This is a genomic window from Parasulfitobacter algicola, assembly GCF_013315265.1.
GTDB lineage: Bacteria > Pseudomonadota > Alphaproteobacteria > Rhodobacterales > Rhodobacteraceae > Parasulfitobacter > Parasulfitobacter algicola.
Genome location: NZ_JABUFE010000004.1, coordinates 113,314 through 170,984, shown reverse-complemented (window position 1 = coordinate 170,984; position 57,671 = coordinate 113,314). Strand labels below are relative to the sequence as shown.

The 57,671-nt window shown below is 50.9% G+C and carries 49 protein-coding genes (2 of these 49 only partly in view); 22 read left to right on the top strand and 27 right to left on the bottom strand.

The genetic code is table 11. The annotated features are described in order from the left end of the window. Positions 1-392, top strand: partial view of a sensor histidine kinase gene (locus tag HRQ87_RS09130; protein ID WP_174137523.1) — the 3' end only. The gene continues 1,102 nt to the left of window position 1, outside the view; 392 of the gene's 1,494 nt are visible here — the last part of the coding sequence; its start codon lies off the left edge, out of view; it ends in the stop codon at positions 390-392. A gap of 61 nt (positions 393-453) precedes the next feature. On the opposite strand, the gene hrpB is transcribed toward HRQ87_RS09130, so the two are convergent. Next, positions 454-2,901 (bottom strand): ATP-dependent helicase HrpB, encoded by a 2,448-nt coding sequence (hrpB, locus tag HRQ87_RS09125; RefSeq protein ID WP_174137770.1) that lies wholly within the window; start codon positions 2,899-2,901, stop codon positions 454-456. 158 nt (positions 2,902-3,059) lie between these two features. Here hrpB and meaB point away from each other — a divergent pair, with 158 nt between their 5' ends. Then, the gene (gene meaB / locus HRQ87_RS09120) at positions 3,060-4,028 is read left to right on the top strand and encodes a methylmalonyl Co-A mutase-associated GTPase MeaB (protein ID WP_174137521.1); all 969 of its coding nucleotides are present in this window, start codon (positions 3,060-3,062) and stop codon (positions 4,026-4,028) included. Positions 4,029-4,063: 35 nt separating this feature from the next. On the opposite strand, the gene HRQ87_RS09115 is transcribed toward meaB, so the two are convergent. The 5 genes from HRQ87_RS09115 to HRQ87_RS09095 all read right to left on the bottom strand — a co-directional run bounded on the left by HRQ87_RS09115 (position 4,064) and on the right by HRQ87_RS09095 (position 8,018). Further along, entirely contained in the window at positions 4,064-4,495 is a 432-nt protein-coding gene (locus HRQ87_RS09115; protein WP_174137520.1) for an eCIS core domain-containing protein, read from the bottom strand. Then, positions 4,473-4,664 (bottom strand): hypothetical protein, encoded by a 192-nt coding sequence (locus HRQ87_RS09110; RefSeq protein ID WP_174137519.1) that lies wholly within the window; start codon positions 4,662-4,664, stop codon positions 4,473-4,475. Before HRQ87_RS09110 ends, HRQ87_RS09115 begins: the two co-directional genes overlap by 23 nt. Before the next feature lie 127 nt (positions 4,665-4,791). Further along, a complete protein-coding gene (gene ygfZ / locus HRQ87_RS09105; protein ID WP_174137517.1) occupies positions 4,792-5,529 on the bottom strand; it encodes a CAF17-like 4Fe-4S cluster assembly/insertion protein YgfZ in 738 nt (245 codons plus the stop codon). Between the two features lie 60 nt (positions 5,530-5,589). Further along, positions 5,590-7,251 (bottom strand): ABC transporter ATP-binding protein, encoded by a 1,662-nt coding sequence (locus HRQ87_RS09100; protein ID WP_246251963.1) that lies wholly within the window; start codon positions 7,249-7,251, stop codon positions 5,590-5,592. A 74-nt stretch (positions 7,252-7,325) separates the two neighbouring features. Then, positions 7,326-8,018, bottom strand: a complete 693-nt coding sequence (locus HRQ87_RS09095) for a tyrosine-protein phosphatase (RefSeq protein ID WP_174137516.1) — start codon at positions 8,016-8,018, stop codon at positions 7,326-7,328. A gap of 119 nt (positions 8,019-8,137) precedes the next feature. Here HRQ87_RS09095 and HRQ87_RS09090 point away from each other — a divergent pair, with 119 nt between their 5' ends. Beyond that, complete coding sequence (locus HRQ87_RS09090; RefSeq protein WP_174137514.1) at positions 8,138-9,334, top strand: pyridoxal-phosphate-dependent aminotransferase family protein; 1,197 nt, start codon at positions 8,138-8,140, stop codon at positions 9,332-9,334. A gap of 102 nt (positions 9,335-9,436) precedes the next feature. On the opposite strand, the gene HRQ87_RS09085 is transcribed toward HRQ87_RS09090, so the two are convergent. Then, complete coding sequence (locus tag HRQ87_RS09085) at positions 9,437-10,495, bottom strand: phospholipase effector Tle1 domain-containing protein (RefSeq protein WP_174137513.1); 1,059 nt, start codon at positions 10,493-10,495, stop codon at positions 9,437-9,439. Next, the gene (locus HRQ87_RS09080) at positions 10,482-12,779 is read right to left on the bottom strand and encodes a xanthine dehydrogenase family protein molybdopterin-binding subunit (RefSeq protein ID WP_174137511.1); all 2,298 of its coding nucleotides are present in this window, start codon (positions 12,777-12,779) and stop codon (positions 10,482-10,484) included. Before HRQ87_RS09080 ends, HRQ87_RS09085 begins: the two co-directional genes overlap by 14 nt. Before the next feature lie 188 nt (positions 12,780-12,967). Between HRQ87_RS09080 and HRQ87_RS09075 the strand changes: the two genes are divergently transcribed. The 3 genes from HRQ87_RS09075 (at position 12,968) to HRQ87_RS09065 (ending at position 20,508) form a co-directional block, all read left to right on the top strand. Next, a complete protein-coding gene (locus tag HRQ87_RS09075) occupies positions 12,968-16,138 on the top strand; it encodes a valine--tRNA ligase (protein ID WP_174137766.1) in 3,171 nt (1,056 codons plus the stop codon). A 329-nt stretch (positions 16,139-16,467) separates the two neighbouring features. Continuing rightward, positions 16,468-17,610, top strand: coding sequence for an ABC transporter substrate-binding protein (locus tag HRQ87_RS09070; protein WP_174137509.1), 1,143 nt, complete (start codon positions 16,468-16,470; stop codon positions 17,608-17,610). Positions 17,611-17,691: 81 nt separating this feature from the next. After that, complete coding sequence (locus HRQ87_RS09065) at positions 17,692-20,508, top strand: methyl-accepting chemotaxis protein (protein WP_174137507.1); 2,817 nt, start codon at positions 17,692-17,694, stop codon at positions 20,506-20,508. Between the two features lie 62 nt (positions 20,509-20,570). Here the strand turns inward: HRQ87_RS09065 and HRQ87_RS09060 are convergent, their stop codons facing one another. Beyond that, complete coding sequence (locus HRQ87_RS09060; RefSeq protein ID WP_174137504.1) at positions 20,571-21,488, bottom strand: hydrogen peroxide-inducible genes activator; 918 nt, start codon at positions 21,486-21,488, stop codon at positions 20,571-20,573. Positions 21,489-21,720: 232 nt separating this feature from the next. Between HRQ87_RS09060 and katG the strand changes: the two genes are divergently transcribed. After that, positions 21,721-23,931 carry a catalase/peroxidase HPI gene (katG, locus tag HRQ87_RS09055; protein ID WP_174137503.1) on the top strand — a complete coding sequence of 737 codons (2,211 nt, stop codon included), beginning with the start codon at positions 21,721-21,723 and terminating at the stop codon, positions 23,929-23,931. 57 nt (positions 23,932-23,988) lie between these two features. Here the strand turns inward: katG and HRQ87_RS09050 are convergent, their stop codons facing one another. The 11 genes from HRQ87_RS09050 to HRQ87_RS09000 all read right to left on the bottom strand — a co-directional run bounded on the left by HRQ87_RS09050 (position 23,989) and on the right by HRQ87_RS09000 (position 35,572). Next, complete coding sequence (locus HRQ87_RS09050; protein WP_174137501.1) at positions 23,989-24,915, bottom strand: HAD-IIA family hydrolase; 927 nt, start codon at positions 24,913-24,915, stop codon at positions 23,989-23,991. After that, positions 24,879-25,694 carry a phosphonate ABC transporter, permease protein PhnE gene (phnE, locus tag HRQ87_RS09045; protein WP_174137499.1) on the bottom strand — a complete coding sequence of 272 codons (816 nt, stop codon included), beginning with the start codon at positions 25,692-25,694 and terminating at the stop codon, positions 24,879-24,881. Before phnE (HRQ87_RS09045) ends, HRQ87_RS09050 begins: the two co-directional genes overlap by 37 nt. After that, positions 25,694-26,503, bottom strand: coding sequence for a phosphonate ABC transporter, permease protein PhnE (phnE, locus tag HRQ87_RS09040; protein WP_174137498.1), 810 nt, complete (start codon positions 26,501-26,503; stop codon positions 25,694-25,696). The genes phnE (HRQ87_RS09045) and phnE (HRQ87_RS09040) overlap by 1 nt, the downstream gene beginning before the upstream one ends. Further along, a complete protein-coding gene (phnC, locus tag HRQ87_RS09035; RefSeq protein ID WP_174137496.1) occupies positions 26,500-27,291 on the bottom strand; it encodes a phosphonate ABC transporter ATP-binding protein in 792 nt (263 codons plus the stop codon). Before phnC ends, phnE (HRQ87_RS09040) begins: the two co-directional genes overlap by 4 nt. Positions 27,292-27,365: 74 nt before the next feature. After that, complete coding sequence (gene phnD / locus HRQ87_RS09030) at positions 27,366-28,340, bottom strand: phosphate/phosphite/phosphonate ABC transporter substrate-binding protein (protein ID WP_174137494.1); 975 nt, start codon at positions 28,338-28,340, stop codon at positions 27,366-27,368. Between the two features lie 79 nt (positions 28,341-28,419). Next, entirely contained in the window at positions 28,420-29,793 is a 1,374-nt protein-coding gene (locus tag HRQ87_RS09025) for an FAD-dependent oxidoreductase (RefSeq protein WP_174137492.1), read from the bottom strand. Further along, complete coding sequence (locus HRQ87_RS09020; RefSeq protein ID WP_174137490.1) at positions 29,774-30,640, bottom strand: isocitrate lyase/PEP mutase family protein; 867 nt, start codon at positions 30,638-30,640, stop codon at positions 29,774-29,776. The genes HRQ87_RS09025 and HRQ87_RS09020 overlap by 20 nt, the downstream gene beginning before the upstream one ends. Next, a complete protein-coding gene (locus HRQ87_RS09015; protein WP_174137488.1) occupies positions 30,637-31,257 on the bottom strand; it encodes a cysteine hydrolase family protein in 621 nt (206 codons plus the stop codon). The genes HRQ87_RS09020 and HRQ87_RS09015 overlap by 4 nt, the downstream gene beginning before the upstream one ends. Continuing rightward, a complete protein-coding gene (locus HRQ87_RS09010; RefSeq protein ID WP_217430423.1) occupies positions 31,250-33,319 on the bottom strand; it encodes a hydantoinase/oxoprolinase family protein in 2,070 nt (689 codons plus the stop codon). Before HRQ87_RS09010 ends, HRQ87_RS09015 begins: the two co-directional genes overlap by 8 nt. Next, on the bottom strand, positions 33,316-35,010 hold the full coding sequence (locus tag HRQ87_RS09005; protein ID WP_174137764.1) for a hydantoinase B/oxoprolinase family protein: 1,695 nt from the start codon (positions 35,008-35,010) through the stop codon (positions 33,316-33,318). Before HRQ87_RS09005 ends, HRQ87_RS09010 begins: the two co-directional genes overlap by 4 nt. Further along, positions 35,003-35,572, bottom strand: coding sequence for a tautomerase family protein (locus tag HRQ87_RS09000; protein ID WP_174137483.1), 570 nt, complete (start codon positions 35,570-35,572; stop codon positions 35,003-35,005). The genes HRQ87_RS09005 and HRQ87_RS09000 overlap by 8 nt, the downstream gene beginning before the upstream one ends. A 141-nt stretch (positions 35,573-35,713) precedes the next feature. Here HRQ87_RS09000 and HRQ87_RS08995 point away from each other — a divergent pair, with 141 nt between their 5' ends. The 6 genes from HRQ87_RS08995 to HRQ87_RS08970 all read left to right on the top strand — a co-directional run bounded on the left by HRQ87_RS08995 (position 35,714) and on the right by HRQ87_RS08970 (position 41,530). Further along, entirely contained in the window at positions 35,714-36,517 is an 804-nt protein-coding gene (locus tag HRQ87_RS08995) for a GntR family transcriptional regulator (protein ID WP_174137481.1), read from the top strand. Then, positions 36,514-37,920, top strand: coding sequence for a 3-isopropylmalate dehydratase large subunit (gene leuC / locus HRQ87_RS08990; protein WP_174137479.1), 1,407 nt, complete (start codon positions 36,514-36,516; stop codon positions 37,918-37,920). Before HRQ87_RS08995 ends, leuC begins: the two co-directional genes overlap by 4 nt. Next, the gene (leuD, locus tag HRQ87_RS08985) at positions 37,920-38,531 is read left to right on the top strand and encodes a 3-isopropylmalate dehydratase small subunit (RefSeq protein WP_174137477.1); all 612 of its coding nucleotides are present in this window, start codon (positions 37,920-37,922) and stop codon (positions 38,529-38,531) included. Before leuC ends, leuD begins: the two co-directional genes overlap by 1 nt. Positions 38,532-38,629: 98 nt before the next feature. Then, positions 38,630-39,643, top strand: coding sequence for a TRAP transporter substrate-binding protein DctP (dctP, locus tag HRQ87_RS08980; protein WP_174137475.1), 1,014 nt, complete (start codon positions 38,630-38,632; stop codon positions 39,641-39,643). Positions 39,644-39,713: 70 nt separating this feature from the next. Further along, the gene (locus tag HRQ87_RS08975) at positions 39,714-40,220 is read left to right on the top strand and encodes a TRAP transporter small permease (RefSeq protein WP_174137473.1); all 507 of its coding nucleotides are present in this window, start codon (positions 39,714-39,716) and stop codon (positions 40,218-40,220) included. Beyond that, positions 40,220-41,530: a TRAP transporter large permease gene (locus HRQ87_RS08970; RefSeq protein WP_174137471.1), complete on the top strand. Its 1,311-nt coding sequence runs from the start codon at positions 40,220-40,222 to the stop codon at positions 41,528-41,530. The genes HRQ87_RS08975 and HRQ87_RS08970 overlap by 1 nt, the downstream gene beginning before the upstream one ends. Before the next feature lie 5 nt (positions 41,531-41,535). On the opposite strand, the gene HRQ87_RS08965 is transcribed toward HRQ87_RS08970, so the two are convergent. The 4 genes from HRQ87_RS08965 to HRQ87_RS08950 are packed head-to-tail and all read right to left on the bottom strand — an operon-like array spanning position 41,536 to position 45,473. After that, positions 41,536-42,267, bottom strand: a complete 732-nt coding sequence (locus HRQ87_RS08965; RefSeq protein WP_174137469.1) for a proteasome-type protease — start codon at positions 42,265-42,267, stop codon at positions 41,536-41,538. Between the two features lie 40 nt (positions 42,268-42,307). Further along, entirely contained in the window at positions 42,308-43,105 is a 798-nt protein-coding gene (locus HRQ87_RS08960) for a transglutaminase family protein (protein ID WP_174137467.1), read from the bottom strand. Further along, positions 43,106-44,047: an alpha-E domain-containing protein gene (locus HRQ87_RS08955; protein WP_174137465.1), complete on the bottom strand. Its 942-nt coding sequence runs from the start codon at positions 44,045-44,047 to the stop codon at positions 43,106-43,108. A gap of 1 nt (position 44,048) precedes the next feature. Beyond that, a complete protein-coding gene (locus tag HRQ87_RS08950) occupies positions 44,049-45,473 on the bottom strand; it encodes a circularly permuted type 2 ATP-grasp protein (protein WP_174137463.1) in 1,425 nt (474 codons plus the stop codon). Between the two features lie 207 nt (positions 45,474-45,680). On the opposite strand from HRQ87_RS08950, the gene rimK reads away from it, so the two are divergent. The 4 genes from rimK to HRQ87_RS08930 all read left to right on the top strand — a co-directional run bounded on the left by rimK (position 45,681) and on the right by HRQ87_RS08930 (position 49,740). Next, entirely contained in the window at positions 45,681-46,586 is a 906-nt protein-coding gene (gene rimK, locus HRQ87_RS08945; protein ID WP_174137462.1) for a 30S ribosomal protein S6--L-glutamate ligase, read from the top strand. A gap of 123 nt (positions 46,587-46,709) precedes the next feature. After that, on the top strand, positions 46,710-47,717 hold the full coding sequence (locus HRQ87_RS08940; protein ID WP_174137460.1) for a zinc transporter ZntB: 1,008 nt from the start codon (positions 46,710-46,712) through the stop codon (positions 47,715-47,717). A 36-nt stretch (positions 47,718-47,753) separates the two neighbouring features. Continuing rightward, positions 47,754-49,151 (top strand): mechanosensitive ion channel family protein, encoded by a 1,398-nt coding sequence (locus tag HRQ87_RS08935; protein WP_174137457.1) that lies wholly within the window; start codon positions 47,754-47,756, stop codon positions 49,149-49,151. Positions 49,152-49,275: 124 nt separating this feature from the next. Continuing rightward, entirely contained in the window at positions 49,276-49,740 is a 465-nt protein-coding gene (locus HRQ87_RS08930) for an ATP-dependent zinc protease family protein (protein WP_174137455.1), read from the top strand. A gap of 25 nt (positions 49,741-49,765) precedes the next feature. On the opposite strand, the gene HRQ87_RS08925 is transcribed toward HRQ87_RS08930, so the two are convergent. Then, positions 49,766-50,413, bottom strand: a complete 648-nt coding sequence (locus tag HRQ87_RS08925) for a GntR family transcriptional regulator (RefSeq protein WP_174137453.1) — start codon at positions 50,411-50,413, stop codon at positions 49,766-49,768. A gap of 137 nt (positions 50,414-50,550) precedes the next feature. Between HRQ87_RS08925 and dctP (HRQ87_RS08920) the strand changes: the two genes are divergently transcribed. The 5 genes from dctP (HRQ87_RS08920) to HRQ87_RS08900 all read left to right on the top strand — a co-directional run bounded on the left by dctP (HRQ87_RS08920) (position 50,551) and on the right by HRQ87_RS08900 (position 56,245). Further along, complete coding sequence (gene dctP, locus HRQ87_RS08920) at positions 50,551-51,537, top strand: TRAP transporter substrate-binding protein DctP (protein ID WP_174137451.1); 987 nt, start codon at positions 50,551-50,553, stop codon at positions 51,535-51,537. A gap of 67 nt (positions 51,538-51,604) precedes the next feature. Further along, positions 51,605-52,153, top strand: coding sequence for a TRAP transporter small permease (locus HRQ87_RS08915; protein WP_174137449.1), 549 nt, complete (start codon positions 51,605-51,607; stop codon positions 52,151-52,153). Beyond that, positions 52,153-53,469, top strand: a complete 1,317-nt coding sequence (locus tag HRQ87_RS08910; RefSeq protein ID WP_174137447.1) for a TRAP transporter large permease — start codon at positions 52,153-52,155, stop codon at positions 53,467-53,469. Before HRQ87_RS08915 ends, HRQ87_RS08910 begins: the two co-directional genes overlap by 1 nt. Continuing rightward, the gene (locus HRQ87_RS08905; RefSeq protein WP_174137445.1) at positions 53,466-54,719 is read left to right on the top strand and encodes a malonyl-CoA decarboxylase; all 1,254 of its coding nucleotides are present in this window, start codon (positions 53,466-53,468) and stop codon (positions 54,717-54,719) included. The genes HRQ87_RS08910 and HRQ87_RS08905 overlap by 4 nt, the downstream gene beginning before the upstream one ends. After that, the gene (locus HRQ87_RS08900; protein ID WP_174137443.1) at positions 54,716-56,245 is read left to right on the top strand and encodes a malonate--CoA ligase; all 1,530 of its coding nucleotides are present in this window, start codon (positions 54,716-54,718) and stop codon (positions 56,243-56,245) included. Before HRQ87_RS08905 ends, HRQ87_RS08900 begins: the two co-directional genes overlap by 4 nt. A gap of 45 nt (positions 56,246-56,290) precedes the next feature. Here the strand turns inward: HRQ87_RS08900 and HRQ87_RS08895 are convergent, their stop codons facing one another. Then, positions 56,291-57,481 carry an endonuclease/exonuclease/phosphatase family protein gene (locus tag HRQ87_RS08895; protein ID WP_174137441.1) on the bottom strand — a complete coding sequence of 397 codons (1,191 nt, stop codon included), beginning with the start codon at positions 57,479-57,481 and terminating at the stop codon, positions 56,291-56,293. Next, positions 57,478-57,671, bottom strand: partial view of a threonine ammonia-lyase gene (locus HRQ87_RS08890; protein WP_174137439.1) — the end only. It continues 787 nt past the right edge of the window; 194 of the gene's 981 nt are visible here — the last part of the coding sequence; the start codon falls outside the window, past its right edge — the gene reads right to left on this strand; it ends in the stop codon at positions 57,478-57,480. Before HRQ87_RS08890 ends, HRQ87_RS08895 begins: the two co-directional genes overlap by 4 nt.

The following is a 57,671-nucleotide window of genomic DNA, read 5'->3' as shown; positions in this document are numbered from 1 at the left end:
GATCTGTTTTTGGGGGCGGTGGTCAGCGGCTGAATTTCCCTGCCGAAGATGCGCGGCGTATTCTGGTGATGGCGCGTCCTTTGTCGTTGCGACGTGCGATCAGCAATCTAATAGACAATTCTTTGAAATATGGGCGCCGCGCAAGGGTATCGGTTGTCGCTGACGCCGAGATGGCTTCCGTCATGATTGAAGACGAAGGCATGAATATCTCGGAAGAGATGTTAGACAAATTAACCGCCCCTTTCATTCGTGGCGATAACACTGGGCTGACCGAAGGAGTTGGGCTGGGCTTGACGATTGTATCAACAATTGCACGTCAGCATGGCGGCGGCCTTAGCTTTGAACGTCTGTCATCGGGTATGCGGGCTGTTTTGAAAATTAGTCGCGCGTGATCTGTTGACCAAACAACCGATTTCAGCAGATTTGTTTTGATTTATGAATGCATTATAAGTTTCATTTACCAGATGCAGGATTTCGACGTTTTGCCCTTAGGGTCGGTTCGGCCTGTATTGGGTCTTCGGGCCACGGGTGTTTTGGATACTGGCCGCGCATGTCTTTGCGGACATCTGCATAGCTGTTGGCCCAAAACCCTGGCAAATCTGTTGTGATCTGGATCGGGCGTTGCGCCGGGGACAAAAGGGTTATCCGCAGGGGTTGGTTCGCAATTGCCGGGTGGGTCTTGGTCCCGAACATTTCTTGCAGGCGAACATCTATCGATGGTGGTGTGGTACTGTAATCGATCGGAGTTTTGCGACCCATAGGTGTTTCAAAATGTGCTGGTGCCAGTGTATCCAATTGCTGTTGTTGTGCCCAATTCAACCGCGTGCGAAGGGCGGGCAAAGGATCAAACCGCTGCCAATGATCAGCCGTTTTCACGCCTGTGATATGGGGCAACAACCAGTCCTGGATAGTGTCTATCAGTGTCTCGTCCGAGAAGTCAGGCAACTGAACGCCCCCTTGGCGCAGCAATTCTACACGGACCTGAAAACGACGCGCAGGGCCAATCAGGCGCAGGCTTAATTGGCGAATGCCATCCAGCATCGCCTGCGCGACCATGTCGTCAGGTACGTCTTTCCAAATACGGTCATCCAGAACAATCGCCCCCAGACATTCCTGTTGACGTGCGATCACACGGGCATCTCGACGGGACCATTCGCAGACATTCGTCCACTCTATCCGATCTGAAAACAGATCGCGCAGATCGGCGTCTGTGATGGGGATGGCCTGTCTAATCTTTGCCTCGCGCGGGTCGCCATCAAGGTCGGTGGCAATGATTAAACGTTGTCCTGCCAAAGGATCATCATCAGCCATGATTGCCCCTTTGCCGCCAGACAGAACAAAGCGTGGGGCATCGCCCTTGCGTCGCAAACCAACGCGGTCGGGATATGCAAGGGCTGCCATGCAAGGCAGGCTGACAGCCCTGGCTTTTGGGGCGATAGCCTGCAGGCGGGTTACTTCCTGTCTGATGCGTTCAATCGTAGCGCGGTTCAGCTGATAAGGGCGATTGGCCACGAATTTTCCAGGGTTTTGCAAGACCTCAAGACGCAATGACAGATCGGTTGGGGCGCGACGTAATGGATCGCGATCGGCCAGAATTGCGGCTAAAGGCGCTGCATCTTTGCCTGCATGGGTCAGCATATGCGCCAGGCGTGGGTGCAGCGGAATTGCAGAAAGTGTGCGGCCATGGTCGGTGATACGATTATCATGCAATGCGCCCAGCATATGTAGTAACGCTTGCGCCTCGGCCCAAGCACCGGGCGGCGGTGGCGTCAGAAAGGCCAGATCGCCCGGTTGTGTGCCCCATACTGCTAATTCCAGAACAAGGCTGGTCAAATCTGCGGCTTCAATCTCGGCTGGGGGGAAAGGTTGCAGTGCGCCTTCTTCGCCTTTGGTCCAAAGGCGATAACATGTACCGGCAGACACGCGTCCGGCGCGGCCTGTGCGTTGCGTGGCCTCGGCCCGGGTGACGCGTTCCGTGATCAGCCGTGACATCCCCGATCCGGGATCAAAGCGGGCGCGTCGGGATTTGCCACCATCCACAACCACTTTGATGCCATCAATGGTCAGGGATGTTTCTGCAATAGCGGTTGCCAGCACAATTTTGCGGCCTGTTTTAGCCGGAGCGATAGCTGCGCGTTGTATTTTGAAGTCCATGGCGCCAAATAAGGGTTGGACCATGCAATCGGCTGGGAGGCGATCAGCCAAAGCGGCCTGCGTGCGGCGTATTTCGCCTTCGCCCGGTAAAAATGCCAGGATACTGCCGTCAGTTTCATTGGCGGCTTTGACGATCAGATCGGCCATCGCCGTATCAAACCATATGGTTTTAGGAACGGGATTGTTTAGCCACTTTATATCAACAGGAAAGGCGCGCCCTTCGGATGTTATGACTGGGGCATCGCCAAGGATTTTGGCGACAGGTTCTGCATCAAGAGTTGCCGACATGACAAGGATCATCAGATCATCGCGCAGGGCTTCACGCACCTCCCATGTCAACGCCAAACCAAGGTCGGCATTCAGAGATCGTTCGTGGAATTCGTCAAAGATCACAGCACTGACGCCGGGCAATTCAGGATTGCTTTGCAGCATTCTGGTCAGAATGCCTTCGGTCACGACTTCGATTCGGGTGTGTTTCGACACTTTGCTTTCACCGCGCATACGGTAGCCGACAGTCTGCCCGACGGGCTCGCCCAATGTTTGGGCCATGCGTTCAGCTGCGGCCTTGGTGGCCAATCTGCGTGGTTCCAGCATCAAAATGCGGTTCTGACACAATTCGGCATCAAGCATTGCCAGCGGAACGCGGGTTGTCTTGCCTGCCCCAGGTGGTGCCTGTAATACAGCACGGCCCTGGTGTTGCAGAGCCTTGATCAGTTTGGGCAGAATAGCGTCAATCGGCAGTGTCATTGAAAACTTATGCGATACGGCAAATGCAATGACCAGTACCGTTGGAACTTGCGTCATGTGCATTTAGCAAATTCCGTTAAAGGCCCATCAGACGCTTGTGGCTAGACATCGGCAGGTCACTTCGTGCAAACACAAAGCTCTTAAACCAGTGAGCTGCCATGACCCCAACCCAAATTGCCCATGATGTGATACGCGGTAACCGTCGTGCCCTGGCGCGGGCGATCACGTTGATTGAAAGTGGGCGGGAGGATCACCGCGAACAGGCAACACAACTGATTGAGGCTTTGCCAAAAGACCGCGAAGCGCTTCGGATTGGTCTGTCAGGTACGCCGGGTGTCGGAAAATCAACCTTTATTGAAGCTTTTGGGCTGATGCTGACGAGGCAAGATTTGCGTGTGGCGGTTCTGGCTGTTGATCCGTCATCAAGCCGGTCAGGTGGATCGATTTTGGGTGATAAAACGCGGATGGAACAGCTGAGCCGTGATCCGAACGCCTTTATCCGTCCATCGCCATCGCAAACTCATCTGGGGGGTGTTGCCCGACGCACGCGCGAGGTTGTACAACTGTGCGAAGCCGCCGGTTTTGATGTGGTTTTGATCGAAACCGTGGGCGTTGGCCAGTCTGAGGTGATGGTCGCAGAAATGTCTGACATCTTTGCCTTGCTCATGGCGCCTGCGGGTGGCGATGAATTGCAAGGTGTCAAGCGCGGGATCATGGAAATTGCTGATCTGATCCTGGTAAACAAAGCGGACGGTGACTTGAAAGCTGCCGCGACACGAACTTGCGCTGATTATACCGGTGCGTTGCGTTTGCTGCGCAAGCGCCCGCAGGATCCGCAGGATTTTCCAAAGGCGATGCTGGTGTCGGCGTTGCATGATCACGGTTTAGCTGACGTGTGGCATCAGATGAAATCCTTGGCGAAATGGCGCAAAGACAATGGACATTGGACATCACGACGGGCGCAACAGGCAACGCATTGGTTTGATGAAGAAGTGCGGCAGGGGGTGCTAAGCCATCTTACATCGCATGGTGGGACCCGCGATTTGATGGACCAACTGCGTACAGATGTCGGGCAAGGCAAAATAAGCGCATCTGCTGCGGCAACTAAGGTTTTGAAAACTCTGTAGCCATGGTCTGTGGGCCGTTACAGCTTTAAAGCACGTTACTGCGCGTTTTCTGGGCATGCCGTATCATAGTTGGGAAGCGTCAATATTACGGGGTCCAAGGGGGCGTCTTTGGGGGTAATCTTAGCCTGCTGGCCCGGTTTCCAAGATAGGGCGATCTGATGGGCTTCATCTTCGACTGACTGCGGGTTGCGAACATAACGACGTGCAAATTCGCCCACCCCCCATTCCTGATATTGCATCACATGCGCGATTTCATGAGCCATAAGATGTTTGTCAGTCAGATCAGCGTCAGATCGAAACAGAATGACGTTATCCAAAGTCACACCGTCAGCACCCCCCAATCGGATCGACAAAGCTTGCAGGTTTGTACCTTCAAACCCGACACGATATCGAACCTGGTCAAGAAGATCCGGATCAAAATAAGACGAAAAGGCTGTTTTGGTATCATGGGACAGCGGTAAAAACACCGTTCACGATAGCATCTTCTTTACCTGCCTGGATCAGTTCAGCCAGAATGGGACCAAACGTCTCTGCCATGCTATCGGCCATTGATGTCATGTCTATGGTTTGTGTTTGATTATAATCCACGCAAGATTCGTCGGCCTGTGCTGGTGATGTGACTGTGAAAGCTGCCATTATAAATGCAACCAAAACCAAATTGCGATGCAACATCATATTTTGCAACTTTTAGCTAAATTGAGCACGCTTCGCATGCACGTCTTCTGGCACTGCATGCTGTGGGCGCGTATCGCATGAAAGGCACCTAAATCGAAACATTAGCGCCATCAGCTTGCATATTTTCAATACGATCAAAGCGCAGATAGGCGATTGCCTGATTGCCGGATTGGGTGAAAATATGTCCGGCAGGTTTGCCGTTGGATGTGATAGGCGTTCCAACCGGAACGGCTTTGTCGATCTGAACGGTCTTCAGACCTTTTTTCAGTTCTGCTTTATGTTTCATACGCGCTGCGATTTCTTGCCCGACATAGCATCCTTTTTTGAAATCTACACCATTTAGGGCCTCAAACCCTGCTTCAAGGATATACGTGTCAGATGTTAGTTCTATGCCACTTTCAGGGATACAGTGTGCGACACGGATGGCGTCCCAGTCCACGTCGTTTGGCGGTGTTGGTGTATCACTGTAAAGCCGCCAGCCCATGTCAGGATGCCTTGGGTCTGCGTGGGAGCCAATGGGTGGGGTGGTGATACCGCGATGAAGGTTCAGATTTGACGGCGTAATCGTTACATCGGCACGCAACTTATACATGGTCAGCCGCTGAATTAACGTTGCAGACAGACTTTCAAAAACGTCCAACAGGATTTTGTCGCCATGGGGCAACAAAAAGAAATCAGCGATGTATTTTCCCTGGGGTGTCAAAAGTGCTGTGTAAGTCAACGGACTGTCTGGCGCGATGTGATTTGTCACAAGACCTTCCAGAAAATCATAGCGGTCAGTGCCGCTGATTTCAAAAATTGCACGATCTAAAAGGGTCTTTGACATCGAAGGTTCCTTATTGTTGATCGACATATAAGGTCGGATCCCAAGTTAGAAAGCATGTCTTCAGGTTTCGTCGCGAAATTGCATGTTGTAAAGCGCGGCATACACGCCGTTTTTTGCCAAAAGATCGTCATGCGTGCCTTGTTCAACAGCTTGCCCAGCGTTCATGACAACGATCTTGTCGGCATTGCGAACTGTCGAAAGGCGATGCGCGATGACCAGGGTTGTGCGGCCTTGGCTAAGCTTGTCCAATGCTTCCTGCACGATGGCCTCCGATTGTGTATCAAGGGCAGAGGTTGCTTCGTCCAGTAAAAGGATTGGCGTATCTCTAAGCAAGGCGCGGGCGATGGCCACCCGCTGTCGTTGACCACCTGACAAGGCTGAGCCGCGAGGGCCCGCATGTGTATCAAGCCCGTCTTTTAGACCAGCTACAAAATCGCTGACATGCGCAGCATCCAACACCGATTTTAGGTGCGTTTCATCGACATCTTTGCGACCCAGAAGAATGTTGTCACGAATGGTTTCGTCAAACAAAAGCGCATCTTGTGTGACAACGGAAAACAGATTGCGCAATTCACCCAGATCAATGTCTTTGATTTCTGTCCCGCCGATGCTGACCGATCCTGTCTGGGGATCAACCAGCCGTGTCAGGATATTGAAAATTGTACTTTTACCCGCCCCTGACGCGCCAACCAGTGCTGTTGTCTTGCCCGCTTCGGCCGTAAAGCTGGCTTTGTGCAGAACTGGCAGGTCGCCGTACGAGAATTCAACATTCTGTAACACGATATTGGGGCGTTTTTGCGGGATTGGCACAGGCCGTTCTGGGGACATCAGTGTTGGTTTTGTCTCAAACAGATCGCGCATTCTGTTCAGGTTAACGGATGCTGTGATCCAGGCACCCGACAATTTGGCAAGTCGTCGTAAGGGATCAAAGACATTTGTAATCGCCACAAAAAACGTCATAAAATCGCCAAGAGATGTCTCACCTGAAGCAATTTCGTTTCCAGTGTAAATCAAGATCGCGACGATCCCGATACCCATCAAGATATCTACCATCGCTGGAATGAATGCTTTGCCTACGGCTGATTTCACCTCGGCATCGACACGTTCTTTCAAAAGGTTTCGATATTGCCCAGCTTGATAATTTTCGAGTGAGTTCAATTTAACAGGGTTAATTCCATGAAATACTTCATCCAGCCGAAGGGACATTTTGCCTGCAACTTCACGCGCGTCCTTTGTTGCGTGACGCACGTAACGTTGAATTAGAATCGTTGGCAGGACCATTAGGGGAATACCGACCAAGGCAATAAGTGTCAGCAGCGGATCTGTATATAAAGCAACAGAGAATAGCGTGATGAGTTGGATCACATCGCGTGATGCACCGGTAATGAATTGGCGCCAAATCACGTTAATACTGCGCACATCCCCTTGGACGCGTTCAATCAGATAGCCGGGCGGGTGTTTCTGGTGAAACATCGTATCCAGCGTCATAAGATGTCGCATCAGTTCACGTTGCATCTGGGCTGATGTCTTTTCGACAATGTTACTCATGATCAATTTTTGACCGATACCGGCAACAGCGCGGATCGAGAAAATTGTCATTATTGCAACGCCAACATACCAAATTGCGTCTGTATTTTGCCCGACGAGAATATCGTCAAATACAGGTTTCATCATAAGGGCAAAGGCCCCAACCATAACGCCTTCGATGGAAAGCAGTATCATTGCGACGATCATCAGGGGCGTGTGTTTGCGCAGATACTTCTGCCACAGCCATTTGAAAAGGCCAGTCCTGGGGGTCAAAACCACGCCCTTTTTTCAGCCGCAAAACTTTCTTTCATTGCGTCGCGGCTATAATGTTGGTGTACCCAGGTTTCAAAATCCATGCCTGTATCTTTGGTTTGTTCCTCAAAGACGTCAAGGATGTGATCAACTATACCGGTTTTGGTGAACTTCAGATGCAGATAGCGCCAAGACAGTTGTTGGCGCGCCACTTCAAGCGGTTCGCCTTCGACGATCAGCAAATATAATGCACTTGCCAGTCCGGCACGGTCCGCCCCTGACTTGCAGTGCAGCAAAAACGGCTTTGGCATGGTTTTCAGGCAGTTTATCAGATGCAGAAGCTCATCTTTTTTTGGCGGTTTGCGAGCATAAATTTTGGCATCCACCAGCAAAATACCAAGATCATCAAGCGTTTCTTTTTCGAACAGATACGGGCTGTAGTTATCTGGACCGCGTAAGTTCAAAACAGCCTTTATCCCCATTTTTTTATAGGCTTTCCAGCGCCAGTCAGTGGGTTGGTTTGATCTAAAGACACCATCGGCCACCTTGTCGAAATTGGTCCATAAAAACCGGAAAAAGGCGTGATCCATCAGTTGGTAATGAGCAATCGCCTCGGCCCGTTTTAGCGGGGTTGAAATATCATCACCAAACGCCCGACGCAGCTTGCGTTCAAACTTGTTCAGCTTATTTGTGACTGCCTGAAACATCATTGCTGCCTTTCCCATCGCGTTGATCTACGCACAAAGGGGCTATCTGACAAGATGGCGCGCGAATTGACGCTGCAGTCCGACCCGATTACCACTGTGTGAATTCATTTCGGAGCTATTCCATGAGCCTTGCCAACGGTCGCCATTATCTTGCTATTCCAGGGCCTTCGGTTATGCCCGACAGGGTTTTGAACGCAATGCATCGTGCGGCTCCGAATATCTATGCCGGTGAGCTGGTCGAAATGACCCATGCGCTGATACCCGATCTTAAGAAGGTTGCACGCACCGATCAGCAAGTTGCGATGTATGTCGCCAATGGCCACGGCGCGTGGGAGGCTGCTTTAAGCAATACATTGTCCCGTGGTGATACGGTTTTGGTCCTTGGCACGGGTCGATTTTGCCATGGTTGGGGTGAAATGGCCGCCAAAATGGGTGTGCAGGTTCAGACAATTGATTTCGGCAAGCAGGGTGATATTGATGCAAGCCAAGTCGAAGATGCATTGCGTGCCGATGGCGATCATAAAATCAGCGCGGTTTTATCTGTGCAGGTCGACACATCAACCAGTGTACGCAATGACATCCCTGCGTTGCGCCGTGCGATGGATCAGTCAGGACATCCGGCGCTTTTGATGGTCGATTGTATTGCCTGTCTGGGTTGTGATGTCTTTGAAATGGACGCATGGGGTGTCGATGTCATGGTGACCGGAAGTCAAAAAGGTCTGATGACACCACCGGGCATGTCTTTTGTGTTTTTTAACGAAAAGGCAGATACATTGCGTGAAAAAGCGGATTGCGTGACCCATTATTGGGATTGGCGCCCGCGGATCAATCCCAATGGGTATTATCAGTATTTCGACGGTACTGCGCCCACGCATCATCTTTACGGTCTGCGTGCCGCACTTGATATGATTTTTGAGGAAGGTTTGGATAACGTCTGGGCCCGCCATGAAAAGCTGTCGCGTATGATATGGGCCGCGTTTGAGGTGTGGGGCACAGAAGGTCCAATGCAATTGAACATTTCAGATCCCGCCAAACGCAGCCATGCTGTGACATCGGTCAACATTGGCGCGCCCAATGGAACTGCCTTGCGTAATTGGATGATTAATAATGCAGGCGTGACCCTTGGGATTGGTTTGGGAATGAATACGCCTGATGATCCCAATGGTGATGGTTTTTTTCGCGTGGGTCACATGGGGCATGTAAATGCGCATATGGTGATGGGGCTTTTGGGAACGCTGGATACTGGGTTAAAAGCGCTGAAGATCCCGCACGGTGAAGGTGCACTGACTGCGGCAAGCACTTTGATGGCAAGGAGTTAGGCAAACAAACCGCTTATCAAACCCTGGTCGGGTTTTCTTTGCTTTATATGAGGGCCAATAACAGGAAACAAAGCTGTAAAAACTGATAAGCGCTTTCTTACCTTATTCGGCCGCTTGCGTTATTTGAGACAAGGTTTTGATGTCATGTGCAAGTGTCGGGTGAAACATCTCTGTTTTATGCATACCGACGCGCCGCTTTCCCCGTGATAGAAAAAGAAAACCGCCCCGGCGCCATTTACCCACGGAAGGTGCGAGCGCGTCCTGTTTGATTTCATCATGCCAGCCTGCGGGCAGTTTGACATCAAGATCTTCCAGTTTTTTTAATATCCACACCAATGGAATATTCGACAAGGGCCGCGCTGCAGGATAGCCACCCACTTGACCGCCAATATCGCCATGCACACCGCGAAACCACATCTGTTCGATTTTTGGCCCCACCGTACCGCAGCGTTCCCACATGATAGGTTCAAAAATCTTGCGCGTTTCATCGATGGCCAATGCATGAAACCCGTGGTTCACGTGGTCGCCTAACTTATGATCGTGAAAGCTGTGTTTTCTGTCTGAAAAGTGACGGATGATCGGCAGACGTACACCAAGGGCCTTAACCGTTTCCCACAATGCTAACGCTTCGATCTGGGTGTGCGGGTGACAATAGGCATTGCGAAAGGCTATTGCGATATCGCTAGCGTCTGGATTTTTGTAGCGCCGATAAGCTTTTCGAATGTGTCGAACTGTTGCATATTCAGACCTAAGTAATCCAACACGTCCAATCAATCCTGCAAGCGATCTTGCCGCATAGGCACCGCGGGAATAGCCGATCAGAAAAATTCTGTCACCGGGTCGATAACGGCATGCCAGAAAGCCATAGGCTTCTTTGATACGTGTATCCATGCCACGTCCAATTGCCGCATCAAATCCACTGCGTACATCGTGAAATTGCAATCCAGGTGCATAATAAAGTGACATGAATTTTCGGGATTTTATGCGCTTGATGACGTTATAAGCCTGGCCTGCGTTTGTTTCATGCCCGGGTCGCGATGACGATAAGGTACCATCAAGAATGATCAAATGGTCCACACGCCCCCGAGGATGCGGTGGGATATCTGTGTTTATGTCTGGACTGTGCCCGACAAGGCCCAGCAATTGATCACGCAGCGGCACCTTTTGCCTCTTGTAATATGGTCCATACCCGATTGGGCGTAAATGGCATATCCACTTTGTAAATCCCTTCGTCCCAAACTGCATCCAACACAGCATTGGCAACCGCAGCAAGCGCCCCAACTGTGCCTGCTTCGCCACAGCCCTTCATCCCCATCGGGTTCGCTGTTGAAGGCACGGGTTCAGAATAAAAGGCCACCATCGGCATATCGTTTGCACGTGGCAGGCCGTAATCCATAAAGCTGGCCGTCAGCAATTGGCCGTCCTCATCATAGACAACACGTTCCATCACGGCTTGCCCAATACCCTGGGCGACACCGCCATGTACCTGCCCTTCTGCCAGCATAGGATTGATCAGATTGCCAAAATCGTCGGTGACGGTGTACTTCACGACTTGAACAACGCCCGTATCAGAGTCAATCTCAACCTCGGCCACATGGGCGCCGTTGGGATAGCTGCGACCGGGCAGGGTTGTGCGGGCTGAGACCGTTAGCAGATCATCGCGCCCGGCATCACGAGCCATTTCGGCGATTTCCAGCATTGTGGGGGTCAGGTTTGATCCATCAATCCGAAAGCGTTCATCGTCAAAACGGATCGCGCTTGCCGCAATACCTTGATCATCGGCCAGAAACGCAGTGAAATCCTTTATCATTGTTTCGACCGCGGCAAGGGTTGCTGTGTTTTGTACAGTGACAGACCGCGACCCACCCGTTCCACCACCAGTGGCAATCAGGTCGCTATCGCCCTGGATTACGTTGATTTTTTCAGCTGGGATGCCGGTTTGATCGGAAAGAAATTGGGCAAAGACGGTCTCGTGACCCTGACCATTTGATTGGGTGCCAACATAGATAGACGCCGTTCCATCATCGTTGAATGTGACTTTTGCATCTTCGGTTGGGCTGCCAAGAATGCTTTCGATATAATAGCACAAACCAAGACCACGCAGTTTTCCTTGTGCTTTACTTGCGGCTTTGCGGGCAGGGAAACCTGCTTTGTCGGCTTCAATCTCGACCCGGCTGAGCACGCGATCAAAATCGCCAACGTCGTATAATTCACCCGTTGCCGTTTTATATGGGAACTGGTTGGGCTTGATAAAGTTTTTCCGCCGCAAATCCCATGGATCGACACCCAGGACCCGCGCGGCATTATCAATAGCGCGTTCAAGGGCATAAATTGCTTCGGGCCGACCTGCACCACGGTATGCATCGACCTGAGTGGTATTGGTATAGATGCCCTTGACCCCCAGCCATGTGGTCTGCACATCGTATGTCCCCATCAGAACTTTGGCGAACAGATCGGATTGAATGGCTTGTCCAAGTTCTGAATTATAAGCGCCCAGATTGCACAGCGTATCAACGCGATAGGCGCTAATCTTGTGATTGGCGTCAAATGCCAGCGCAACGGTTGAGGTCAGATCGCGCCCGGCATTATCGCTTAGCATGGCTTCTGTTCGTTCGCTCATCCAGCGGATGGGTCTGCCAAGGGCGCGGGCCGCATGGGGAACAATATAATATTCAGGATAGGTCATCGCCTTCATCCCGAACCCGCCACCCACATCAGGATTTGTCACGCGGATTTGTTCTGCATCCATCCCAAAGGTACGGGCCAATGCATCTTTCTGATCCCACACGCCTTGCCCGTTCACACAAAGATGCAGGCGATTATCAGTCCATTCTGCCCAACATCCGCGTGGTTCCATAGAACTGACGATGATGCGGTTGTCGTCGATTTGCATTTCCACCACATGGGCCGCTTTTGCAAAGGTATCCTCGACGACAGACAAATCGCCTTTGCCATAGGTAAAGGCAACATTATCAGGCGCTTCGGGGTGCAACTCAGGCCCCCCGGGGGTGACACTGACATGCGTGGGTAAATCGTCATAGTCAAATTCGATCAGCTCTGCCGCATCTTTGGCCTTTTCCAGCGTGTCGGCGATGATCACTGCGATAGGTTCACCCACAAACCGCACGCGATCTTTGGCAAGAAGCGGGCGTTTTGGCGCAGCACCACGGCTGCCATCGATATTTTTGACAGTATTGGAATGCATGTTCAGCTTTAATCCTGCGGCCTCAAGATCGTCTGCAGTCAGAACCATATGGACGCCAGCAGATGATTTGGCATCATCCGTATTCAACTTATTGATTTGCGCATGTGCCACGGATGATCGGAAAACAAAGGCATGGAGCGCATCATTCGGCGTAATGTCATCCACATAGCGACCGTGTCCGGTCAGAAAACGCACGTCTTCCACACGCCGAACGGCCTGACTTTTCCCGAACTTTTCCATGATACACCTTTGTTTGCTGTTCATCGCGACATTAGTCTTCCTGAACGCGCTGTCCAGTGGCAGCGATTGGTTCTGTCGGCGCGCTTGCTGGTTTAGACAAGATAGACGGTACGACAGACGCGCCCCCTTTCCCTTTGCCCTTTCATTCGCTAGATGGTCCGTCAAACCAGATGACGGGACAGACCCATATGCCGATGGAAAAGACATTCAACGCAACTGAAGCCGAGGCGCGCCTTTACAAAGCCTGGGAAGAGGCCGGGTGTTTCAAAGCCGGGGCCAATGCCAGCCGAGATGAAACCTTCTGCATCATGATCCCGCCGCCGAATGTCACGGGCAGCCTGCACATGGGCCACGCCTTCAACAACACCCTGCAGGATATCCTGGTTCGCTGGCACCGGATGCGCGGCTTTGACACCCTGTGGCAGCCGGGCCAGGACCACGCAGGTATAGCCACGCAAATGGTCGTCGAACGCGAACTGGCCAAAACCAACCGCCGCCGCACGGACATGAGCCGTGAGGAATTCACCGACCTCGTCTGGCAGCAAAAGCAAAAATCCGGCGGCACGATCATTGATCAGCTCAAACGCCTTGGCGCCAGCTGCGACTGGTCGCGCAACGCCTTTACGATGTCCGGCGCCGAAGGCGCCCCCGCGGGCGAAGAGGGCAACTTTCACGACGCCGTCATCAAAGTCTTTGTCGATATGTATAACAAAGGCCTGATCTATCGCGGCAAGCGGCTGGTCAACTGGGACCCCAAGTTCGAAACGGCGATCAGTGATCTTGAGGTCGAAAATATCGAAGTCGACGGCCACATGTGGCACTTCAAGTACCCGCTGGCGGGCGGCGAAACCTATACCTATGTCGAGCGGGACGAGGATGGGAATATCACGCTGGAAGAACAGCGCGATTATATCAGTATCGCCACCACACGGCCTGAAACCATGCTGGGGGATGGGGCTGTTGCGGTGCACCCCGACGACGAACGCTATGCGCCAATTGTCGGAAAACTTTGCGAAATTCCGGTGGGCCCCAAGGAACATCGCCGCCTGATCCCGATCATCACCGATGAATATCCTGATCCCGATTTCGGTTCTGGCGCGGTCAAGATCACCGGGGCGCATGACTTTAACGACTACGCCGTCGCCAAGCGCGGCAACATCCCGATGTATGCGCTGATGGACACCAAAGGTCACATGCGCGCTGACGGCGCCCCCTATGCGGAAGAAGCTGAAAAGGCTCAGAAAATCGCCAATGGCGAACTACACTGGGACGAGGCTATGGTCGCCGCGATGAACCTGGTGCCCGACGAATACCGCGGGCTGGACCGCTTCGATGCCCGCAAACGCGTTGTGGCCGATATCACAGCCGAGGGGTTGGCGGTGATGGTAGAGGTCCCGGATCAAGTCCGGGACAGCACGGATGATGACGCGGGCGCAGTCCCGGCCCCCGAGCCGGGACCTCGGATGGTGCCATACGTCGAAAACAAGAAAATCATGCAGCCCTTTGGCGACCGGTCCAAGGTCGTGATCGAGCCGATGCTGACCGATCAATGGTTTGTCGATACCGCCAAAATCGTAAGGCCCGCGATTGATGCCGTGCGCAATGGCGAAACCGAGATCCTGCCCGAGCAGCATAAGAAGGTTTATTTCAACTGGCTGGAAAATATCGAGCCCTGGACGATCAGCCGCCAGCTTTGGTGGGGGCATCAGATTCCGGTTTGGTACGGGCCAGATTACTCAAAAAATGAGAATGGTAGATATTCGCAGACAGGTTCTAAGTTTTTTTGTGACAAAGATTTTCCTAGCCTTAGATCTGACGCACTGTTTTATTATCAAAATCTTTTTCCACATGCTGAAATTATTGTGGAAGAATTATTGACAGAACCTGAGCCAACTTGGCCCATTACAGATGATGACTATGCCCAGTTTCGTGAGATGATGGAGGGTACCAACCTTGAAAATTTGTACCCAGTTCAACGACTAGAGCAGTCACGTAAGTGGCGATTTAATGTTAAAAATGATAAAGAAACAGAAGAGCAAACAATTACAATTAGTCTTCGTAGAGATCAAGATGTCCTCGACACGTGGTTCTCGTCCGGGCTCTGGCCCATTGGCACTCTGGGGTGGCCCGAAGACACACCTGAGCTGAAAAAATACTTCCCCACCAGCGTGTTGGTGACCGGCTTTGACATCATCTTTTTCTGGGTCGCGCGGATGATGATGATGCAATATGCGGTGGTGGGTCAAAAGCCCTTCGACACCGTCTATGTCCACGCTCTTGTCCGCGATGAGAAGGGCAAGAAGATGTCGAAATCGCTGGGCAATGTGCTCGATCCCCTTGAATTGATTGACGAATATGGCGCCGATGCCGTGCGCTTTACGCTGACGGCGATGGCCGCTATGGGCCGCGATCTGAAGCTGTCGACGCAGCGCATCGCGGGCTATCGCAACTTTGGCACCAAACTGTGGAACGCCTTCCGCTTTGCCGAGATGAACGACGCACTTGGCAAACACGACAGCCTGCCCGACGCGCAGGAAACGCTGAACCGCTGGATCATCGGCGAAACCGCCCGCGTCCGGGAAGAGGTCGACGCGGCGCTGACGGCCTTCCGCTTTAACGATGCCGCCAATACGCTTTACGCCTTTGTTTGGGGCAAGGTCTGCGACTGGTATGTTGAGTTCTCAAAACCCCTACTGTCTGGCGATGACGCGGCCAAGCGCGAGGAAACGCAAAAGGTTATGGGCTGGGTGCTGGACCAGTGCCTGATCCTGCTGCATCCGATTATGCCATTCATCACCGAAGAGCTGTGGGGCAAGCGCGACAAGATGCTAGTTCATGCGGATTGGCCTGCCTATCAAGCCTCTGATATTGTTGATGAAAAAGCCGATCACGAGATGAACTGGGTGATCAGCCTGATCGAGGCGATCCGGTCTGCCCGCGGCGAAATGCACGTGCCTGTGGGTCTGCGTATCCCGATGCTGATGACCGAGCTTGACGCGACCGGTCGGGGGGCTTGGGAGCGCAATGAGGCGCTGATCAAGCGGCTGGCGCGGATTGAAAGCCTGGCGCAAGTGGACACGTTGCCTAAGGGTTGCGTGACCCTAGCGGTTGAGGGCGGCACCTTTGCGCTGCCGCTGGCCGATATCATCGACGTGGGCGAGGAAAAGGCGCGGCTGGAAAAAAGCCTGGGTAAGCTGGAAAAGGAAATCGGCGGGCTGAAAGGCCGGGTAAACAACCCCAAATTCGTGGCCAGCGCGCCCGAGGATGTGGTGGCCGAGGCCCGCGAAAACCTGGCCGCACGTGAGGGCGAGGCGACCAAGGTCAAGGCCGCGCTAGAACGGCTGGCCGAGCTGGGTTAGGCGATATAAGGCTTCTAACTTATACCTGAATAATCGCCAGAAGATTGTCGCGGCTCATATGGCTTTGCAAGCTGATAGGGTTATGTAAAATTGGCTTTTTGCCAAAGCTTGTTGGATATGACGCCAGTAAATTGCAGGGTCGCAATGTTGCAAGTTGACTGTGTAGAATCCCATGGTTTTTATTTAAATATGCACTGACACCACGATCGATAGTGTTAGTGATACTTCAAATTTTCCTGATTTTCGACCTTGTGGGACACACGAAATAACCATGGCTTAATCATTACGACCAATGCTTGTCAGGTGATTCAGTTTATGGAGTGTCAGAAATGAAGTTTGGTCGACCCCTAATATTAACGGTTGCCGTATCGCTTGCAACAACACCGCTATTTGCGAATGAAGGGGTCACATCAGATTCCATTAGCTTCGCACAAGTAGCTGCACTTGAAGGCCCTGCAGGGTCGCTTGGGGCAGGAATGCGACGTGGAATTTTAGCAGCATTTGAAGAAGTGAATAAAGCTGGTGGCGTATATGGCCGCAAACTGGCGCTGGAAAGTATGGATGACGGGTATGAACCTGATCGGTCTATCGTCCAGGTTCGCGATGTTATTGAAAGCGATAAATACATTGGCCTTATTGGTTCGGTTGGAACGCCAACGACAAAGGCCATTCAACCCATTACAACAGATGCGATGATACCCTTGATCGGGCCATTTACCGGTGCGGGATTTCTTCGCGATGCAGGCTTGGAAAATGTTCTGAATGTGCGCGCATCATATGGCGCGGAAACTGAAGAGTGGATTCGCCATCTGGTCGATGAGAACGGCATGAAAAATATCGCCATTCTGTATCAGGATGATGGTTTCGGACGTGTCGGTTTGGCTGGTGTGACAGCCGCATTAGAACGTCGTAATATGACTTTGGTGGCCGAAGGAACATATACACGCAACACCACAGCTGTAAAATCAGCACTTCTGGATATTAAAAGAGCCAAGCCAGATGCTGTTGTAATGGTCGGATCTTATAAGCCGATTGCAGAATTTGTACGGCTGTCCAGAAAACTAAAGTTTGACCCAGAGTTCGTGACAATTTCATTTGTTGGCTCAAATGCGCTTGCCCATGAGCTTGGTCCGGATGGCGAAGGTGTTATTATCTCGCAGGTTGTTCCGTTTCCATGGGATAATTCTTTGCCAGTCGTGGCCCAATATCAGGCTGCATTAAGCGCGATTGATCCTGCTGCAGAACCCGAATTCGTGTCTTTAGAAGGTTATATTGTTGGTCGCCTGGCGATTGAAGCTCTTCGTCAAGCTGGCCCCGAAGTGACCCGTGAAGAACTTATGAAAGCCATGAGCAAACTTGAAAAAATTGATCTTAATGGCGCTGAGTTGATTTTCGGATCGGGGGATAATCAAGGAATGGATAGCGTTTTTCTGACCCGTATCAATGCGGATGGCAAGTTCGACGCTTTTTAAAAATGTCCCGCGTAAGCAAAGGATGATCCGGTTTGGATCATCCAACTCACCCCCCACTCCAATTCAATTGACAGGTTTACAATGATCGATAAAATTTTGGCCGCATTTGGAAGCATGGCAACAAAATTCGGGATTGTTCTTTTGATCCTTGGAGGGGCTGCTGGTACCGGTTTTTACATCAGTTACAGCGTCTTTGAGACGACTGTTTCAAATCTTTCACAGTTGGAGCAAAATAAGCTTCCGCAATTGCGCAGAAACAATGAACTTCGCAACGCAACAGATGATCTGAAGACGGACATGACATCAATGCTGCTTGCGACCCAACAAGGGAAACTTGCAACGATTTATGGCCTAGCAGAGGAAAGACTGGACCAAATCGCTGTTATGGTTCGCGATTTTGATGTGGATGTGTCTTCCGAATTGGAACCTATGGTTGCTTCTGTTGATCAGTCTTTAGGGATACTTTTTACTAGTCGTGCACAGGAATTTGAAAGTATTGCAGAAATCCATGCATCGCTGGATCTGCTTAGCAAGAACGCCGAGGCCATACGTGGGCAAATTATTGAATTGGGGGATACTGCTTACTTTGATCTTGTAATTGGCGGGGAAAAGACTGTTTTAGAAGTTGCGGATACAGTTGAAAAAATCGTTGAAAAAGACATGTACCTGGCTCAATTGGCACTGCATGCGCGTGCTGATGTTAACTTGTTGGGTGGCGTATCACTTGCCCTTTCAGGAACAGATGATCCTGCTTTGATATCGATCCTTCAAGATCTTGCAGATGGTGCTTTGCATAACGTCGATGAAGTTATCCCAGAATTACTGTCAAACGCTGATGTGGAATTGGATCAAGAGGCTATTGAGGCCAAAATTCAAGTGTTTCGCGATTTGCTGGACAGTGATCTATCCACCGCCATCCTGCGCCGAGATGATATTCTTTCCGCACGCCAGGGTATTGATAAGACAATGGCGACATTGGTGGATGACCTTGTGTTTTCTTTGACGATAAACAGCTCTGACGGTATTGAGAAAAACTCTGAAACGATTCAATCGCTTATGGATAATGAAGTCACTGCAATCAGAGCGATGGGTGAATTGGACGCCGCCTTGAATGGCTTTCTGGCGGCAGGTCTGAATGTTGCAGTTGCGGATGACGTCGCCACATTAAATATTGCCCAGCAGAACTTTTTGGAATCTGCAAACAAGCTGCAAACCGCAGCACTATCTGCGCCAGAAGCACTTCGTGAACATGTTACTACCCTTGCTGAAATTGCAGCCCCTGAAATCGGTTTGGGTTCTATACGTGTTGATGTTTTGACCGCACGTGAAAATACAATCACAGCTTCGCAGAAAGCCGCAGAAAAAGTAGCTGAAATTGGTAATATTGTTTCGAAAAATGGTTATACTGCATTAATTGAAATCGAAAAGTCTGCTGATACGATTATTACTCAGGCGACAACGGCAAAATCGCGCATTTTTGTGATTGTTGTTGTTGGGTTTGTTGGTTTCATAATCGCAATTTCTGTCACATATTTCTTGATTTTGGTTCCTATGAACAGGATTTGCCGTACCACAGAAAGGCTGGCTTCTGGGGATCTTGCGCCGGTCACGGGCTTCTCGCAACGGGCAGGGGAAATCAGTCGGCTTGCCACAGCGCTGCAAGTCTTCCGTGATGGGTTGGTCGAAAAAGAACAGCTTCAGGTGGAAGAAGTAAAGCGTAAAGAAACGGCCGAGTATGAACGCAAAATTACTGAGGCTGAAGAAAAGCGCCGTGAAGAAGCGGAGCGTCAGCGCCAACTTGATCAAGAGGAAGCCGATAGAGCACTTCAAGCAAAGGCAGATGCCGAACGCAGAGCGCTGAGGCATATTGCCGATGAAGAACGCAAGCAACGTATGGCAGAGCAAGAGGTTGTGATGCAGGCGCTGGCAGAAGGTTTGGGCAAGCTTTCAAACGGAGATTTGGATGCCGAAATCAAACAGGATTTCCCTGAAAGCTATCTGAAGTTAAAATCTGACTTTAACGCAGCTATTGCAAACCTGTCAGATGTGATCGCGCGCATTAGCAATAGCGGTGAAATCATACACGGCTCAACGGCTGAAATCAGCTCCTCGGCCGTAGATCTATCCCGCCGAACAGAGCATTCTGCGGCAACCCTTGAAGAAACGGCTGCGGCTATGGATTTATTGACTGAATCTGTCAAATCATCGTCCGAAGGCGCCGAAAAAGCATATTCCGTCGTTACAGACGCAAAAGATCGCGCCAACAATGGACGTGAAGTTGTCAGCGCAACGGTAGAGGTCATGTCACAGATCGCCGAGTCTTCTGAAAAGATTAAAACAATAACGAAGGTTATCGATGAAATTGCCTTTCAGACCAATCTTTTGGCTTTGAATGCAGGAGTTGAGGCAGCGCGTGCGGGGGATGCTGGGCGCGGCTTTGCTGTCGTCGCATCAGAAGTCCGCGGACTTGCGCAACGTTCATCGGATGCTGCGAAAGAAATCAGTACACTTATCGCAGAAAGTAGCGATCATGTCGGTCGTGGTGTCGATATGGTAGGTAAAACAGGCGATGCTTTGGAGGCGATAACAACATCTGTTTCGGAAACTACCGAACAAGTGACTGAAATCGCAACCTCGGCGAAAAAGCAGGCAACTCGCATTCAAGAAATTAATACTGCTTTGGCTGATCTGGATCACGTTACTCAACAAAATACAGCCATGTTTGAAGAAACAACAGCTGCAGCTGCTACACTAAGTCAAGAAACCAATTCCTTGGCGCAGGCTTTATCCATATTCAATATTGCAAAACAACATGATGCAGCAAACTTTGGGAATGATACGACTATCATGGATATTTCAGAGGTGAGCGAAGAGGGGCGAACTCAGCTGAGTGCGTAATGTACAATGGCAAAGCTCTGCCGTTTAAAGTTGTAAACCCTGCGTCTGCTAAATCTTAGGATTTAATGATCAGAAGTATTCTGTTGGCGCAGGCCTTTGGCTGAGTGGCAAACAATTTTAGAAATTTCCATTAGCTGTTTGGACAATGGGCTTGTCTTACGCCAAACCATACCAACAGTTCTTGCGGGTTGTGCGTTTTCAAAGCGCGCTATTGAAACGGGTGCTGATCGTGTTTCGACACCCACTGCCATTTCAGGTATTAATGTCACGCCCATTCCTGCGCCAACCATTTGAACAAGCGTTGATAGTGAGCTTCCGTCCAGTTCTTCCTTGGGTGAAGCCGATAGGATGTTACAGAACGAAAGCGCCTGAGTGCGAAAACAATGTCCTTCTTCCAACAAAAGCAGCCGCATGTTCTGTAATTCTTTTTGGGTTGGCACGGGCTTTCCATGATCCTTATTATGGCGGATCAGCACAAGATCTTCGGTAAAGAGAGCAATTTCCGTCAATGATGGTTCGGATAAGGGAAGCGCAACGATTGCAGTATCAAGCAGGCCATCTTCCAATTCCTCAATAAGCCTTGATGTAACTGTTTCGCGTATGCGTATATCCAATTCAGGGTGCGATCTTTTCAGATCCTTGATGAAACCTGGCAACAGATATGGCGCGACAGTTGGTATAACGCCAATGCGCAGACGCCCGATGATCTCATTTTGGGACGCACGTGCCCAATCCGCCAATTCATCAACTGAACGCAATATGTCGCGGACACGAAGAGCAAACTTCTCACCGAAAGCGGTTAGGCGTACCTGCTTTGATCCCCGTTCAAATAGGGATGCCTTCAGAGTCTGCTCTAGTTCTTTAATTTGTACTGACAAGGCCGGTTGGGAAATCGCACATGCATCCGCTGCGCGCCCAAAATGACCATGGCGTGTCAATGCTTCGAAATAACGAAGCTGTTTTAAGGTGAAATTCATCATAAGAAAAAGCTATCGCTATAATCATAAATTGCAACTTAAACTAATTAAGTTTGTCTGATAGTATAATTACAAATAATGTATGGTGATAAAATCACTGAAGCGATGCTTGAACATGGCCATATACAATGCTGATAGGCGATTTGATCTTTTGTCGTGTTGATCATAACAGCTATCCGACATTGCAGCCTTTGATATACGGGTTAGCGAAATACAGCCACAACCGGAGAATGACATGGACGGAAATGATGTAGGAAATGCAAGCAAATGCCCAGTTATGGGGGGCGCTAATTTGCATACGACTTTCGGTGTTAGATCGAACCGGGATTGGTGGCCAAACCAGTTAAATCTAAAAATTCTGCATCAGAACACGCCATTGTCTGATCCTATGGGCGAAGAGTTTGATTATGCTGAAAAATTCAAAAACCTGGATCTTGAGGCGCTTAAGAAAGACATTTACGCGCTGATGACGGACTCGCAGGATTGGTGGCCAGCGGATTATGGTCACTATGGCCCTTTCTTTATTCGAATGGCATGGCACAGCGCGGGTACGTATCGCACAGGCGATGGACGGGGTGGTGCGTCTTCTGGCACGCAGCGATTTGCGCCATTAAACAGCTGGCCGGATAACGGCAATCTTGATAAAGCCCGTCGGTTACTGTGGCCTGTTAAACAGAAATACGGCAACAAGATTTCATGGGCTGATCTGATGATCTTGGCGGGCAATTGCGCGTTAGAGTCAATGGGTTTCAAAACCTTTGGATTTGGAGGCGGTCGCGAAGATATTTGGGAACCTGAAGAAGATATCTATTGGGGGACTGAAGAAGAATGGCTGGGCGACACGCGCTATACCGGAGATCGTGTTTTGGAAAACCCGCTGGCCGCTGTGCAAATGGGTTTAATTTATGTGAATCCCGAAGGACCAAACGGCAAACCTGATCCGCTAGCATCTGCTCATGACATCCGCGAAACTTTTGCGCGCATGGCGATGAATGACGAAGAAACCGTCGCATTGATCGCAGGCGGGCATACATTCGGAAAGTGCCACGGTGCCGGTGATGCAGCTCTTGTCGGTGCTGAACCCGAAGGTGCCGATATTGCAGAACAAGGCCTTGGTTGGACCAGCACTTTTGAAAGTGGTCGTGGTGTCCATACGATTACCAGTGGTTTGGAAGGTGCTTGGACCCCGACCCCAATACGTTGGGACAATGCGTATTTTGACACGCTATTCGGATATGATTGGGAATTGACGAAAAGCCCAGCTGGTGCTTGGCAATGGACACCAAAGGATGATGCTGCCAAAAATACAGTACCGGACGCTCACGATCCTTCCGTGCGCCATGCGCCAATGATGGCCACAACGGACATCGCGTTGAAAATGGATCCGATCTATGCGCCGATCTCAAAGCGATTCCACGAAAACCCAGAACAGCTTTCTGATGCATTCGCACGTGCGTGGTACAAGCTGACCCATCGCGATATGGGTCCGATTGTGCGCTATCTTGGGCCAGAAGTGCCTGCGGAAGAGTTGTTGTGGCAGGATCCAATACCAGAGGTTGATCATGGTCTGATCGATGCACAGGATATCGCTGATCTTAAAGCTAAAATTCTTACCTCTGGATTATCTGTATCCGAATTGGTTGGAACGGCCTGGGCATCGGCTGTGACGTTCCGCGGGTCGGACAAGCGTGGTGGGGCAAATGGCGCCCGTATCCGTTTGGCACCGCAAAAAGATTGGGAGGTTAACCAACCAGAGCAATTGAATAAGGTACTTGACCGTCTTGAAGGTATTCAAGCTTCATTCAATGACGCGCAATCTGGCAGCAAGAAAGTTTCATTGGCTGACCTGATTGTTCTGGGCGGTTGCGCGGCAGTTGAACAAGCTGCCAAAGACGCAAGACATGATGTTGTTGTACCTTTCACACCCGGTCGCATGGATGCGTCGCAAGATCAGACGGATGTTGAAGCGTTTGAAGTTCTGGAACCAGCCGCTGACGGTTTCCGCAATTACCTTAAGGCTGATTATACCGTGCCGACCGAAAAATTGCTGGTTGACCGCGCACATCTTCTGACGCTGACTGCGCCCGAAATGACCGTTCTGGTTGGTGGCCTGCGGGTACTCGGCGCGAACGTTGGTCAATCACAACATGGCGTTTTCACAAAACGGGTCGGAACACTTACGAACGATTTCTTTGTTAACCTGCTGGATATGGGAACCGCGTGGAAAGCAGTCGAAGGATCAAAAGAAGAGTTTGAAGGACGTGACCGTGACACGGGCCAGGTAAAGTGGACCGGAACGCGCGTTGACCTGATTTTTGGATCAAATTCACAACTTCGGGCCTTGGCCGAAGTCTATGCGTCTGATGATGCACAAGAGGCTTTTGTCCACAGTTTCGTAGCAGCCTGGACAAAGGTAATGAACCTGGATCGCTTTGATCTTAACTGATGTTATAATAAATATGTTTGAACGCAGCTAAATTTGGCTGCGTTCTTTTTATCGGGATTACGGTCTTTCCAAAATATAGTCTGGCCGAATTCCCGACGTTTCAATCGGTGTATGCACATCTGATCCATCAAAAAAGCCAAATCCGGCAATAAGGGCCGTTTTTATACCAGCTGTTTGTCCCCCCAGAATGTCCGTATGCAGACTATCACCAACCATGATGGTGCGGGCAGGGTCAAAATCCCCTAATTGAGCGAACGCCAAATCAAAGATGTTTAAAAATGGTTTGCCAAAGAACTCTGGTTCAACACCTGTTGCGTCGGCCAAACGATGTGCGTAGCTGCCTGGTTCTGTGGAAAACCCGTTTTCGCGTGGTGCAACGATGTCAGGATTACCTACAAACACCTCTCGTTTACGGCGGATCAGTGAGGCTTCAAGCAAAGCCTGGCGGTCTTCAGTCCATGCTGCACTGCCCAGCATGATAAAGCCATCAACAGAGTCATAATCGGCAGGGTCTTCGGCAAGATATGTCACGTTAAGATGTTCAATATCCGCACGCCCAAGGCTTAGCGTTGCCATCAGACCCCAATGCATTTGCGGTTCGTTTGAAAGGCTATGCAATACTGTTTTGCGGCTGGTGATCACGTCGTCTGGCACGAAATTATATCCCAGACGGGTATATTTTGCCATCAAATCAGCATGCGGAAACCCGGCGGCGTTCGACACAACCATGATACGTTTGCCCGCGTTTTGAAGGGCAGCGACGCGCTCTGGTACACTTGGTATTGCGGTATCACCGATGTTAAGCACGCCGAATGCGTCTAAAAGAAAAACGTCAAAGTCATCTGCGATTGCATCTAAGTCCGGCAGCCTTCGACAAAGCCCGCCACGCTGTGCGTCAGGCAACCTATGTCGCACAGCTTCGTATGCAGTAAACGCGTCATCCCGGTTCAAATAATCGCGCCCCGAACTTTCGCGGATACCCATTCCGATATGACGACAGCGGCAAGAATAACCAGCAGGATCAAAGCCACTTGTGGCCAGGCCAAGATATTAAGCGAAGCTGACAGTTGAAGACCGATCCCGCCCGCGCCGACAAGGCCCAGTACTGTGGATTCGCGAATATTGATATCCCATCGAAAGACTGCGATGCCAGCAAAGGCTGGCAAGATTTGTGGTACAATTCCATACGCCATGACCTGCCAGCGCGACGCACCTGTGGCTGTTATGGCCTCTACTTGTGTTTCGTCGATCTCTTCGATGGCCTCATACAACAGCTTGGCACAAAATCCGATTGACCGAATTGCAATGGCGATAACGCCCGCAAAAACACCGGGGCCGATGATGGCGATCAGCAGCAATGCCCAGATCAATGAATTGATCGACCGTGTTGATACGATGATCAGCAGCGCAATTGGGCGGATAAACAAGGCAGATGGCGTGGTATTGCGTGCCGCCAGAAATGCCACTGGAACAGCCAGGATCAATGAAATGATCGTTCCCATGGTGGCGATATTCAATGTGTCCCAGATTGGTTCGCCCAATTGGGTAATATATTCCCATCTTGGTGGCGTTGCGCGTGTCCAGATATCGCCTGCAATGCGCGGTGCATCCCAGACGAATGCCCAAGTGGTCGCTTGTGATATTTGTTGCCAGCAATAGGCAAAAATAGCCACTCCGACAAGCCACATTACCCAATGGGCCAAGCTTTCGCGCTGTGTTCTAAGCTGCCATACCTTTTGGCCTTTCCAATCATGAACGGGCATTACTGAACCCTCGCGCGGATGATGCCTGACAAATATTCCAGCGCCATAACGATCACGATAATGATCAGTAATATGGCAGCAGCGGTATCATACTCGTATCGGTCAAATGAGGTATTCAGCGTCGCGCCGATACCCCCCGCTCCGACGAGGCCCAGAATGGCACTTTCACGGAAATTGATATCAATTCGGTACATCGATAGCCCGATAAGACGTGGCATAACCTGGGGCTGAACGCCATAATTGATCCATTGTAACCAGCTTGCGCCCGATGCCTTGATGGCTTCGGCCTGAACGCGGTCCATGCTTTCGATATCTTCGGCCAACAGCTTTGACAAAAAGCCAATTGTTGCAAAACTTAGGGTCAGAAAACCGGCCAATGGCCCAAAACCAAAGATGGCTACTAAAAGAATCGCAACGATGATTTCCTGTAAGGCACGGCTGATCGCAATGATGCTGCGACAAATCAGATAGACAGGTAATGGTGCCACATTTCGGGCAGCGCCAAGGGCAATCGGGATTGAGATGGCAATCCCAATCACAGACGCTGCGACGGTCATGATGATGCTTTCCAACATTCCCTCCCAGATATCACCTGAACGCGTTACAAAGTCGGGGCTGGTAAAGGCCAGAATGAATTGTTTGCCGCGCTCCAGACCTTCGTACACGCGGGACCAGTTTACTTCGATGGTTAGAAAAGCGGCGATCAGATAGGCGGCAAAGCCCAAAAGTAACCCCCACCGCAACCATGCGCGTTGAATAAAGGGTGGCTTTTTCCAAGGTTGACCCAATTTTTGATCAAGTGTGGTCATTCAGCGACCTCAAGATCTTCTTCATCGACGCTTTCGATTGTCGCTTCCCAATCTTCTTCGCCGTAAATCGTGGTTAGAACATCCGGTGTTAATGCGTCGGGCGGGCCATCAAATTCGATTGCGCCAAAACGTAAGCCGATAACGCGCTGCACGAACATCTGTGCCAGGGCCACGTCATGAATGTTGATGATGGCTGCCAATCCGCGTTCTTTGCACAGCTCGCAAATCAAGCGCATGATCTGACGCGATGTTTTGGGATCAAGGGATGCGGTTGGTTCATCGACCAACAAAAGCGCGGGATCCTGGATCAATGCGCGACAAATACCAACCCGTTGGCGCTGTCCGCCGGAGAGTTCATCCGCGCGTTTGTCGGCCATTTCCAAAAGGCCTACTCGATCCAGCAAGCGAAATGCTTCATCAACATCTTTTTGGGGATATTTTCGCAGGAAACTTCGCCAGAATCCGACATAGCCCAATCGGCCTGAAAGCACATTTTCCATGACCGTTAATCTTTCGACCAGCGCGTATTCCTGAAAAATCATTCCCATGCGGCGGCGTTCGCGGCGCAATGCACCAGATGACAGGCCTGTCAGTTCTGTTTCGCCCAGATAGACTTGGCCAGATGATGGTTCAACCAGTCTGTTGATGCACCGTATCAGTGTGGACTTGCCTGCGCCCGATGGTCCGATCAATGCCAGAACCTGGCCTTCGGGGATGTCCAGATCGACAGCTTTCAGCGCCTGATCCCCAGTTTTATATGTCTTCACAAGCTTCTCAAGCCGCAGCATGAAGCCCCCCGCCACATGGTTATTGTTGGATAAGGCAAGCACATGGCCTGCCTTATCAATTACTTTGTTAACTTTTATTGGCAGGAATAGCTGACGTTGTTTGCGGTGTCGATCTTGCGGATCACGTCCCAGAAATCTTTATAATTCATCTCAAGAAATTGGGCTTCGCCGTTCTTTTCAAACTCTTCCTGCAAAGACGTCCCTTCCCAATCAAAGCTAAAGAACGCATTGCGGATTTTGTCCTGCAATTCCGGCTTCAAATTATAAACAACACCATAGCCTGTTGTTGGAAAAGTCTGCGATTTATAGATTGAGACCAGCTGATCTTCGCTGACCACATCGCGTTCCAGCATGCGTGCCAAAACTGAGTTCGCAATAGAAGCTGCCGGATAGTCTTTGTTCGCCACGCCAAGAATAGAGTTGTCGTGCTTACCCGAATAGACCGGTTCAAAATCGCGGTCCGGCAGCATGTCAAAGTCACTTTTCAAAATCGCCGATGGCGCTTTAAAGCCCGAATTTGATGTGGGTGATGTAAAGGCCAGTGATTTCCCTTTGATATCTTCGACCTTTTCGATGCCTGATCCGGGATAGGTCAATATCTCCATTTCATATCCAAAGCTGCCATCTGCAGCAGCCATAATGGTGAATGGCTTGAAGCCTGCGCAGTTCACAGCTAACGGGTTTGATCCGGTGTTAAATCCTGCGATGTGCAGACGGCCTGATCGCATCGCTTCGATCTGCGCTGCATTATTTTGTACAGGAAAAAAGACAACAGACTTGCCGGTTTCCGCTTCGAGATGTGTCAGGAAATCAGACCACGCTTCTTTGTAAACCGCGGGGTCTTCGACCGGGGTGTAAGCAAAGATCAAAGTGGATGGATCAAGTTGCTGGGCCGGGTCTGTCGGTGTATCCGCCAGAAGATCGCCATCCGTATCGCAAAACCGGGTGTCCAGATCGCCGCGTTCGCAATCCTGGGCCGCCACAGGAATGGCAAGTGTTGCGCCAATGGCAAAAGCGGCGCCGGACAGAAGTGTCGTCATTATTTTCATTTGGTATCCTCCCTACGATGTGAAGCTATTAGGGAAAATACAAAATCACAAAGAAATTGTTCAGTGTTTTGCAAAACGATTAGGCGCGCCCTGCATTTCGACCTAAAACAACAGCGCTTAGCAAGCCGTTTCCAGAAAGATATCCTGTATCTGCGTCCCCCGACACACCACATGCAGCACCGCCACCGGCAAAAAAATTTGGAAAGAAACGCCCACTTTTGTGCTGAACGCGTCCCGAGATGTCAGTCATAAGACCGCCTTGAGTGTGAAATAGTGCGCCGGTCACGCGAACACCGTAATAGGGTGGGGACAGGGGTGTTTGGCCAAAATGGCGGCCAAATTCATCGCGCTGCCCAAGCGGAATGCCATAAATGGATTTTTGCAAAGTGGTCGCAGGCAGACCCAGAAGACTTGCAAGTTTGACCAGCGTATCCGCAGTGTGAATGGCACCGACAGCTTCGGCTTGTTTAAAATCTTCGAATTGCCTTGCAATATCGGCGATCCGTGCATCAAAGATTGCAAATGCCTGACCGCCGGGTTGTGACAGAACGGCTTGCGCGGCCTCGGAATATCCCTGCGCCTCGCTCCAGAAGCGTTCACCCTTGTCATTCACTTGAACACCGCCTTCTGTGATAACGGCCCATGTGATCAAAATTCCGTGCGGATGTGCGACATTTCCGTGTCCCTGATAGGCCCCTAGATGATGTAGCTTTGCGCCTAATTTTTCACCCCACAAAACCGCCTCGCCACGATTACCATCATGGCCGAACCAAAGACCGTCTTTGATCGCAGGCATATATTTGGCAACCATATCGCGATTACCCCCAAAGCCGTTGCAGGCCAGGATCAGTTTGTCGCAGGCAATGGTTTCTGTCGTTCCGTCCGGTACAGATACCGCGATGCCCTTTATCATAAGACCGTCGTGATACAGTTCGGTGGCCCGGCGTTCGCATATAATATCGATGTCTTCGTCTTCGCATGTTGCACGCAATGCGTTGATCAGTTCAGCGCCTGAACGTGTCGGCAGCCCATGCATACGGCGACGGCTGTGTCCGGGATAATCGAAATCCGCCACCAACGAAAATGGCAATCCATAACGATTGACCAGCCAGTCGATTGTCGGTCCTGCCTGTGTTGCCATTTCTGCAACTAAATCTGCTGGGTTTTCATTTTTCGCCTTGGATTGGATGTCGCTTGCGAAAAGATCGGGCGTATCTTCTATCCCGGCGGCGCGCTGAATTTCCGTTCCTGCGGCAGGGATCAGGCCTGCCGACAGCGCGGTTGACCCGGCGGGAATTGCGTCGGCTTCGATGATCAGTACGTTTTGCCCAACCTCTTTAGCGGCTAGCGCGGCAACCATACCGCAAGCTCCGGCCCCGATGATCAGTGTGCCGGTCTGTAGGTCAAACCCACCTGACGGCGGTGCGGCCACATCAATCATCTGAACCGTCATAGCGTTTGCCAAGTTCCAGCATTTCGGACGTTCCAATGACTTGATTCAATCCGCTGAAATCGAACATGCGATCTGCAAAAGGCGTGTTGGACCCATTCATGTGCAAGCTGGCATAATAATCCTGTGCCGAACGCGCCAAAGCTCTGACAATACCACCGGGGAAAATGACAATGGAAAATCCCTGAGCTTCTAGATCATCTGCATTTGTCACGGGCGTTGCCCCGCCTTCGACCATATTCGCCAAAAGCGGCAGGCGTCCGGCGAAATGTTCAGCAATAGCGCGCAGCTGATCACGCGATTGCGGCGCTTCGATAAACAGCACATCCGCACCGGCCGCCACATACGTTTCGGCCCTGTCGATTGCTGCCTGAAATCCCTCGACCGCGATGGCATCTGTGCGTGCGATGATCAGCGTACCGTATGATCTGCGCGCATCGGCCATGGCTGATATCTTGCCTGCCATTTCCTGTGGGCTGATCAGGGATTTATCGGCCAGGTGGCCGCATCGTTTGGGATGCGACTGATCTTCCACCTGCAATGCTGCAGCCCCCGCACGTTCGTATTGCCGCATGGTACGTTGTGCGTTCAGCGCGTTTCCGAAACCGGTGTCTGCATCAATAATGACGGGCAAATCAGTGCGATCGGCGATCAATGCCATTGTATCTGCCATCTCGGTCACAGATGTCAGTCCGATATCAGGTCGCCCAAGCCGGGTGTATGCCACCGCGGCGCCGCTTAAATATAGCGCCTCAAAACCTGCGTCACTGGCCAGCGATGCCGTCAATGCATCATAAACACCGGGGGCCATAAGAATTTTGTCTTGGGCAAGCCGTACTCTAAGGCTCATGACCCGTTCTCGATCCATGTTAACGCATTGGCGCAAGTCATTTGATGTGTCACAGACGAAAGCGATAACAGCGTGGCATCATGCACATCGCCCCGAAATGCGGCGCAGCCATCGGTCAGTATCGCGGTTTCAATATTGCGCAGATGTGCGTCGCGAATGGTGCTGGCCACACCGCCGTTGGTGACAATGCCGCCCACGATAATCTGATCAATATCCAACGCGCGCATGATGTATTCCAATCTGGTCTGATAAAACGCGGAATAGGCAACCTTTTCAACGGTATAATCAGCAGGTGCCAGCACGTCGACAAGACTGTGACCAAAGCCGCCGGGGGCAAAATCGCCTTTACCTAAAAACGGTCTAAGCGTTTTAAGGTGTGGCGCAATCAGCGGTTCATTATCGGGGCCGGGCACAAGGGTGAACTGGGCCGATATATAAGTCCCGCCTTTTTCGCGCAAAGCCGTGATCAACGGTGCGATCCGTTCCGGCAATGCCGCGATGCTGTCAGCGCGCTGGTTTGCGCGCCCATACGCACCATTGGGATGAAGAAAATCGTTTTGCAGATCTATCGTCAGCAAAGCTGTACGCGCCAAATCCCAGGTTTTTGGATCACTCATGATGTGCCCCTATTGCTTCGATAATTGTGTTCCCAAATGGATCGACCCGACCTTGAAGCCCGGGTTCGATCAAAACGGTTGTGTCTGGTTGTTCCAGAATGGCGGGACCGTGTATGCGGCTACCGACAGGCAACTCTAAGCGATCATAGATTACCGTATCATGCCAAGTATCGCCAAAATGCACTTTGCGCGTTGCCTTTGGGGTTGGCGCTTGGGTTGATGTGGGCGCCATTGTCTTTAGATCGAATTTAGGGCGTTTGCCGATAACGGCACTTCGCAGGTTTAAAATGCGACGCGTTCCTTTTGCCAGTAAACGGCCATAGGTGGATTGATAAGCAATGTCGAACGCCCCTGCGATCTGCGTTTTGGTGGGGCAAACAACGCGACCGTCATCTATCTGCACCTCAATCGCAACCGACACCGTATGTGTCTGACCGATATATGCCATGTCCAGCTCAAACATGTTTTCGCGTGCGTCAAAGCGGGTTTGTGCAGCATCTAACATCTGCATACCCTGATCCACGTGAGACTGCATGAAACGACCCAAGGCGCTTTCGTCCAATGTATCCACAAGGCTATTGATGGTTTGTACAAAGTCCTGCCGCATATCGGCAATTACACAGCCCATCGCACTTGTAACACCGGGGTATCTTGGCACAATGGCGCGGGCGATACCAACATCAGCCAGCATTGCGCCTGCATGCAATGCGCCACCCCCGCCAAAGGGCATAAAGGCAAAATGCTTCGGGTCAAATCCACGTTCAATGCTGACCAATCGTATGGCCCCGGCCATGCGGGAATTTGCGATACGCAAAATCGCTTCGGCGGCCTGCATTGTGTCCAAGTTCAGCGGCTGCCCCACATGAATATCAATTGCGCGTTCTGCCGCGTTGATATCCAGACGGTCCAGTTTGCCACCGATTGGGTTGTCCGGGGCAATCCGACCCAGAACGACATTTGCATCCGTCACAGTTGGTCTGTCATTGCCTTGGCCATAGGCAACAGGACCGGGATCTGATCCAGCACTTTCGGGGCCAATATTCAGCAAGCCACCCTTGTCCACACACGCGATTGAACCGCCGCCCGCACCTATGGTGGTAATTTCGATCATAGGCGTGCGCACAACCATTCCGAAATCAATTGATGTTTGTGGCGACAACATCGACTGCCCCCCGGCAATTAGCGAAACATCAAAGCTGGTTCCGCCCATGTCACCTGTAATCACATTATCAAAGCCCGCGTTCTGCGCAATATAGCCTGCGGCGATCACGCCAGCAGCCGGACCAGACAAAGCGGTACGAACGGGCAGGCGGCAAGCGGTATCAACGCCCATTACACCGCCGTTGGACTGAACGATCATGAATTCACCGCCAAAGCCGCCTTGGGTCAGGGCGGTTTCCAAGCGCTCCAGATAACCCGACACTTCAGGCTGAAGATAGGCATTCAGGGCCGTTGTAGAAAACCGTTCGAATTCGCGGATTTCCGGAAGAATTTCACAGGATGCGGACACATGTGCGTTTGGCCAAATTGCCCGAACAGCCTTGACGGCCGCCGCTTCGTTTTCTGGATTGGCATAGGAATTTGCAAACAGGATCGCGATGGCCTGACATCCGGCATCCATCAGTTGTTGCGCTGCAGTCCGTACTGCATCCAGATCGACAGGTGTGCGAATTGTGCCGTCTGCCAAAGTGCGCTCGGGCACCTCAAGACGATGTTCACGGTCGACGACTGGTTCAAAATCACCACGCAGCCCCCATGTTCTGGGGCGATCACGCCTACGCATCTCCAGCACATCGCGCAGTCCTTGAGTGGTGATAATACCGATTTTGGCGCCTTTGCGTTCCAGCAAGGCGTTGGTGCCGGCCGTAGTACCATGCACAACCACGGCGATGTGACGCAGATCTTTGATATCTTGTCTGATACCGTCCAGAAAGCCACCGGACTGATCGGGCCGGGTTGTTGGAACTTTGGCAACGGTTGCGGTTCCGTCTGTTTCGTTCAGGACAAACACGTCCGTAAAAGTGCCGCCGACATCGACACCGACCATACGCGATGTGCTCATAACGGCACCTCGCGCCATATAGGGCCATAGCTTTTATCGGCTTGTTCGGCACTGACCAGACCGCGCCTGACATCCCGGGTAATGCGGTCAGGATCACGATCATCTGCTGCGCCATAACCGCCACCACCGGGGGTTTCTAGCCGCACCGCTTGTCCTTGGGCCAATGTGATACCCCGCATTTTTGAAGCAAGTGGCGGGTGGGCCCAGCCCCCATTTTGTTCATAAGAAAAGACATTCATTGCGGCGTCACCCCCCATAGCAATGCCCTTGGGGGCGAACCTGCCACGTTCGCCGAACAAGAAAGCCTCAGCACCATTTTCTTCAAGCACTTCAATCTCATAGGTGGCGCCAAATCCGCCACGATGTGTTCCTGCGCCCGCACTGTCGGGCCGCAATGCCCATTGCCGGAACATCACCGGGTATGCGGCCTCAAGAATTTCCATAGGTGGGATCGTGGCGGTTGAAATCGGCGCATTCCCGTGGTTCAAGCCGTCCCCGTCGATTGAACCGCCATGCCCGCCCCCATAAAAGCTGAACATAACCCATGGCTGACCGTTGCTGCGTTTTCCTGCAATCGAAAGCGCGTTGATCGTGCCATAAGCGTGCGCCACCACGCGGTCTGGCGCGGCCTGAGCTGCGGCAGAAAAGATCACATCAATCATTCGCAAGATCGTTTCGGTATAACCGCCAGTGGGGGCTGGGAATTCAGCTGATAGGATTGATCCTTCTGGAACCAGCACTTGAATTGGGCGCATAACACCAGCGTTTGCGGGAAGTGTGGGAAAGATATGCTTAACCGCGACATACGCCGCAGCCACTGTTGTTGGCAAAGCGATATTCACAGGTCCTGCGCATTGCGGCGCGCTTCCTGCGAAATCAAGTGTCATCTGATCGCCTGAAATTTCCAGTGCTACGCGAATGGCAAGGGGCGTGTCCGTGATGCCGTCGTTATCCAGATAATCAGTCGCTTCCCATCGGCCATCAGGCAGCGTTTCAAGTTCCGATCGCATCAGTGTTTCAGCCCTGTGTCCCAACGCATCTAGTGCGTTCTGGACCGTATCGGCACCGTATTCATCCAGCAATTCATCCATCCGCCTGATACCCAGATCAAGCGCGCCAAGTTGACCGTTCAAATCACCCATCGCAGATTGTGGCAAACGCGTATTGCGCATCAGTATATCAATAATATCCTGATTGATGGTGCCTGCGCGCGCCAGTTTGACCGGCGGTAATACAAACGCCTCTTGGAAAACATCGGTCGCTGCTGGATTATAATTTCCGGGAACTGCGCCGCCGACGTCATGCCAATGACCGACCGAGGCAAGATAGCAAAACAATATCCCATCGCGAAAATAGGGGCGCACAAGCCGCATGTCGGACAGATGGGTGCCGCCGATATGCGCATCGTTAAAGATATAGATATCCCCGTCAGCCAGATCTCCATCAGCATCTGCCTTTTCGATCACTGCTTGCACGGCAAAGGACATAACACCCACAAAGATTGGCAGCCCTGATTTGCCCTGAACCAACGTGTCACCGTTAATGGCGTGATAAAGGCCATGACTGGCATCATGCGCTTCGGCGATGATTGGGTTAAATGCCGCACGAAACAATGTGGCATCCATTTCATCTGCAATCTGCTCCATCCGGCCAGCCAGAACAGCCAGTGTGATCGGGTCAATATCACTCATGCGAGGACCTTTTTTCTGCGATGTCATTCCAAACGTCCTGTTTTGTGATCTTGCCTGCGACAACTTCGAAACGGTCAATAAAGCGTATGTTTTCAAAACGTTTCCCATCAGGCCATGCGCCGGATAGGGTGCCACGGCAATAGACGATTGCCGCGTCGCCTGACCCTTGCAGCACATCAAAGCCTTCATAGGCTTTAGTGACGAATTGATAACGTTGTGCTGCCCAGTCGATCAGATCTTTCAAAGAGGTCATTGGCAGGGTGCCCGGGAATGTCATCATGAATCCTTCTGCCAGCATCGATTGAGCTGCATCCAGATCGCGTGTTTCCATCAAGCTCAGATAATCACGCACAATTTTTGCTGGATCGAGTACAGCGGGCGCAGGGGATCGCGTGGTACGACCGCGGTAATAATTTGTCGGATCTAATTCGTGCATCATAACGGTTATGGCGTCAGGCTCTGCGGGCACAACAAGTCGCACAGCATCTGTCAGTACCTCGCCCAGACGTTTTTTTTCGTCGGCGCTATACCCTTTGATCAAATGAATTTCGACAATTGGCACGTATTTTCCCCAAGAGATTTGTATTTTATATAATACAGATATTTATCTCTTGATAGATCATAAATTTGAAACTCAAAAATACAAATGCTTGCATTTTTGTTGAACGTATTTAGGGTCAGTGTCACTTAGGGGGACATCTATTTGGTCGAAATCGGTAAAACACTGCTTCCCGAAGGCGGCAAAGCACGCAGGGTTTACCTGTCTTTACGCGATGAAATTTCCAATGGCTTGCGGACGGATGGCGATCTGCTGCCAGGAGAACAGCGTCTTGCGGCCAGCTTCGGGGTATCGCGTGTGACCGTAAGGCGTGCGTTGGATGCGCTGTCTTCCGATGGTTTAATCGAGCGTCGGGCAGGAAGCGGAACGCTTGTGCGAACAAAGGCCGATGCAGACGCGCCCATTGCCATGAACTTTAATACTTTGATGCCTCAGTTGGTCGAAATGGGGCAACGCACCACGGCGCGGCTTTTGTCATTTTCTTATGGCGCAGCACCCGAACAAATAGCTGATGCCATGCGTCTGCCATCTGGTGCGCGGGTCCAGATCGCCACACGGGTACGCGTTGCAGATGATCGCCCTTTTTCGCATTTGACGACCTATGTCCCCGAAGCGATTGCCGGTAACTATAGCGAAAGCGATCTGGCCAGCATGCCGCTTTTTTCCCTGCTTGAACGCAGCGGTGTTCAAATTGACAGCGCACATCAGTCCGTTTCAGCAGCCCTTGCCGGACCCGATGTTGCAGAGGCGCTGGAGATTGCTGTTGGATCAGCTTTGTTATCGTTACGCAGGGTAGTGCGTGATGTGAATGGTAACGGGGTTGAATATCTTTCCGCACTTTACCGGCCTGATCTTTTCCGTCTGGACATGACGTTGGCGCGTGTCGGCAAAGGCAATGCGCGCCATTGGGAACCTGCGATCGGTCAACACGACGAGACGCAGACATGAGTGCGCACGCAACATTGCTGGACAAACTATGGTCAGCCCACGAAGTATACCGGGCTGAAGATGGTGCATCGCTGTTATGGGTGGATCGCCATCTTGTGCATGAAGGATCACATCATGCTTTTGCAAAACTAAAGGCGCGCGGGTTTGGGGTTGCCAATCCGGAGCTGACTTTTGCGGTTGTTGATCATTATGCGCCAACCCGGGGCCGGGATGCGATTGCGGACCCTAACATTGCGCGCATGATTAACACGCTGGAACAAAACGCAGCACAGCATGGTATCCAGCTTTTTGGGCTTAATGATCCAAACCAAGGGATCGTACATGTTATCGGCCCCGAACAGGGGCTGACGCTGCCGGGACTTTTGATCAATTGTGGCGATAGCCACACATCAACCCATGGTGCTTTTGGCGCGTTGGCTTTTGGCATTGGTGCGACTGAAGTTGCGCATGTTCTGGCAACCCAGACGATCTGGCAGAAAAAGCCAAAAGCGATGCGGATCAAGGTTGATGGTATACTTGGCCCAGCAGTGACCGCTAAGGATATTGCACTCAACTGGATCGCATGGCTGGGCAGTGATGGCGCACGTGGTCATGCCGTTGAATATTCAGGTTCAACCATACGTGACCTGTCGATGGAGGCGCGTATGACATTGTGTAATCTGTCCATCGAAGGCGGTGCGCGATTTGGAATGATCGCACCGGATGAAACCACATTTGAATACATAAAAGGGCGCCCTTTTGCGCCGCAGGGGGCGGCCTTGGACCGCGCAATGCAGTCATGGGGTGATCTGAAAACAGATGGCGAAGCTGTTTTTGATCATGATGTAGCGATAGACGCGGCAAAGATTGCCCCAACCGTTACATGGGGCACCAGCCCTGACCAGGCGATCCCGATTAACGGATCAATCCCGAACCCGGATTTTTTGAAAGCAGGCCGCGCAGATGCTGCCCGTGCAGCCCTTGACTATATGGGCCTTGCGCCAGGGCGACCGATTGCGGGAACGCCAATAGATCAGGTTTTCCTGGGATCATGTACCAATGCGCGGATCGAAGATCTGCGAGTTGCAGCGCAAGTTTTAAGCGGACAAACGGCAAAAGTGCCTGGCATGGTCTCGCCTGGGTCAGCATTGGTCAAGCAACAAGCAGAACAGGAAGGATTAGATCAGATTTTTGTATCTGCGGGTCTGGATTGGGTTGCTTCGGGATGTTCAATGTGCGTGGGAATGAATGGTGATCTTGTCGGAGCAGGAAAGCGTTGTGCATCTTCGACTAACCGTAATTTTCGTGGCAGACAGGGGCGCGGCGCACGGACACATCTTATGTCACCTGCCATGGTTGCTGCCGCGGCGATCACGGGAACCATCGCAGACGTGCGGCCATTGCTGAAAGGTCGGGCTGCTTGATGGAAGGGTGGCGCATACATACAGGCACCGCCTTGGCATTGCCGTTCGATAATCTGGACACAGATCAACTGATCCCTGCGCGTTTCATGTCACAACCGCGCGATGCAGGATATGATGACTTTCTTCTGTACGACATGCGCCGGGATGCACATGGTAACCTTGATCCCGGATTTCCGCTGAACTGTGACAGCCAAGCCAGCATCCTTGTGGTAGGTCGCAATTTTGGCAGCGGATCATCGCGTGAGGCTGCTGTTTATGCGTTGGTTGATGCAGGCGTGCGGGCTGTCATCGCGCCCAGTTTCGGGGATATTTTTGCCAGTAATGCTGTTAACAATGGTCTGCTGCCAGCGCGCGTTAGCGATGCAGACGGTGCCGCTTTGCTTATGGCGCTTTCAGGAAAACCTGAAAGTGCTTCTGTTGATCTTGAGACGGGTCGCCTGATGATCGGCACAATGAGTATCCAATTTGCTTTGGACGGCGCGTGGCGGATCAAACTGATCAACGGATGGGACGACATCGACCTGACGCAACGCCATCAGAGCGATATTCAAACTTTTTCTAAAACGCGCAGACATAATGCACCGTGGGTTTGGCCCCATGAAACACATTGAAATGGGCCGGCAACGACTGGTCAAATCCAAATGTCGCAAAGGCATTCATATAATAAGGGATGAACGGCATAGCCGTCCCACATACAGAGGAGAAGACTATGAAAAATACCATTTTAGGCAGTCTGATCGCCGGATCAGTCCTGATAGCCAGTATTGCCAAAGCAGAAGACACAGTGACGGCCGTGCATGCATTTCCTGAAACACTGATCTATACGAAAAGCTTTCTGAGTTTCGTCGATAAGGTGAATGAAGCGGGTAAAGGCGTTGTTCAGATCGAAGTCCGCGGCGGGCCCGAGGCGATTGGCATGTTCCAGCAACCCGATGCCGTACGCGATGGCATCGTTGACATGGTCTATACGCCTGGCAGTTTCTATGGCGGTGCACTGCCAGAAAAAGATGCCATGGTGACATCAAACCTGACAGCCGTTGAAACCCGCGCAAATGGGGGCACTGCGCTAATGGATCAAATTCATCAGGAAAAGATGGGCCTGAAATATCTGGGCTGGTTCGACAGCGGTGTCTGTTACAATCTTTGGACCCGCGATGCACCAGAATTCGACGCTGATGGCAACCTGAATGTTGATGGGCTGAAGTTACGTGGCAACGCGGTTTATAATGCTTTCTTCTCAAACTATCTAAATGCCCAGGTGATCGATCTTCCCACAGGCGAGGTCTATTCGGCCCTACAACGCGGTGTGGTTGACGCGACCGGTTGGACGCAGATCGGTCTGATTGATCTGAAATGGAATGAGTTTCTGAACTATCGGATCGAGCCTTGCTTTTTCTCAACCGATCTTGGGGTCATCGTAAATAATGACAAGTGGAACAGCCTTAGCCCTGAGGCGCAGAAAATCCTGCAGAATGTTGCAATTCAGCATGAAAAGGACAGCGTTGAAGCCTTGCGTGCAAAGCGCGATGAGGACTTTGCAGCCCTGGAAGCCGCTGGCATGCAGGTTGTCGATCTGGAAGGTGATGCACGGGTGAATTATCTGGCTGCTGCACGTGAAACGACGTGGGAACGGATGAAAACGTTGATGTCTGAAAGCCCACAGGGGGATGGCAACTATGACACTCTGATCTCACTTTATTACGACCCTGCAGCGGATAGATAATATCCCCCCGGTCTTTCTGAATGGTCAGACCGGGTATGAATAACGAAATGCAATGATCGGGGCAGGCCAGATGAAATATGTGGCGCAGGCATATACGGGTTTGCTGTACGTCATAGCGGCGCTGGCAGCGGCAACGCTGATTTGGTTGATGATATCGGTTATACTATCGGTGTTGATGCGAAATCTGGGCCTGCAGCCTTTTGCATGGCTTTTCACCTCGGCTCAATATGGCATTCTTTACATGACAATGCTGGGTGCGCCGTGGCTGGTGCGCGAAAAGGGCCATGTGCATATCGAACTGGTCACTGCGGCCTTGCCCCGCACGATCCGGCAGGTTGTCAGCCGCCTTGTAGCAATGGCTTGTGTGATCGTTTGCCTAATCCTAGCGTGGAAAGGGGTTGAATTGTTACTGACCAACATCGAACGCCGAGATTTCGATGTGCGACCCTATTATTATCCGCGTTGGCTGCTGACTTTCGTCTTCCCGCTTAGCTTCGGTCTTATGGCGATAGAATTTGCGCGTTTTGTATTTGAGCGCGAGCTTATGCATTCAGGCGAAGCGGGGATCCATGAATAATGGAGTGGTATGAGGCACTTTTTCTGCTGCTTGGCACAATCGTTTTTCTAATGGCGATCGGAATGCCTGTATCAATTGCGTTTTTGGCGGCAAATATCATCGGGGCCTGGATTTTTATGGGCGGCGAACGTGGCATCGGGCAGTTGCTGAACAATGGACTTGGATCGCTAACGAAATATGCGCTGGTGCCGATACCGTTGTTTCTGCTGATGGGCGAGATATTTTTTCACACCGGTCTGGGCGGACGGATGTTCAACGCTATTGATCGATTATTGGGGCGTTTGCCGGGCAGGTTAAGCTATGTGACGGTCCTTGGGGGCACGGCGTTTTCGACGCTGTCTGGATCATCAATGGGATCAACGGCTTTGCTGGGGTCGCTTATGGTTCCTGAAATGAACAGCCGTGGCTATAAGAAATACATGAGCATCGGACCGATTCTTGGCACGGGCGGTCTGGCTATCATTATTCCACCATCTGCGCTTGCCGTACTGCTGGCCACGCTGGCCCAGATTGATGTTGCAGGATTGCTGATCGCTGGTGTGATACCAGGTCTGATCCTGGCTGCACTTTATATTGCGATGATCTGGCTGCAGACCAAAATCGATCCGACAGCCGCGCCCGCCTATGATGTGGAACCAATGTCGTTCGGGACAAAAATTAAACTGCTTATGACAGAAGTTGTACCGATGGTTGGCGTAATGGTCGTTATTGTGGTGCTGATGATTAATGGCATCGTCACCCCGTCCGAAGCTGCTGCGTTTGGGGCTTTCGGTGTGTTGATATTGGCTGCCGTATATGGCCGTTTGACATGGGACGCGCTGCGGAAATCCGTAACAGGCGCGTTGCGGGTGACATTGATGGCCTATCTAATCGTTTTCGGCTCTGCAACATTCAGCCAACTGCTTGCTTTCTCTGGCGCGTCACGCGGGTTGATCGGTTGGGCCACATCTTTTGATTTAGCGCCGCTGGCGATGCTGTTGGCGATGTTTGCGGTCCTGCTATTGCTTGGCATGTTCATGGAACAGATTTCGATCATGCTGCTGACCGTGCCGATCTTTTTTCCGCTTGCTCAAACCCTTGGGTTTGATCCGATTTGGTTCGGCCTGATCATGCTGCTGGCCCTTGAGATCAGCTTTACAACACCACCATTTGGCTTGTTGTTATTTGTGATGAAAGGGGTTGCGCCACCAGACACGACGATGCGCGAAATTTACATTTCGGCGATGCCATTCATTCTGTGTTCACTTTTCTTGGTCGGCCTACTGATTGCATTTCCCGGTATCGCGCTTTGGCTTCCAAGCCTTAACTAAGATAATCAGATACGATAGGTTGGCAGCTTCTGAAATGCGTCTTTAAGCGCATCACCCCAACCGTTTGAAATTGACTGATAGACAGGATCAGACGCATCAATCCGTTTATGTCGATCTGAATTATAGGTGTCCGTCTCGTAAATTTCTAGATCAAACGGCAACCCGACAGATAGATTAGATTTCACCGTTGAATCGAACGAAACCAGAAGCAACTTAACGGCATCCTCAAAGCTCATCTCAGGATCATAGGCACGCACAAGAATAGGTTTGCCATATTTCGTTTCACCAATCTGGAAAAAAGGCGTGTCATCGGTAATCTCGATAAAATTGCCTTCGGGATAAATCATGAAAATAGTGGGCTTGCCGCCACTGATCTGGCCGCCAACAATGATCGAGGCATGGAACTGATCGTCCGAGGTTTGACCATTCGGACTGCTGTCGGAAATAACCTCCTTTAGCGTGGCACCGACAAGGCGTGCCACCTGAAACATTGTATTTTGCCGCAATATGCTTGGGTCGCGATCTTCGACAGCTTTTGACCGTTCCTCAAGCAAGCTGATCATGGCTTGTGTGGTTGCCAAGTTACCAGCCGTCATAATGGTGATTTTGCGTTCACCTTCGATGGTCCATGTGAACATCTTGCCTGTGGTTGCAAAATTATCGACACCGGCATTTGTGCGGGTGTCCGACATGAAAACCAAACCGCGATTGATCCGCATGCCAACGCAATATGTCATCTTACTGTTTACCTGAATTAAAGGAGCGAATTCCTGATCTCTACTGCTGGACTTGCAAAGATACAATCATTGACTCGTCTGATGATCCCATTCGCATGCCGGAAATGGGGGCTGCATCATGGGCATCGCGCCCAGTTGCGATGCGTACGTATTTTTCATCAGGCGCTATGCCGTTGGATATATCAAAACCGACCCAGCCCAGATCATCCAGATGAACTTCGGCCCAGGCGTGACTGGCATCCTGATCAACCCGATCATTCATCATCAGATAGCCGCTGACGTAACGCGCTGGAAAGCCTGCTTGTCTGGCCGCAGATGCAAAGATGTTTGCGTGATCCTGACACACGCCAGATCCGATTTGCAGTGCCTCTTCGGCATTGGTGTCCGCTTGGGTTTGTCCAATCTGATAAGGCGCAGTCTTAAGAATTGCTGCAGACAATGTGTGCAGATCATTCAATGCATTTTCACCGTTGCTGACGATCCGGGCCAGTGATTTAATTCGCTCACCGGGTGTGGTCAGGGGAGTGGGTTGCAAAAAATGCCACAGCGGTGCCCGGCCATAGATCTTGCCCAAAATCCCCGAAGTATCGCTGGTATGAACGGTGCCGCTTGCTGTGATCGTCAGATCTTGCGCACCTTTTTCGATGCTAATCAGATCCGTGTGATTGCCGTAATGGTCGGTATAGCTTGTTTCCAGCTTGCCGTTTTCAATGATCAAGGACCAGTCGATAATATCCTGAAGCTCTGATGCTTTGGGTCGCAAGCGCACCTTTTGCAATGAATAATCAACAGGTTGATCATATCGGTAATGTGTTGTGTGGCTGATCTGAAGCTGCATCTAATTATTGAACCTGTAATTCTGTTCGATCTGAAAACCAAGATTTGCGGTGTCCTGAATAACTGAGCTTAGGAATTCATGCAGACCCTCTTCAAAAATCGACGCGATATCGCGATCTTTTAGCCGGGCACGCAATCCATCGGCCAGATCATGACAAGGCATGCGCGCATCATATTGTTCGGCAAGATAGTCAAGATTTGATACGATTTGTGCTGTGCAGAATGACAAAGATCTTGGCAACCTGCGATCAAGTATCAAAAAATTCGCGATTGCTGATGCATTGAAGTCATCATCGACAGCCCAGCGGAAAGACTGATGTGCTGAAACGGACCGCAAAATCGTTTCCCATTGTACATTGTCCATTCGACTGCCCACAAAGGATGGGGCGGGCAGCAGCGCGTAATACTTCACATCGATGATCCGGGCGGTATTGTCCATTCGTTCGATAAAGGTGCCGATCCGACAAAAATCATATATATCATTACGCAACATTGTGCCATGCAGCGCACCGCGGACAAGGGCGGATTGCTGGCGGATGGTGGCCAAAACGCCGGGCAGGTCGGTCTCGTGAACCGGGTTTTTCAACAAGTCTGAAAATAGCATCCACGTTTCATTCACCGCTGACCAAACTTCGGTCGTTAGGGCAGTGCGTACCATTCGGGCGTTGTCACGGGCCGATTTGACCACGGAATAAACAGAGTTCGGGTTATCCGCCTCGCGCAGCAGAAAGTTGACCACTTGGGCACTATCATATGTGTCGTGCTTTTGTTCATACGCGATTTGTGCAGCCGAGGTTGAAATCACAGATTTCCATTCGGTTTCAGCGTCATTGGATCGGGTCAATGCGATGCGAAACCCGGCCTCAATTAACCTAGCTGTGTTTTCGGCGCGCTCAAGCGAGCGAAACATCCAATACAGACCGCCTGCAGTTTTTCCCAGCATATCAGTCTTCCAATACCCAAGTGTCTTTGGTGCCGCCGCCCTGGCTTGAATTGACGACAAGGCTACCTGCCTTCAGTGCGACACGCGTCAGACCACCTGGCGTGATCTCGACGCCGTTTGGAGAAACCAGCGCAAAAGGGCGTAGATCAACGTGACGGGGGGCCAAGCCCTTTTTCGTGAAGATCGGCACAGTAGACAGTGAAAGTGTCGGCTGTGCGATATAGTTGGCAGGGCGCACTTTCAATTTTTCGGCAAAATCCGATAGTTCCTTTTTACTGGCGGCAGGGCCAACCAGCATCCCGTACCCACCTGATCCGTGGACCTCTTTCACGACAAGATCGGCCAGATTATCCAGTACATATTTCAGGGTTTGCGGTTCAGAACATCGGTGTGTTTCGACATTTTTTAGAATAGCGCGTTCGCCAGTATAGAATTCCACAATATCGGGCATATAGCTATAGATTGCCTTATCATCGGCCACCCCTGTGCCCGGTGCATTCGCGATTGTGATATTACCCGCCCGATAGACATCCATGATGCCTGGAACGCCAAGCATGGAATTTGGATTAAAGGTCAACGGATCAAGATATTCATCATCCACTCGGCGATATAGAACATCGATTGTTTTATATCCGCGGGTGGTCCGCATCGCGATATGACCATCGACAACGCGCAGATCATGGCCTTCGACCAGTTCAACACCCATCTGGTCAGCCAGAAAACTGTGTTCATAATAGGCTGAATTGTGAATGCCAGGCGTCAGAACAGCCACACAAGGGCGCCCTGAACAGCCTTGTGGTGCACAGGATGCAAGCGATCTGCGCAAATGTTTGGGATAATCACTGACCCGCTGCACTTTGATTTTGCTGAAAAGTTCGGGAAACATTTGCAACATCGTCTCGCGGTTCTCAAGCATATAGCTGACACCAGAGGGCGTACGCGCATTGTCTTCCAATACAAAGAAATCGTCTTCGCCAGTTCGCACAATATCCGTACCAACAATATGCGTATAAACATCCCCGGGTGGGACAAAGTCCATCATTTGGGGTAAAAAGGCATCGTTTTTTGCAATTAGTTCTGTCGGAATGATCCCTGCGCGCAGAATTTCCTGGCGATTATAGATATCATGCAAAAACGCATTCACTGCGCGAACGCGCTGATCAATCCCTTTGGATAGTTTGGTCCATTCTTTATTCGACACAATCCTGGGCACAAGATCGAATGGGATCAGACGTTCTTCGGCATCTGACGCGCCATAGACGTTGAACGTAATGCCAGTACGTCGGAAAAAGGCTTCGGCTTCTTTTGATTTTTTGGACAGTCGCGCTGCGTCTTGATCCGAAAACCATTCATCGTATTCTGTGTAGGGAGGTCGAACACCCTGTGGGGATTGCATTTCACTGAAATGGATTTTGTTTGATGTCATATGATCAGATTACAGTTTTAGCTGATGGGTGCAACGTGTTGCTGTCTTTGGAAATAAATTTATAAAATCCGGATAGACCCCCATACATACACAGATCTGAACGTGTTTTGGCAGTTCAACCCTAATATTCTGGTCGCGATTGGATAAGTCTGTTTTGTAGCAGGCAAAAATATTCTACGTTTGGGTTAGTCCTGAAAGGAACATTGAATGAAAATCGCACTTATGGCGCGCAATCCCAAACTATATTCACACAGACGGTTGATCGAGGCCGCTGAACAAAGGGGTCATACGATTGACGTCGTTAACACGCTTCAGTGCTATATGAATATCGCATCACGGCGGCCAGAGATTTATTATAATGGCGAATCCCTGAAAGGCTATGATGCTGTTATCCCGCGGATCGGGGCATCAGTGACCTTTTATGGGCTGGCCGTTTTACGACAATTCGAAATGATGGGCGTCTATCCTCTGAATGAAAGCGTCGCGATTGGACGGTCACGTGATAAGCTTAGATCAATGCAACTGCTTGCCCGCGATGGGATCGGTCTGCCCGTGACAGCATTTGCGCATGATGCAAAACAAGCGGGCGAAGTTGTCAGCCTGGCTGGTGGTGCGCCTGTGGTCATCAAGCTGCTGGAAGGCACGCAAGGTATAGGTGTTGTTCTGGCCGATACGGAACGGTCTGCAAAGTCTGTGATTGAAGCGTTTCGCGGCGCCAATGTTAACATTCTTGCGCAGGAATTTATCAAGGAAGCGGGTGGTACAGATATCCGTGTGATCGTGGTTGGCGGCAAAGCCATTGCGGCAATGAAACGAACCGGCGCCGAAGGCGAATTTCGATCTAACCTACACCGTGGCGGGTCTGCAAAATTGATCAAGATTTCACCAGAGGAACGGTCAACCGCTGTGCGAGCAGCGAAATCCATGGGGCTTAGCGTCTGCGGCGTTGATATGCTGCGTGCCAATCACGGCGCGGTTGTGATGGAAGTAAATTCGTCACCTGGTCTTGAAGGGGTTGAGATCGCCACCGGCTTGGATGTTGCTGGCAAGATCATCGAACATTTGGAAAAAAATGCAAAGCCCGGCAATACCAAGACAAAGGGCAAAGGCTGATCGGCTGCCTGCTAGAATAAGTGTGCATCCGTTCATAATTAGAATGCAGCGCAGTAATGTTTTACCTGATTGCAGCTTCCGGTAATCAGGTTTGATTAAATGCCCATGAAGCGGAGTAAATGAATGCCCAATACAACTTTGGATCACCCTGATCTGATTGAAGACGAAGGGTTATTATTTGCCTGCACATTAGACGGTGAAGGCGGGGCAAGGTTTTTAGGGTGGGATGATATCGACAAATGGACCAATACGGATGGTCCCTTGTGGATGCATATGGACCACAAGCATCCCAGAGTTGTGGATTGGGTGAAAAAGCAAAGCGGTCTGACAACGACCACAACCGATGCATTGCTGGCCGAAGAAACGCGTCCTCGGGTCTTTCGTGGCAGACGTGGTCTGGTGACTATTTTGCGCGGCGTGAACCTGAATGAAAGCGCAGATGGCGAAGATATGGTCGCGATACGTCTGTGGTCAGAAGGGGAACGTGTGATCACACTGCGCCACGAACGGCTGCATACCCCGCGCAATATACTTGTTCAGCTGATTGAATTGAATACAGGGCCCAAAACCGCGCCTGAGCTGTTTGAACGATTGATCTCGCGCATCAACGATAACATTGCAGATACGATTTTGACATTGGAAGAACAGCTGGGTGATCTGGAAGGCGATCTTGATATCTCAAAGGCTGCGATACAGCGTCGCGATCTGTCGCACATCCGTCAAAAGGCCGTTGCCTTGCGTCGCTATATTGCCCCACAACGCGAAGCATTGGGAACGTTGGTCAGTGAACCGCCTTCGTGGATGGACGATCATTCGCGTGCACAACTGCGGGAAACATCCGATAGGCTGATGCGCTATCTTGAGGAATTGGATGCGGTGCGCGAACGCGCGATGGTGGTTAAAGACGACATCGCCAATCAACTGTCCGAGGCCTCAAATAAAACACTTTATGTGCTGGCGATCATATCCGCGATATTTCTACCATTGGCATTTTTGACAGGGCTTTTGGGAATCAATATTGGCGGCATGCCTGGTGTTGAAAACCCATATGCATTCTGGATTTTTTGCGCGGTCATGATCGTCTGTCTTATTATAGAGGTTTATATTTTCAGAAAACTCAAGTGGCTTTAAATCTGCTTCGTGCTAGTCATATTGGGGGGCATCATTATGGCTAGCCATATATCAACAGGTCCAGAAACGGCCGAAGAGATCATTCAGGAAGTGACCTCAAGCTTTGGTCCGCTGATCCGATTCATGCTTGAAACATCTGAACGGATCATGACGCAGATTTTCTCTCAAGAGGGGATATTCCAAGTCTCGGCCATCGCATTTGCATTTCTTGCGGCACTTTTGGTCACCAGGCCATTGGGTCGTTTGATTGAACGTGCATGGCCGCTGGAAGATGAAGACACGATGTTTCTGGCGTCTGCATTTCGGGTGGTGCGACGGCTTGTATTTCCCGCGATATGGGCGTTCGGGCTTTGGATCAGTGTAGCCGCTTTCAGAAAGGCGGGTATCGGAAACGATCTCATCCGCGTCATTGCTAGTCTCTTACAAGCGTGGATATTCATTCGGTTGTTTTCAACATTTGTTCGGGATCCGATCTGGTCGCGCACCTTTGCGACAATAGCCTGGATCGTTGCGGCCCTTACGATCTTGCGGCTTTTGAACCCGACAATTGCGATACTAGACAGCTTTGCATTCAATTTAGGCGAGGCTCGTATTTCTGTCTATATGGCGCTTAAAGGCATCGCGATATTGGTGATGTTGATCTGGTTGGCGTCGCTTGTATCCCGGTTCGTTCAAACACGATTGGGCCGCGCCAGCAATATGACATCTTCTGTTCGAACGTTGATCGCACAATCAGTCCGCATCGCGCTTTTATTCATTGCAATTATGCTTGCCATGAATGCAATTGGCGTCGATTTAACGGCCTTGGCTGTATTTTCGGGTGCTGTTGGCGTTGGTATCGGCTTTGGCCTTCAGGCGATCTTTAGTAATCTGGTTGCCGGTATCATTCTGCTGATCGAAGAAACGGTAAAGGTCGGGGACTTTGTTGAACTTGAATCCGGTCTGTCAGGCGAGGTGCGCGAGATAAACATTCGTGCAACTCTGATCACAACGAATGATAACATCGACATCCTTGTCCCTAATTCGGAATTTATCAACAATCGTGTCACCAATCTGACCTTGCGTGATGCATTCGTGCGCGTGCGTATTCCTTTTGGCGTGGCCTATGGAACCGACAAAGATCTGGTGCGCACCGCCGCGCTTGAGGCTTCGGCCGCGGTGCCACACATGCTGACAGGACCAAAGGCAAAGCCACCCCAAGTTTGGTTGGTCAATTTCGGTGACAGCAGTCTTGATTTCGAACTGGTCGTCTGGCTGAAGCCCGAGGCGGTCAAGCGTCCACGCGCTGTGAATGCTGATTATAATTGGGCTATTGAAACGGCCTTGGCCAAATACGGTATTGAAATTCCTTTTCCTCAGCGTGATTTGCATATCAGGTCAGGCAGCTTACCGATCAATCTGACGGCCGAAACAAAGCCGTCGGAAGGCGGTTGAATGTTTGCCGATCTCTGATGTCAAACAGCAGTATATCTTGCATGCGCATTCTTTATAACGTTTGATAAGAACGTATTTCTTTCTCATAGCTTGTCAGAGTCCTGGCAATGTGACAGGTGGCCAGATGTCTTCGAAAAGCAAAGTAAAAAAACCAAATCTTATGGTGATTGGCTGGATCGAACATATCGATTTGCCTGATCTTGATCTGCACAATCTTAGAACGAAAATCGATACCGGGGCGCGGACATCTGCGCTTCACGCAACCCATATTGAGACATTTACGCAAGGCGAGGATCCATGGGTCAGTTTTCAGGTTCAATTTGAAGACGATGCTTTAAGCCTGTCTATGAAAGCGCCGGTTTATGATGTGCGTCATATCAAGAACACCAGTGGCATACCTGAGAAGCGAATCGTAATCCGGACACCGCTACAGATTGCAGGGCGCATCTGGCCGATTTCCGTCTCCCTGACCGATCGAAGCAATATGCGGTTCCCGATGATTATTGGGCGTTCTGCGTTGAAAAAACAAAATATCGCTGTTCATACGCGCCGCGCAAATCTGGCGGCAATGCATGCTGCATCGACTTAGATATTTTCTGAGAGGTTGGTTGAGTTTAGTCTTTTAGACTGGCAATCATTTGTTGAAATCGTTCCCCTTGTACAGCCACATGTTCGCGCAGCGCATTGGACGCGCAGTTTGCATCACCCGCTTCCAGTGCGGTTACAATTTTTTCGTGTTCCGCCATGGATTGCGCCAGGCGGCCACGAAACCGAAGTTGTACGCGACGGTATGGCCGCAGTCTGCTTTGCAAGCGTAATGCTTCCTTTTCTAAATACCCATTGGCTGATCCACGATAGATTTCTTGATGAAATATCTCGTTTTCAGTGTAATAGCGTGCGGCATCCTGTGCTAAAACAGCATCTTGGCAGCGACAATTGGATTGCTTTAGTTGTGCTATGCCTTGATCTGTCATCCGGTGGGCTGCGAAACGACCGCAGGCGGCTTCCAATTCTGCCATTGTCTCGAACATCTCTAAAAGTTCGACCGGGCCGGGTTTTCGAACAAATACGCCGCGGCGTGGAATTTGTTCTGCGACACCGGACAGAACCAGACGTTGCAATGCTTCTCGTATAGGGGTGCGTGAAACGCCAAAATTTTCTGCCAACTTGATTTCGTCAAGGCGTTGACCATCCGAAAACTCACCTTTGAAGACAAGCTCTTCCAGTGAATCGGCAATGATATCAGCGCGCTTTGCATCCATGGAAACAGACTATCAAGCAGTCATATGGTGTGCAAGAATAACAATATTGTATACAAAAATATTGACCCTGAATGCAATTTGTGAAGACTTAACAGCAATCGAGGCAGAGTCGTCTGCCTCGAGAATGGGAGGAAACAATGAAAAAGAGTTTTTTAATGACCGCGGCAACCGTGGCATTGATTGGTATCGGCACCGCCATAAATGCGGCTGACCTGCGCCTTTCGCACCAATGGTCCGATCAGGATGTACGTCATCAAGTGGCCCAAATTGTCGCTGACCGTGTTGCAGCTGCAGATGTCGATTTGACCATCAGAATTTTCGGCTCACAATCGCTTTTTAAAGCCCGTGAACAATATCGCCCCCTTAGCCGCGGTCAGTTGGACATGACAGTATTGCCGTTAAGCTATGCTGGTGGCCAGCAACCTGCTTTCAATCTGACACTGATGCCGGGCCTGGTAAAAAACCATGACCACGCAGCAAGATTAAGCGCGTCGCCTTTCATGAAGACCCTTGAAGAAAAGATGGCAGAAGACGACGTGATGGTTTTGGTGCACGGCTATCTTGCCGGTGGGTTTGTTGGTGCCGATAAATGCATTACGTCACCAGAAGATATTGCGGGACTGCAAACGCGTGCGGCTGGTAAATCCTTTGAACAAATGTTGGCCGGGGCAGGCGCATCAATTGCGTCGATGTCATCATCTGAAATTTACAACGCCATGCAAACTGGTGTGTTGGATGCTGCAAACACATCGTCATCATCTTTCGTATCTTACCGCATCTATGAACAGGCCAGTTGCTATACACCTGCCGGGGATGTGGCACTTTGGTTCATGTATCAGCCATTGTTGATGAACAAATCCACTTTTGATGGCCTGTCATCCGACCAGCAAAACGCTTTGATGACTGCCGCGGCCGAAGCCGAAGCGTTTTATCTGGAAGAGGCCAAAAAGCAGGATGCGTCATCAACCGAAGTGTTCCGCAATGCAGGTGTCGAAATCGCCGAAATGACGCCGGAAGACTTTGAGAAATGGCGTCAGCTTGCACAGGAAACATCCTATGCGGCCTTTGTTGCAGAAGTGCCTGATGGGCAAGCTTTGTTAGATATGGCGTTGGCAGTCGAGTGAACCCTGAAATCAAAAGGTGGCGTTAAGCTGCCTTTTGCAAAATATGAATTATTAAAGGACGACAGCAATGGCTGGCCAAAGTTCAGCCACAGCAGCGCGTACAGGCAATAATCTGTTCCTGCGTGCCGTTGCGGCACTCTCTACTCTTGCTGGATGGTGTTCGGCTGCGATGATCGTGGCGGCCGTCGGTATCACCTGTCAGATGATTTTTATCCGTTTTGTGCTTAACGGCTCAACCTTTTGGCAGACAGAAGCGGTGATCTATCTTGCCATCGGCGCAACCTTGATCGGGTTACCTTATGTGCAGCGTCTTAGGGGGCACGTTAATGTCGACCTGGTGCCGCTGGCCCTGCCGAAAAGCGCACGGTTTTTCATGGCGATCATGACCCTGTCGCTGTCGATCACGATGGTCGGCGTCATCCTTTGGTATAGCTATGAACACTGGCATCTGGCCTATGAGCGGAATTGGAAATCAGACACTGTCTGGGGGGTCAGACTTTGGATCCCATATCTGGCGCTGCCCGTAGGCTTTGGCTTATTTCTGCTACAACTGGTGGCGGACCTTGTGGCCGTTTTATTGAAAATAGACCAACCCTTCGGTCTGGAGGACACATAATGGATCCGCTCATTCTTGGTGCAATTGTCGCTGTTACTACTATTCTTGTTCTGTTTTCGGGTGTTTCAGTCGCTTTGGGACTGTTGATAGTATCGGCGGGTTTTCTGATCATATTTGATGGCGCGCGATCGCTGGAATTGATCCCTGAAATTCTGTTTGGAAAGTTAGATAATTTCGCACTTTTATCGATTCCGATGTTCATTATTATGGGGGCGTCCATCGCATCGACCCGTGCTGGCGCTGATCTGTATGAGGCGCTTGAACGTTGGTTGACGCGCGTGCCCGGTGGGTTGGTCATCTCAAACCTTGGGGCGTGCGCGTTGTTTGCGGCCATGTCTGGGTCCAGCCCGGCGACATGTGCGGCCATCGGCAAAATGGGTATCCCCGAAATGCGTAAGCGCGGCTACCCTGACGGGGTAGCTGCCGGGTCGATTGCCGCTGGCGGTACTTTGGGCATTTTGATCCCACCGTCAGTCACAATGATCGTTTATGGAATTGCGACTGAAACATCGATTGGACGGTTGTTTTTGGCAGGCGTCATCCCAGGATTGTTGTTGGTCGCGCTTTTTATGGCGTGGTCATTGTATTCGACCGCAAAGTCGGGAAACACCACGTTGCTGACCGCACGCAGCTATTCCTGGACAGAAAGGTTCGAAATTTTACCGCGCGTGATCCCGTTTATCGTGATCATTATCGGCGTTCTTTACGCGATGTATGGCGGCATCGCGACCCCATCTGAAACCGCTGCTGTGGGGGCGCTGCTTTGCCTGTTGATCGCTGTGATTATCTATAAATTATGGAAACCTGTCGATCTTTGGATGGTCCTGCGGGACAGCACCAAGGAAAGCGTGATGATCCTGTTTATCATCGCAGCCGCCGGTGTGTTTTCCTATATGTTATCTAGCCTGTTCATCACACAGTCTATTGCTGCGTGGATCGGTACGCTGGATGTGAACCCATGGGTTTTGATGCTGGCTGTGAACATTTTCCTTCTGATCGCAGGGTTCTTTTTACCACCAGTGGCCGTCATCTTGATGGCAGCCCCCATCTTGCTGCCAATAATCACGACTGCCGGCTTTGATCCGATCTGGTTTGCTGTGATTTTGACGATCAATATGGAAATCGGGCTGATCTCACCGCCTGTTGGATTGAACCTTTATGTGATCAACGGCATTGCGCCGGATATTTCGCTAAAGACGATCTTGATGGGATCATTGCCGTTTGTGGCCTGTATGGTAATCGCAATCGTATTGCTTTGCTTTTTTCCAGGATTGGCGACCTGGTTGCCGGATGCAGTCATGGGGCCACGACTATGAGCTTTTTCGGCGATCTGATTTCAACGGTTTTTGAGCGGCGTTATCGTGGCGCGCTGTCACAGGAAATCGATGGCCGCACAGTCGAAGATCTTTGCGAGGCCCTGCTGGGCAGCCATGGCGAAGTGTCTGGAACCACGTTGGCGCGCAATATTCTGGATCGTTATAAACATATGGATTTGGACGAAAAACGCGCGTTTTTTGGGTATATGATCCATAGCCTTGAGATCGTGCCAGATGATGTCATTGCCACGCTTAACGATTATAAACAAATGCCATCGAAATCAACATACCGTGCCTTTGCCACAGCATGCGAACCACGCCGACAGGAACTGGCGCGGCGGTTGAACCAAGTGCCCGGCGCAACAGCGCGACTTGTTGCGATGCGTAAAGATCTTCTTGCCTTGATGCGGGATCAAACAGACTTGCAGCCATTGGACGTTGATTTTCGTCATCTGTTTGCATCATGGTTCAATCGCGGGTTTCTGGTTTTGCGACCCATTAACTGGGATAGCCCTGCAGCAATTTTGGAAAAAATCATCGCCTATGAAGCAGTGCATGCAATTGATAGCTGGGATGATCTTCGTCGCAGATTGAAGCCAACTGACAGACGTTGCTTTGGATTTTTTCATCCCGCCATTGCGGATGATCCGCTCATTTTCGTCGAAGTTGCGCTGACACGAGGTGTGCCAGCGTCAATTCAGGATCTGCTGGCTGATGAGCGTGATGCGATTGAACCAGAACAAGCTGACACAGCAGTGTTTTATTCTATTTCTAACTGCCAGCCTGGACTAGCAGGTATTTCGTTTGGCAATTCATTGATCAAACAAGTCGTGGCTGACCTGTCACGTGATCTGCCGGGTTTGTCGACTTTTGTGACACTTTCGCCGATCCCTGGTCTGAATCAATGGCTTGATGACGCAGGACTGAAGCGGCCTGATGACGACAGTCATAAAAACTATGCTGCCCATTATCTGCTTGAGGCTAAGCGTACAGACGGAATGCCATATGATTCTGTGGCACGGTTCCACCTTGGTAATGGCGCCATGATACACGCTGTTCACGAAAATGCAGATACGTCACCGAATGGTTTAAAACAGTCGGGTGGTGCCATGGTGAATTATCTTTACGATTTGTCCCAAATTTCCCAAAATCATGAACACTTCATTGGACAACAAACAGTTGCCGCATCGCCCGAAGTGCAAGCCCTTTCAGTACAGGTGAAACCTATTCCGGCAGGAGGTCAGGCATGACAAATCCGCTTTACGACAGTTTGTTCGGTCAGCATGCGGGCTGTGACACAGTCTTTATCCAGATGGCTGATGGCATGCGGATAACACACGCTGAGTTTCTGAGTTTGGCGGCACAATATGCCTATGTCTTCCGTGATCTTGGCGTTAAGCCGGGTGATCGTATCGCGGTGCAGATTGCCAAGTCGCCACAGGCACTGGCGATATATGCCGCTTGTGTTCAGGCAGGGATAATTTTTCTGCCTTTGAACACAGCCTATACGGCGGATGAAGTGTCTTATTTCGTCGAAAACAGTGGCGCACGCGTTCTTATTTGTGATGCAAAGCAAAAACAGGCTTTAATCCCGGTTGCCGCTGCTGCGGGAAGTATTCTTGAAACCTTGAATGCAGATGGCAGCGGATCGTTTGCCATACGCGCCGAAACGCAATCTGTATCTTTTCCAACGGTGGATCGCACACTGGATGATCTGGCCGCTTTTCTTTATACATCGGGCACAACAGGGCGATCCAAAGGCGCAATGCTGACACAAGGCAATCTGTTGTCCAATGCCAAGGTTCTGACCAAAGAATGGCGCTTTACAGCAGAGGACGTATTGCTTCATGCGTTGCCGATCTTTCACACGCATGGGCTTTTTGTGGCGACGAATATCTCGCTGATTGCGGGCAGTAAAATGATCTTCCTGCCCAAGTTTGATTTGGATGTAATGATAGATATGCTGCCACAATCCACGACTATGATGGGTGTGCCAACGTTCTATACCCGTCTTTTGCAGGATCATCGGTTTAGCCGCGATCTGACACGGGACATGCGATTGTTTGTGTCAGGCAGCGCGCCGCTTTTGGCCGAAACGCATGTACAATTCGAAAAACAAACCGGTCACAGCATTCTTGAACGTTATGGCATGACGGAAACAAACATGAATACCTCAAACCCTTATGATGGTGAACGTCGTGCGGGCACAGTTGGGTTTCCGCTGCATGGAACTGAAATCAAAATCACAGACAGCGCAACAGGTGCCGCAGTATCACCCGGCAGTATCGGTGAGATTGAAGTGCGGGGCCCGAACGTTTTCAAAGGCTATTGGCAGATGCCGGAAAAGACCGCCGAAGAATTGCGCGAAGATGGTTTTTTCATCACCGGTGATTTGGGCCAGTTTGATGAAGACGGGTACTTGCATATCGTAGGGCGCAGCAAAGATCTGATTATCTCAGGGGGGTATAATATTTATCCTAAGGAAATCGAATTGCTTTTGGATGATGTTCCCGGTGTTCTTGAAAGTGCAGTTATTGGTGTGCCGCATGCAGATTTTGGCGAAGCGGTTGTGGGCATTCTTGTGCCAGATGGTGATACCCTTCTTGATCCTGATCAGATCAAGTCAAGCATTGGAAATTCTTTGGCCCGGTTCAAACACCCGCAGCGCCTGATCACCATGTCCGAGTTGCCGCGCAACACGATGGGCAAGGTGCAAAAGAAGGCTTTGCGTGAAGAATTCAAAGACCTGTTTCAGCAGCAAAAACTGAATTCGTAGATATAAGTGCTTGGGATGGTCACCAAATTCCAACCCGCAAAGGCATTAATCATGCAGTTTCATATGCGCCATAATCTGGCCGTGGTCTGAAGCAAGCTTGTTATAAGGTGCTTCGGGGTGGCTGCCGTCGGTTAGATGATCATTCAGAACGCTGAAGTATTCCATATCCCCGATCCGTCCGTCGTATTCAGGATCGAAATGGCGGGACAGATAGATCTGATCAATACTTTCAAAAACACCGCCAAAGGCAGCTGTATAAACCATATCGCGCAAGGATTTACGAACAAACAGTTTTTCCGCAGAATGCAGACGTACGCGGTTAACATTTTCGGTGATCTGAATATTTTCCTCTTTGCTGTAACGATCATTCGCGTTTTCAGAATCATGCCGGCGCATCCAGGAATAGTTCTTGAAAGGCATTTCACCGCTGATGATTTCGCTTGATACAGCATGTTCGCCATCGTTGAAATCTCCCATGACCATCACCGGATTGCCGCGATCCAGCTCGTTCAGAATGGCGTGACGCAGAACCCAAGCTTCGGCCATGCGGCGTAACGCAGCCCGCAGATTACCCATTGCGCGGCCGGCTGGATCATAATTGGTCAGATCGGCCTCTGGTGCAAAGGCTGCATCATTTGGGCGGGGGTATTCGCCAAGCTTTGATTTCAGGTGGCAATTAAACAGCGTGATGATCTGATCACCCACCGGGATGCGTACCTTAAGTACAGGGCGTGACAGACGCGTCAGGCGATAGTGGCCCGCATCTTCGCCCGTCAAATCGCGAAAGGGGATATTCAATGGTTCAGAAAGAACCTGAATCACCTCTGGTGGGCCATCGAACCCAAGTCGCGACAGCACAGCAACACCCGGTCGTCGCTGACCCGGCACACCATCATTGGCATTGGGTGCAAAGGCCAGTGCGGCATCGGTATAGGGTGTATAGGCCAGCTTTCGAAAGATCGCCTTTTTATGATAGCGTTTCGATGCATCCGGTACAGTCGCTTCGTTCGCGGCGACGCCTCGTACGTCAGCCTCTGCAATGACATGTCTAAGGGCGTTTTCTTCGAATATCTCTTGAAATGCTATGATATCAGCATCCATCGTCAGAATTTGGTCAGCCATCCAGTCAGACTTCCAGGCGTATTCTTCAGGCTTATAATGTTCGAATTTATAGTATTCTTGATCCGGGCCGATCAGATTCTTCACATTGAAACTTGCGACGGTAAAGCGGGTCATATCTGATCTCCATATGTCTCAAGTGCGTGCTGGAAAACGGAACGGTCAACATTCCCGCCCGACGCTGTGACAATAACCGCCTCGCCTTCGATCTGATCACCATAATACAATGCTGCGGCTAATGCGATCGCACCGCCCGGTTCCAGCACAATTTTCAGGCGAGCATAGGCCTGAACCATGGCGCGCAGAC

What these genes read in the sequence shown, in the direction of transcription:
- ygfZ (WP_174137517.1), bottom strand. Translation starts at nt 5,529, where the DNA reads ATGTCAAAGACCCTTTTAGATCGTGCAATTTTTGAAATCAGCGGCACT.
- HRQ87_RS09080 (WP_174137511.1), bottom strand. Translation starts at nt 12,779, where the DNA reads ATGGAAAAGTTCGGGAAAAGTCAGGCCGTTCGGCGTGTGGAAGACGTG.
- phnD (WP_174137494.1), bottom strand. Translation starts at nt 28,340, where the DNA reads ATGAAAATAATGACGACACTTCTGTCCGGCGCCGCTTTTGCCATTGGC.
- HRQ87_RS09060 (WP_174137504.1), bottom strand. Translation starts at nt 21,488, where the DNA reads ATGATGAATTTCACCTTAAAACAGCTTCGTTATTTCGAAGCATTGACA.
- rimK (WP_174137462.1), top strand. Translation starts at nt 45,681, where the DNA reads ATGAAAATCGCACTTATGGCGCGCAATCCCAAACTATATTCACACAGA.
- HRQ87_RS09025 (WP_174137492.1), bottom strand. Translation starts at nt 29,793, where the DNA reads ATGACGGTTCAGATGATTGATGTGGCCGCACCGCCGTCAGGTGGGTTT.
- katG (WP_174137503.1), top strand. Translation starts at nt 21,721, where the DNA reads ATGGACGGAAATGATGTAGGAAATGCAAGCAAATGCCCAGTTATGGGG.
- phnC (WP_174137496.1), bottom strand. Translation starts at nt 27,291, where the DNA reads ATGCTGCGGCTTGAGAAGCTTGTGAAGACATATAAAACTGGGGATCAG.
- HRQ87_RS09110 (WP_174137519.1), bottom strand. Translation starts at nt 4,664, where the DNA reads ATGGCAGCTTTCACAGTCACATCACCAGCACAGGCCGACGAATCTTGC.
- HRQ87_RS09020 (WP_174137490.1), bottom strand. Translation starts at nt 30,640, where the DNA reads ATGAGCCTTAGAGTACGGCTTGCCCAAGACAAAATTCTTATGGCCCCC.
- HRQ87_RS08895 (WP_174137441.1), bottom strand. Translation starts at nt 57,481, where the DNA reads ATGACCCGCTTTACCGTCGCAAGTTTCAATGTGAAGAATCTGATCGGC.
- HRQ87_RS08960 (WP_174137467.1), bottom strand. Translation starts at nt 43,105, where the DNA reads ATGCAGCTTCAGATCAGCCACACAACACATTACCGATATGATCAACCT.
- leuD (WP_174137477.1), top strand. Translation starts at nt 37,920, where the DNA reads ATGGAAGGGTGGCGCATACATACAGGCACCGCCTTGGCATTGCCGTTC.
- HRQ87_RS08925 (WP_174137453.1), bottom strand. Translation starts at nt 50,413, where the DNA reads ATGGATGCAAAGCGCGCTGATATCATTGCCGATTCACTGGAAGAGCTT.
- HRQ87_RS08910 (WP_174137447.1), top strand. Translation starts at nt 52,153, where the DNA reads ATGGATCCGCTCATTCTTGGTGCAATTGTCGCTGTTACTACTATTCTT.
- HRQ87_RS08950 (WP_174137463.1), bottom strand. Translation starts at nt 45,473, where the DNA reads ATGACATCAAACAAAATCCATTTCAGTGAAATGCAATCCCCACAGGGT.
- HRQ87_RS08955 (WP_174137465.1), bottom strand. Translation starts at nt 44,047, where the DNA reads ATGCTGGGAAAAACTGCAGGCGGTCTGTATTGGATGTTTCGCTCGCTT.
- HRQ87_RS08940 (WP_174137460.1), top strand. Translation starts at nt 46,710, where the DNA reads ATGCCCAATACAACTTTGGATCACCCTGATCTGATTGAAGACGAAGGG.
- HRQ87_RS09050 (WP_174137501.1), bottom strand. Translation starts at nt 24,915, where the DNA reads ATGGGTATCCGCGAAAGTTCGGGGCGCGATTATTTGAACCGGGATGAC.
- dctP (WP_174137475.1), top strand. Translation starts at nt 38,630, where the DNA reads ATGAAAAATACCATTTTAGGCAGTCTGATCGCCGGATCAGTCCTGATA.
- phnE (WP_174137498.1), bottom strand. Translation starts at nt 26,503, where the DNA reads ATGACCACACTTGATCAAAAATTGGGTCAACCTTGGAAAAAGCCACCC.
- HRQ87_RS08975 (WP_174137473.1), top strand. Translation starts at nt 39,714, where the DNA reads ATGAAATATGTGGCGCAGGCATATACGGGTTTGCTGTACGTCATAGCG.
- HRQ87_RS09070 (WP_174137509.1), top strand. Translation starts at nt 16,468, where the DNA reads ATGAAGTTTGGTCGACCCCTAATATTAACGGTTGCCGTATCGCTTGCA.
- HRQ87_RS09100 (WP_246251963.1), bottom strand. Translation starts at nt 7,251, where the DNA reads ATGATACTGCTTTCCATCGAAGGCGTTATGGTTGGGGCCTTTGCCCTT.
- HRQ87_RS09095 (WP_174137516.1), bottom strand. Translation starts at nt 8,018, where the DNA reads ATGATGTTTCAGGCAGTCACAAATAAGCTGAACAAGTTTGAACGCAAG.
- HRQ87_RS08935 (WP_174137457.1), top strand. Translation starts at nt 47,754, where the DNA reads ATGGCTAGCCATATATCAACAGGTCCAGAAACGGCCGAAGAGATCATT.
- HRQ87_RS09065 (WP_174137507.1), top strand. Translation starts at nt 17,692, where the DNA reads ATGATCGATAAAATTTTGGCCGCATTTGGAAGCATGGCAACAAAATTC.
- HRQ87_RS08905 (WP_174137445.1), top strand. Translation starts at nt 53,466, where the DNA reads ATGAGCTTTTTCGGCGATCTGATTTCAACGGTTTTTGAGCGGCGTTAT.
- phnE (WP_174137499.1), bottom strand. Translation starts at nt 25,694, where the DNA reads ATGCCCGTTCATGATTGGAAAGGCCAAAAGGTATGGCAGCTTAGAACA.
- meaB (WP_174137521.1), top strand. Translation starts at nt 3,060, where the DNA reads ATGACCCCAACCCAAATTGCCCATGATGTGATACGCGGTAACCGTCGT.
- HRQ87_RS09005 (WP_174137764.1), bottom strand. Translation starts at nt 35,010, where the DNA reads ATGAGTGATATTGACCCGATCACACTGGCTGTTCTGGCTGGCCGGATG.
- HRQ87_RS09015 (WP_174137488.1), bottom strand. Translation starts at nt 31,257, where the DNA reads ATGAGTGATCCAAAAACCTGGGATTTGGCGCGTACAGCTTTGCTGACG.
- HRQ87_RS08970 (WP_174137471.1), top strand. Translation starts at nt 40,220, where the DNA reads ATGGAGTGGTATGAGGCACTTTTTCTGCTGCTTGGCACAATCGTTTTT.
- HRQ87_RS09010 (WP_217430423.1), bottom strand. Translation starts at nt 33,319, where the DNA reads ATGAGCACATCGCGTATGGTCGGTGTCGATGTCGGCGGCACTTTTACG.
- leuC (WP_174137479.1), top strand. Translation starts at nt 36,514, where the DNA reads ATGAGTGCGCACGCAACATTGCTGGACAAACTATGGTCAGCCCACGAA.
- HRQ87_RS08900 (WP_174137443.1), top strand. Translation starts at nt 54,716, where the DNA reads ATGACAAATCCGCTTTACGACAGTTTGTTCGGTCAGCATGCGGGCTGT.
- HRQ87_RS09075 (WP_174137766.1), top strand. Translation starts at nt 12,968, where the DNA reads ATGCCGATGGAAAAGACATTCAACGCAACTGAAGCCGAGGCGCGCCTT.
- hrpB (WP_174137770.1), bottom strand. Translation starts at nt 2,901, where the DNA reads ATGACACTGCCGATTGACGCTATTCTGCCCAAACTGATCAAGGCTCTG.
- HRQ87_RS09090 (WP_174137514.1), top strand. Translation starts at nt 8,138, where the DNA reads ATGAGCCTTGCCAACGGTCGCCATTATCTTGCTATTCCAGGGCCTTCG.
- HRQ87_RS08915 (WP_174137449.1), top strand. Translation starts at nt 51,605, where the DNA reads ATGGCTGGCCAAAGTTCAGCCACAGCAGCGCGTACAGGCAATAATCTG.
- HRQ87_RS08930 (WP_174137455.1), top strand. Translation starts at nt 49,276, where the DNA reads ATGTCTTCGAAAAGCAAAGTAAAAAAACCAAATCTTATGGTGATTGGC.
- HRQ87_RS08965 (WP_174137469.1), bottom strand. Translation starts at nt 42,267, where the DNA reads ATGACATATTGCGTTGGCATGCGGATCAATCGCGGTTTGGTTTTCATG.
- dctP (WP_174137451.1), top strand. Translation starts at nt 50,551, where the DNA reads ATGAAAAAGAGTTTTTTAATGACCGCGGCAACCGTGGCATTGATTGGT.